We start from the raw sequence: 54,890 nt of genomic DNA on the forward strand, positions 1-54,890 counted from the left end.
TTCTAGTTCAGCAAAGTGTGATTCCCACTGCTGCTGAATGGAGTTAGCATCGGTAGCCGCGCTCAAGGGTGGCTTGGTCTGACCGGCTTTAGCCGTCTCTTCATTGGGAGCAAAGCCTTGGCTCATGGGGACTCGCTAAGGGTCGCAGTGATAGCATGCCCCTAGCATGTCACAGACCTATTTTTCTTGCGCTTACCCTGGTTGTGTAAATGCCTTAAGGGTACAGGCCAAAAGTGGCTGAGTTGGCCGCAATTATAATGAATTAAGGATATTTAATGGAACTGCGCGCCGTCGCGACCTGCAGTGCCCAGGGCCGATCGCGATCTAGATGATTGTTAGCTAACGCTTTTCCCCGTTGAGCTCGGTTAGATCAAGCTGATCAATTTTGAGGGTTAGCTGTAGCGGCAGGCAGAGCCGCCAGCGGATAGCGATCGCCCGCATTACAAAAATTGCCCCCATGGCAATTAGACGAATGACGGGGGAAGGCACGAGCTGAATCAGCAGCACGTAGAGTATGCCGCCCAGCAAAATCGGCGTGGCGTAAAACTCGCGCGACAGCAGCAGCGTTGGCCGATTGGTCACCACATCGCGAACGATGCCCCCGGCGATGCTGGTCACCAGGCCCATCACCACCGCCACGGCGGCGGGGTAGCCTAGGGCCAGGGCTTGATCGATCGCCTGAATGGAAAACAAAGCCACGCCCATGGCGTCCAGGTACGACAGCATGCGCGGCGGCAGCCTGAGAATAAAGCGAATGCCGATAAAGGTAAGGAAGGAAGCCCCCAGCGCCACCCAAAAAGCGGTCAGATCCACCAGCCAAAACACCGGCACATCTAAAATCACGTCCCGCAGGGTGCCGCCGCCCACGGCGGTGAGCAACCCCACCACCACAATGCTGAAAATATCGAGGCGCTGGCGGGTCGCAGACAGCACGCCGGACATGGCAAAAACGGCTATTCCCACCTGGGCGAGAAGGTATTCCATCGGGTTGATCCTGGCAGGGCTAGCTAAACTCTGCCAATTATCCCCTACTGCCGCGATCGGGCTCAGCCCCGGTAGAGTGCTGGATAAACAGCCGACCGGCGGCGATCGCCGCCTCACTGCTGGGGTAGATTTCGCCATCGTTGAGCACGGCCATCTCTGGGTTGATCACCCAGCAGCGGTACCCCAACCCCTGGTGATACGTCACCCCCGCCACCCAGCCCGGAAACACCGCAACGTGAATTAAACGCCCTGTATCCATTGGGATTGCCCCCTTTCGCCCTGCGTGGTCGGCCTGCCCCCGGGCCAGCCCAGACTTACCCAGCTGGCCGCCCAGGGCACTGAACCCTGCCGGTGCCCTGCGTCTCAAGGACTATCTAATTTGGTTCAAGCGTACTACAATAGTTTGGCAAAGGCAATGCGCCGGGGTGATGCGCTGCGGCTCGGCAGCGGTGTCGGGCTCGGAGACCAATATTCCTCTCCCGATCATCTCCAAACTTTCCCTGGATAACTAACTACACTTCTGAGCCGAAGTGGGGTTTACTAGGGGCATTGTTTAGGCCGTTGGCCAAGCCTATTCACTCCCCGTTCCGCGCCCACCGATGCTCCGCGATCTTTACGTAAACTCAGGCAGTCATGGCAGCTAAACGTAGCGACGTCACCGAAAAGCAAAAGGCGCTTTCTCTGGTGCTCAGCCAGATCGAGCGCAACTTTGGTAAAGGCTCTATCATGCGCCTGGGCGAGGCCAGCCGCATGACGGTTGAAACTATTCCTACCGGCGCCCTCACCCTGGATCTTGCCCTGGGGGGCGGCCTGCCCAGGGGGCGAATCATTGAAATCTACGGCCCCGAAAGCTCCGGTAAAACTACCGTGGCCCTCCACGCGCTGGCGGAGGTGCAGCGGACGGGCGGAGTGGCCGCCTTTGTCGATGCCGAACACGCCCTCGACCCGGTCTACGCCAAGGCGCTGGGGGTCAATATCGACGAACTGCTGGTGTCGCAGCCCGACACAGGGGAAATGGGCCTGGAGATTGTCGATCAGCTAGTGCGATCGGCGGCGGTGGATGTGGTGGTGGTTGACTCGGTGGCGGCCCTGGTGCCCCGCGCTGAAATTGAAGGCGAAATGGGCGATGCCCACGTGGGTCTTCAGGCCCGGCTGATGAGTCAGGCCCTGCGCAAAATTACCGGCAGCATCGGTAAGTCCCACTGCACCGTCATTTTCCTCAACCAGCTGCGGCAAAAAATTGGCATCTCCTACGGCAACCCGGAGGTGACCACTGGCGGCAATGCCCTCAAGTTTTATGCCTCGGTGCGGCTCGATATTCGCCGCATTCAAACCCTCAAAAAGGGCACCGAGGAGTACGGCATTCGGGCCAAGGTCAAGGTGGCGAAAAATAAGGTGGCTCCGCCCTTCCGCATCGCCGAGTTCGACATTCTCTTTGGCCAGGGAATTTCGACTATGGGCTGTCTGGTAGACCTGGCCGAGCAGATCGGCGTGATTATCCGCCGGGGCGCGTGGTACAGCTATGGCGGCGACAACATTGCCCAGGGCCGCGACAGCACCGTGCAGCGCCTGATCGACGATGCCGCCTTTGCCGCTCAGGTCGAGGCCGAGGTGCGCGAAAAGCTCTCCATTAGCGGCGCGCAGGTTGTCGTTGAAGGCCCCGACGACGAGGCCGACGATCTGCCTGAGGACGAGTAGGCCTGGGCAATCGCCCTCCCTGTCAGCTCTGACCGGAGACAGTAGCGCTTTGGCTCTTCCCAGGGGAGGATAGAACCACCCGCAGCACTGTAGCCCCATGGATACCTCCCCCCCCTCCCTCAAGGTCTGGCACTGGTCTGGCGATCGCCACCGCGATCGCCGTTGTGGCCGCCGTGGTTTTCAATACGCTGTTCAACCGCTTTCCGCCCAGTGGCCAAAACGTGGGCGAGATTGCCAACACCGTGCTGGACGGGGTGCTGATTACCCCCGCCAACTATGCCTTTGCCATTTGGGGCTTGATCTACCTGGGGCTGTTTGCCTACGCGGTCTATCAGTTTCACCCCGAGCGACGGCGAGAGGGCCAGATCCAGCGGGTCAACGGGCTGCTCATTTTTGCCTGTGTGGTTCAAACCCTCTGGATTTTGCTGTTTACTGGGCAGTGGTTTGGCTGGTCTGTGGTGGCCATGGGGGCGCTGCTGCTGGCCCTGATCGGCATTTACACCACGCTCAACATTGGCCGCGAGCGCGTCTCTCGCCAGCGCCGCTGGCTGGCCCACATTCCCTTCAGCCTCTACCTGGGCTGGATTTCGGTCGCCACCAGTGTCAATGTGGCTTCGGCCCTCTACGCCTCTGGCTGGGGTGGCGGCGGCATTTTGTCGGTGACCTGGACGGTGGCGATGCTGGCGGTGGCGGCGCTGCTGGCCGCCGTGGTGATTTACCAGCGCCGCGATGTGGCCTTTACCCTGGTGTTTGTCTGGGCTCTGGTGGCGATCGCGGTGCGCCAGAGCAGCATTCCCGCCCTGCGGTGGACGGCCCTGGCCGTGGCCGGGGTGCTGCTGGTTAGCCTAGCCGCGGCTAGCTACGGCTGGTCCAGGCGAACCTAATCCAGCGGCGGCCTGGTCCAAAGGCTTGGGCCAGAAAAACAGGCCAGAAAAATGGACCAGGGACCAGGCGATCGCCTTCAGTTCCCCCCACGGGTAAGCCCAGTGGAATAATAGGGAGATAGCGTTTTTCGCTGCTGACCTTTTAAACCCCTGCCCATGACCTCCGAACCCGACTCGATTCAGCCCGGGCTGCCGCTCAAGCAGCTCATTTTAATTGTTTTGACGGCCCTGGTGGGGCTGGTGGTTGTGCAATCGCTGCTGAGCAGCTGGAACGAACCCCAGGTGGCTAGCCAGCTCCAGCTCTACCAGACTGACCTGCTGCTAGAGGGCAGCGCCTGGAAAGGGGAAGGCCTGCCCGCCGACCAGTGGCCGACGCTGCGGGAGGGGCTTTTGGGCAAAGACCCGGTTTCCAATGCCCAAAAGCAGTACGAAGAGGTGCGCCAGCAGGCCGCCGAAGGCATGGGGCGATGGCAGACCGAGGGGGCCGAATCTGGAACTGCGCCCAACAGCTCCCTGGCTGACGAAGCCAACGCCGGCAAACCGCTGGCCCGGCGACTGCAAAATGCCATCACCCAGCAGGAGCTGCTGATTCAGCGGCTGGATATTCGCCTGGGCCTGATGGAGGCTTATCAGGCCCAGCCCGAGGCGGCGATCGCCCGCTGGACCCGAGTGCGCGACAGCAATGCCGCAGCGGCCTCAACCCTGCGCACCGCCGATACCCTGATTCGCCTGTGGCAAGCCGGCCAGGTTGCCTCCGGCGATGAGCCCTGGCTGCAAGACGCCCTCGACGGCTGGTTTGAATACCGCGCCCTCGACAAGCTGTACGCGGTGGAGGGACAAGAGGATCGCCGGGTCCAGCTTCAGGCCCAGGAGCAGGTCACCGCCCAGGAGAAGCTGGTGAAGCTGGTGTTAGTGGGCCTTGTGCCCGCCCTGGGAGCCGTGATTGGCATCGCGCTGATCCTTTGGCTGCTGGCCCAGCGGCTGCTGCGGGGCAGTCAATCGGTGCTGAGCCAAAATGCCGGGCGCGGCTGGGAGGTGCCCTGGACGGCCCAAACCATCTGGCAGGTGCTAATTGCCGGGTTTTTCTTTGTGGGGCAGATTTTGCTGCCCCTGGTGCTTGGCAACCTGGGCATCAACGGGGCCGCCCTTTCCAGTCGGGGCCGGGCCGTGTTTTCGCTGGTGTACTATCTGCTGATGGCGGCGGGGTCTCTGGGAGTGCTGTGGTGGTCGATTCGCCCCTACCGCCCTGTCCCCAAGGATATGTTTCGGATTAAACCCTCGGGGGCAGGGCTGCTGTGGGGCCTGGGCGGCTACTTTGTGGCCGTGCCGCTGATGTTTGGGGTCGCCCTGCTGAACCAGAAAATTTGGCAGGGGCAGGGGGGCAGCAATCCCCTGCTGCAAACGGTGCTGGAGGAGCAGGACGGGGTGGCGCTGCTGGTGTTCTTTGTGACGGCGGCGGTGGCGGCCCCTCTGTTTGAAGAGTTTTTATTTCGCGGCTTTTTGCTGCCCTCGCTGACCCGCTACCTGTCTACGGGCTGGGCGATCGCCCTGAGCGCCTTTATTTTCGCCGCCGCCCACCTGAGCTTGTCGGAGATACTACCGCTGACCGTGCTGGGGGCGGTGCTGGGGTTCGTGTACCAGCGATCGCGCAACCTGCTCTCCCCCATGGTGCTCCACAGCGCCTGGAACAGCGCCACCATGCTGGGGCTGTTTATTCTAGGCGGCTAGATCCCTTGAACTAGGCGCTATCATGGGCACCATGATTACCCTCCTCCACCTGTCCGACATCCATATGGGCAGCGGGTTTGCCCACGGTCGCCTCAACCCCGAAACCGGCCTCAACACCCGCCTGGAAGACTTCATCGCCGCCCTCACCCGCTGCATCGATCGCGCCCTGGCCGAGTCGGTCGACCTGGTGCTGTTTGGCGGCGACGCCTTTCCCGACGCCACCCCGACGCCGCTGGTGCAGCAGGCCCTGGCCAGCCAGTTTTGTCGGCTGTCGGCGGCGGGCATTCCCACGGTGCTGCTGGTGGGCAACCACGACCAGCACGCCCAGGGGCTGGGAGGGGCCAGTCTTTCCATCTACAGAACGCTGGGGGTGCCGGATGTGGTGGTGGGCGATCGCCTCGAAACCCACCGCATCGAGACCGCCAGCGGCCCGGTGCAGGTGGTCACCCTACCCTGGCTGACCAAGTCAACCCTGCTCACCCGGCCCGAAACCGAAGGCCTGTCGATGAGCCAGGTGAATGAGCTGCTGCTCGATCGCCTGCGGGTGGCCCTGGAGGGTGAAATTCGCCGCCTCGATCCCGACCTTCCCGCCATCCTTTTGGCCCACGCCATGGTCGACACCGCCAGCTACGGCGCCGAGCGGTTTTTAGCCGTCGGGCGCGGCTTTACCATTCCGATGGTCATGCTGGCCCGCCCCTGCTTTGACTACGTGGCCCTGGGCCATGTGCACCGCCACCAGGTGCTCTGCGATCGGCCCCTGATGATTTATCCCGGCAGCATCGAGCGGGTCGATTTTAGCGAAGAGACCGAAGCCAAAGGCTACCTGCTGGTGCGGGTTGCCAGGGGTCAGGCCGAGGCCGAATTTTGCCCCCTGCCCGTGCGCCCCTTCAAAACCATTCAGGTCGATCTCAGCGGAGCCGATGCTCCCCAGACTCAGCTGGAGCAGGTCATTGCTGAGGCCGACATCGCCGATGCCGTGGTGCGCTGCCTCTACACCCTGCGGGCCGACCAGGTCGACCAGATTGATCAAACCGCCCTAGAAGCCGCCCTGGCCAACGCCCACAGCTACAGCCTTCAGCCCGAGCTGAAGGCCCAAACCAGCCGCAGCCGCCTGCCCGAACTGGGCACCGACAGCACCCTCGACCCCCTGGTTGCCCTGGGCGCCTACCTGGCCAACCGCGACGACCTGGGCGACATCGCCGAAGGCATGCTGACCGCCGCCGCTGCGCTCATGGCCAGCGAGACCGGCGCTGAGATCCTGGAGGAGGAGGATCTCTCCCTAGACGACCTCGACAGCCTGGCCCTGGAAGAAACGGCCCAACAACTGCGTTTGCTGTAACGGCTCTCATCCCTTGCAGTACCATTGAGCCCAGACCTTGAGCCCAATGGAACCCTGTCCGCCAATGAACGAGGGCGAGTATCAACGCCGCATTAGCTATCGCCTGCTGCTGACGACTCTATGGGCTACCCTGCTGCTGCTGGCGGTACAGGCGATCGGCGGGTGGGCCAACCAGTCGCTGACCCTGCTGGCCGAGTCGCTGCACACGCTGGTGGATGGCTTTAGCACGGTGCTGAGCCTGGTGGCCGTGACCTCACCCCAGCGGCAGATGGGCCGCGAAGTCTGGGGCCATGGCCGCGCCGAGGTCGCGGCCACCCTCGTGTTGTGCGCCTTTCTGGGGTTTACCGGGGCGAGCCTGATGTTCATTGCCCTGGGCCAGCTGTTGGGCGGTCTCACCGGGGTAGAAAACCCGTTTCCGGTGGCGATTGACCCCAGGGTGCTGCGGTTTACGGCGGCGATGGTGATTCTCAATGTGGCCCTGGGCATCTACGCCAGCTACCAGGCCCGCAGCCTCAGTAGCCAGGCCCTCAAGCTCAACACCAAACACTTTTTGGCCGATGCCTGGCTGAGCATTGTGATGGTGGGGGTGCTGCTGGCGATCTGGCAGCGACAGCGCTGGCTCGACCCGGCCTATGCCCTGGTGCTGCTGCCCCTGGTGGCCCGCAGCCTGTGGCGCGTGCTGAACGAGCAGCTGCCCATGCTGCTGCGCCCCACGGCGATCGCCCCCGAGGCCATTGCCCACCTTGCCACCCAGGTGGAAGGTGTCACCCGCTGCACCCGGATTCGATCGCGCGGCATGGTGGGCCGCCAGGTCTGGATTGAAATTCACCTGGTGCTGCACCCCGAATTTGTCGAGTCAGCAGAGCCCATCGGCGAACAGATCGACGCCCTGCTGCGCCAGCGCTACGGCCCCCTGCGCACCCAGGTTTGGGTCGAACCCGCCCGCACCAGCCGAGACGCCTATTTTGAACCAGGCATGCCCAACTACCTACCGCCATCCTCTAACAGCGGCGAGGATTGGGCCTAGGGAAATTTTGGACTTTGGATTTGCGAGGAGAGCCCGGCCAAAATCCAAAATCGCCAATCCAAAATTTCTACAGCCCCGGCCCGCTCTGCATCGGCCCCAAATACCGGGTCAGGTAGGGCGAAAAGACTTCGTAGATCAGCGTCAGGGGTTTTCCCCGGTGCCAAAACAGGTAGTGACGGCCCCAAAACGGCCCGACCTGGCCGAAGGCTTCCTCCAGCGCGGCCGAGTCGCCGTAGTAGAGGCCCTGAATATCCCGGTACAGCTCGGTGCGCAGGCGAGCCAGGCTGGCCCAGATCGGCAGCGACTTGTTTTGCAGGTACTCGTCTACGTGGCTGGCCTCCCACCAGGAGGCGGCGTAGGCAAGGCGCTGGCCTGAGGCGGTGCGCAGCCACACCTGGCGGCGCAGGCGAGGGCCGGGCACCACCCGGATGATGTCGGGGGCACCGTCGAGATCCAGGCCGACCAGCGACATGTCGATCACGTCAACTTCGGTGCGATCGCGCGTCAGCAGCTGGAGGTGGCGGGTGGGCGAACCGTCACCCAGCAGCAGAATTTGCCACGCGGGGGCGAGCTGGTCGTGGGGCAGCCCCTTTTGCACGGTGGGCTGTCCGGCCTGCCAGCGGGGATGCAGGGCGTGCCAACCGCAGGGCACCGCAGGGTCGATCAGGGGCTGTAGGGCAGAGGCCAAGGTCGTTACAAAAATTCACGTCTTGTCTCTATGCTATCGCGACAGCTCCGTCCTTTCCAGCGCAATCTGGATAAAGCGGACGGGCTACAGTGAAACAGGTCATTAACGGAGGAGTAGCGCCACCATGGCAGACGGTCTCAAGCTGGCAGTCAACGGCACCCTGATGCGGGGGCTAAAGCTCAACTCTAACCTGCTAAAAGCGGGGGCCGAGTTTCTCTACGAGGCCGATACTACCCCCGACTATCGCCTCTGGTCGATCGGCGATGTCCACCCCGCCATGGTGCGGACCAGCACCGGCGGGGTAGCCGTCGCCCTGGAGGTGTGGCTGGTGCCCCCCGCTGGGCTGGTGCAGGTGCTGCTGCAAGAGCCGCCGGGGCTGAGCATCGGCAAAGTCACCCTGGCCACGGGAGAAACCGTACTGGGAGTGCTGGGGGAACCGATTTTGTGCGAAGGTCAGCGGGAGATTTCGGCCTACGGCGGCTGGCGATCCTACTGTGGAGCCTTGGCTACGGGCCGCTAGTGGCTTACTCCACCGTCAGCAGGTAGCGGCCCTGACCGCCCTGCTGATAGCTGTTGACCAGCACGCTGTAGGTGCCATCGTGGGGCAGCTGAACCGCAATCTGAGAATTGGTGGTGTTGGCGTTAGCGTCGTCGTTTTCGCCAATGCGGTTTCGGGCATCGTCCACCAAAATCAGGTAGGTGTCGAAGTCGGGGCTTTCCAAGCTAATCACCACCTGCTGTCCGGCCCGGCCCTGAAAGGTGACTTCCTGGAAGTAGGAGCCGTCTTGCAGGGTGCGATCGCCCGGCCCCAGGTTGCCCTGCTGCCGTATCCCCACGCTGCTCGGTGCGCTCTGGCCACCGCTCGAAGTAGACTGGCCGCCGCTGCTCTGGTTCAGGCGCAGCTGGTAGCTCCCCGACTCTCCCTCTGACACGGTGTTGGCCAAAATCAGGTACGACCCGGTAAAGGGCAGCTGCACCGAAATGCGGGCGTTGAGGCTGCCGCCGCTGTCGTCGTCCTGTACGGAAAAGTCTTCGCGATCGGGGGCCAGCAAAATCAGGTAGGAGTCAACGTCCTGGCTGCTCATGTCGATGGTGACGGTTTGCCCCGCCTGCCCCTCAAACTCGTAGGGATTGTACAGGCTGCCGTCGGGCAGCACGTTGCTGGTGTCGTCGAGCTGACCTTGGACCACCGCGCCCAGGGCAATGGCGGCGGGTTCGCGGTTGGTGCGGCTGCTGGGGGCTGAGGCCGTGGCTGTGCCCGCTCGCACCGACGCCAAAAACGTCTGCACCACATCGGTGGGAATGGCAAACCCGATGCCCACGTTGCCGCCGCTGTTGCCGGTGGTAAAGATGGAGGTGTTGACCCCGATCAGCTGACCGCTGCTGTTGAGCAGTGGCCCGCCGGAGTTGCCGGGGTTGATGGCGGCGTCAGTCTGGATCACGTTGCGCTCGGTGTCGATACGGCTGACAATGCCCACGGTGAGGGTGCCCTGGAGGCCAAAGGGACTGCCAATGGCAAAGGCGCTCTGGCCCACCCGCACCGCATTGGGAGGCGCAATGGTAACGGTGGGCAGCCCCGTAGGATTGCCCCGCAGTCGCACCGCCGCCAGATCGAGGCGATCCTGGCCGTAGCCCACCACGTCGCCCTCAAAGCTGCGCCCGTCGGCCAGGCGCACGGTCACGACCCGCTCCTCGCCCACTACGTGGGCGTTGGTGAGAATCAGACCGCTGGCATCGACAATGCTGCCGCTGCCGCTGCCGCTGTGGGTTTCGATCGCCACCACCGCCGGGCTCACCTGATCGTAAACCCGAATCGTGGTGGCTTCGTCAACCGTGGACTGAGCCAGGGCTGGCCGTAGCCCTGGGTTAATGGGGCTGGGGGGGGCGATCGCAGCCGCCAGCAGCGCCCCCACTAGCAGTGAACCCGATGTAAACCGTTTGAACGCCGCCTGTGCCATATCGCTTCCCAATGCTCTGTATGCTCTATAAATCTGCACTACCGAGTTGGCTTGAGATAGTACCGGATACCTACTATCTACCTAGCCTTCCCCTATCGTTCAGGATATCTCTCTGAACTCAGCCAGATCTGAGTTGTGAGCCACTTTTAGCGCAGGCACTCCGGCCACCGCTAACCGGCTTTGGCCCTGGGCTTTGGCCTGATAAAGGGCAATATCGGCTGCTTTAACAGTTCGGCGCTGGAGTCAGGAAAACCAGCCGCTATCAGGGAGGCCAAGAGCGATCGCGCACGCCTGTGTGCGCAGCTGTCATGCCTGGGCAGTTGCAATTCTTAATCATGCCATTTCCCCGATCGCACGCCAAAATTGCGCCAAAATTAGAGGCAGGTCTGTATGAGGTTGATCCTCGTCCGGTTCTCTTCCGTCAGGCTGTGATACTGGGGAGAATCGGGCCTTTGGGGAGGTCCCGATGTAGGCAGGTTGAACGGGATGTTTAGGGAATTTAGACCATGGCTAGGCTCTTTTCTAGATGTATTGGAGCAGTGCGCCCGCTGCCTGGAAGCCGGGCTGGGGGGCGTGTGCGCGCTGCGATCGCCCTGGGGGCCGCAGTGGCAATCTTCGCTCTGCTGGGGGCAACAACTCCAGCCCTATCGACCGTGGCCCAGGCTCCCCGCCTGGTGCAGGCGATTTTAAACGGTAGCCCCGTCAGCGTCCTCTACGTTACCCGCAGCAGCGACACGGTGCTGGTGCGCTGCTATCCCGGCTTTGAACCCTCACTGACGGTGCGTGCCATGGGCGGCAATGCTGGGCAGAAGGAAGGCGTGATGACCTGCGTCAGCAGCCAGTAGTTCTGGCCTCGGTGAGTGCAGCCGCAGTAGCAGCCTGATCTCGCCGCCCGCATCCCAGCGGTTGATCGCTCAACGCCCCCGGAAACCATGGTTTCCGGGGGCGTTGAAGCAAAGAAATAGCCGATCTTACTGGCTCAGCGAAGGGGCTTTGAGCACCGGCAGAGCCGCGATCGGGGCAGAGCCTTCAGCGCCAGCCTCGGTGGCCACAAAGACCTGACTGAGCCGCGCCGTCAATTTCTGGGTGGTGGCGTCATAGATCTGGGTCAGCATCTTGGGATAGAGGCCAAACCCAATGATCGGCACCAGCAGGCAGGCGATGATAAACACCTCGCGGGGCTCGGCATCGGCCAGCACCTCGTGCTCAACCAGCTCTTTGTTCTCGGGGCCGTAGAAAATTTCCCGCAGCATCGACAGCAGATAGATGGGCGTGAGAATAACGCCGATCGCCATAAAGATGACGGTAATCAGCCTGAAGGTAAAGCTGTAGGCATCGCTGGTGGCAAAGCCCACAAACACCATCAGCTCAGCCACAAAGCCGCTCATGCCCGGCAGCGCCAGCGATGCCAGCGAGCAGGCGGTAAACATGGCGAAGATCTTGGGCATTTTTTTGCCCACGCCGCCCATTTCTTCGAGAATCAGGGTGTGGGTGCGATCGTAGGTGGCCCCCACCAAAAAGAACAGGCTGGCCCCAATCAACCCGTGGGAGATCATTTGCAGCACCGCGCCGCTCAGACCCAGGTTGGTAAACGAGGCAATCCCAATCAGCACGAAGCCCATGTGCGAGATGGACGAGTAGGCAATCTTGCGCTTTAGGTTGCGCTGGGCAAACGAGGTCAACGCCGCATAGACAATGTTGATGCAGCCCAAAATCACCAGAATCGGCGCAAAGTAGGTGTGGGCATCGGGCAGCATACCCAGATTCATGCGAATGAGGGCGTAGCCCCCCATTTTCAGCAGAATGCCCGCCAGCAGCATGTGCACCGGGGCCGTGGCTTCACCATGGGCATCGGGCAGCCAGGTGTGCAGTGGAATAATCGGCAGCTTGACGGCGTAGGCGATTAAAAACGCGCCGTAGAGCAGCAGCTGCATCCTCAGCGGGTAGACTTTTTCAGCCAGGGCCGTCATGTCAAAGGTGATGGTGTCGCCGTAGAAGGCCATCGCCAGCGCCGCCACCAGAATGAACAGCGACCCCCCCGCCGTGTAGAGAATGAACTTGGTGGCCGCGTAGAGCCGCTTTTTGCCGCCCCAGATCGACAGCAGCAGGTAGACCGGAATTAGCTCTAGCTCCCAAAACAGGAAGAACAAAAGCATATCCTGCACGGCAAACACGCCAATCTGACCGCTGTACATGGCCAGCAGCAGGAAGTAAAAGAACTTGGGCTTGAGCGTTACCGGCCAGGCCGCCAGGGCCGCCAGGGTGGTAATAAACCCCGTTAGCAGCACCAGGGGCATCGATAGACCATCGACCCCCAGCGACCATTTGAGGTCGAGCTGGGGCACCCAGGTATAGCTTTCTACCAGCTGTAGACCGGGCTGGCTAAAGTCATAGTTGAGGTAAAAGGCGGTCACAATCAACACAAAGTCGATTAGCCCAACCGTCAGAGCGTACCAGCGCACCGTCTTACCGTTGTCGTCGGGCAAAAACGGAATGGCTATGCAGGCCACCAGCGGCAGCAGCGTAACGGTGGTCAACCAGGGAAAAGTCGCGAGGTCCATATTGTCGTTTCTCGTCGCGTTCTATTAAAAGAGTGGATGGGTAAGGGGGTAGAGGGTAGGTGGGTGGAGTTTTAGGGCCTTACACATTGCAGCCTTGAAACCCATCTACCCATCTACCCTCACACCCCTAAGTCACCCCCGAAAGCAGCACCAGCCCCAGCACCGCCCCAAACACAATCAGGGCGTAGAACTGAGCCCGACCGTTTTCCAGGTATTTCAACCCTTCGCCGGTAACCAGAGTGACAAAGCCCGCCAGGTTGACCAGGCCATCGACAATGCGAATGTCAACTTCCAGCACCTGCTTGGCCAGTTTACGGCTGCCCTGGATAAAGACAACCTCGTAGATGTCGTCGATGTACCACTTGTTGAGCGACAGGTTGTAGAGAGGCTTGATCTTGGCGGCGATCGCCTTCGGATCGAGGGTCTTGGTGCGGTACATCAGCACCGAGAGAATGATGCCGGCGACGGCGATCGCAACGGAACTCCCCGCCATCAGCACAAACTCGTTCCAGTCAAAGGCCTCTGCCGACTCCAGCGCCTCCACCATTTCCCCAGGGGGATGGATAAAGGCCTCGAAGTAGTTGGCAAAGGGAGTACCCACCAGGCCAATCAGCACCGAGGGCACCGCCAGCGCCATCAGCGGCAGGGTCATCGACAGCGGCGACTCGTGGGGCTCATGGGCGTGGTGCCCGTGAGCGCTACCAGATTCGTGGTCATCGTGGGCGGCATCTAGGGTTAGCTCCTGGGGGTTCATCGCCCCAGGGCCAAGGGATGCGCCCATCTTCTGAAGCTGCGCCCGCTTGAGGTCATGGCGAATACCTTCGTTATTGCCCCGAAAGCTGCCCTCAAAGGTGGAGAAATACATGCGAAACATGTAAAAAGCGGTGATGCCCGCCGTCAGCCAGCCCACGGCCCACAGCACCGGGCTGACCGCAAAGGTAGAGCCTAGAATTTCATCCTTAGACCAGAACCCCGCAAAGGGCGGAATGCCGCAGATGGCCAGGGTGCCAATCAGGAAGGTATAGGCGGTGACGGGCATATACTTGCGCAGGCCGCCCATCAGGCGCATATCTTGCGCCAGGACTGGGTCGTGGCCCACCACCGATTCCATGCCGTGGATCACGGAGCCAGAGCCGAGGAACAGCATGGCCTTGAAGTAGGCGTGGGTCATCAGGTGAAACAGGCCGGCGCTGTAGGCCCCAACGCCCATGGCCATCACCATGTAGCCGAGCTGCGACATGGTGGAAAAGGCCAGCCCTTTCTTGATGTCGTTTTGGGTAATAGCGATAGTGGCGCCCATAAAGGCTGTAAACGCCCCGGTATAGGCAATTACCGTCATCACCGCCGGGATGTGCTCAAACACGGGGTACATGCGGGCGACCAGGAACACCCCCGCCGCCACCATCGTCGCAGCGTGAATGAGCGCCGAGATCGGGGTGGGGCCTTCCATGGCGTCGGGCAGCCACACGTGGAGGGGAAACTGCGCCGACTTGGCCACCGGGCCAAGGAACACCAAAATAGCAAAAACGGCGGCGATGCTGGCGGGCAGGGTGCCTATGTTTACCAGATCAGTCAGCCGCTCGCCCATGACATCGAAGTCGAAGCTGCCGGTGGCCCAAAACAGGCCCAGCATCCCCAGCAGCAGACCAAAGTCACCGACTCGGTTGGTCACAAACGCTTTCTGACAGGCGTCGGCGGCGGGCTTGCGGTTGTACCAAAAGCCGATCAGCAGGTACGAGCACATCCCCACCAGTTCCCAAAATACGTAGACCTGGAGCAGGTTGGGGCTAATTACCAGGCCCAGCATAGAGGAGCTAAACAGGCTCAGGTAGGCGTAGAAGCGCACGTAGCCTGGGTCGTGGGCCATGTAGCCATCGGTGTAGATCATCACCAGGAAGGCGACGGTGGTAACGACTACCAGCATCAGGGCCGCCAGGTGATCGATGGTATAGCCCATCTCCAGGCGAAAGTCGCCCGCCGAGGCCCATTCGAACATAGCCGTGTAGGGAGCGTGGCCCTGCCACTGACTCCAAAAAATTGCAAAAGAGAGCACCATCGCCGCCCCAATTAGGGAAACGATGAAAATGGCCGCTGGCTGCCGCAGCTTGCTGGTGGCCTCGCCATAGGAAATCAACCCAGTGCCCACCACGGCGGCCCCGATAAGCGGCAGCACCGGAATGAGCCAGGCGTACTGATAAAGCGTGTCTACAGAATCCATCTTGACTGCCTACTCCAAGAGCTTGAGTGAGTTGGCAAAAAACCGCTTACATTCTGACATACCCTTCCCCAACGAAAAGTCGGTTTCGTAGCAAAGTTAGGGGCCATTGGGGGCGATCGCTCCCCCACGAGCGCCTTTTAGGCCCGCCCAAAGCTGTTCCGTAAAACGGCGAAAGGCTTGCTACAGGCCTATTTGACCGACTAGGGCGATCGCCAGATATTTTCTTAAGAAAGATGTCCGATTCTAGGAGCAAATGCTCGCTGGCGGCAAAAATCACCCGTTAGGCCATAATTAATCTGCCCTGGGAAGACTTTGGCTCTATGCCTTTAGCCCTAATTTAGAGATCTCCCTAAAGAGTCCAATCATTGCCCAAGCAACGATTGACCTGGGTCTCTGCCTTTGGGCTGAAGTGAAGTACAGAAGTAAGTACGGTAAGAATGGCATTTGGCGGCGATGAAGCTCTGGCTGGTTTGCTTTTTAATTTTGTTTTTTGGTGCCGAAACCGCCCAGTGGTTTGGGCATCTGCCCTGGCTTGACGGGGTCGAGCTATCGCTGCCGCTGACGATCGCCGGGGGAATTGGGCTGGCGATCGCCTCCAACTATCGGCACTGGCCTAGTTTTGGCTCCCTCTCTGCCAAGCCAGAGCAGCCTCCCCTGCCACCGACGCCTAGCGCAACGGTGGTAACTCCTGCGGTGCAGGCTAAGGTTAGCCGCAAGCCAGACACCATTTCCTTCGAAATTAAGAAACCGCAGCCAAAAGGATGATGGTCACAGCTAGGGGTGGATAGCCTACTTCCCCATCGTCCGCTTCAGATCCTCCAGTTCCTGCTCCGTCTCCCAGCGCTGAAACGATTCCTCTAGTGGATCCATAGGATCGCGGCCAAACCCTTCAAAGGGGGGCTTGGCCCAGCCGGTGTCCCAGCTGGTCGTGCTGCGCTGCGCGGTTCGCTGAGCCTCGGTTTCGGCAATTTTGGCCTTGAGTTCGCGGCGGCGATCGTGAATCTCTTTTTGCAGGGTCCGGGTCTGGGCAATCTGGTCTTTGACCCCTTTGAGCTGGCCCCAGTACTGGTTGCCCTGGCGCAGCAGAGTCGCTTCGCGCTCTTGGGCCGCTTTCACCAAATCTATTCGGTTCGCCGCCTGGGCCTTCTGAAAGCGGCTATGCCAGCGCTGAATATCCTGGGCGGTAGCGAGAATGCTGTCTTCGAGCTGTTTTTCGCGGCGCTTGAGGTCGCCCAATAGGCGAATGGCATCTTGCTCTTGGCCCCGCAGCTGGTCCTCTAAACCCCACAGCTCCAGGTGAGGGTTGGCCTTGAGAAATTCGTCGAGTCGGGTTTCGAGAAATCGACTCAGATCTTCAAAGAGGCCCATGGTTTACTCCTGCCGCAATACCTTGTCTTTTCAGAATAGCGGTTCTCCGGGATGGGCCAATTATGCTCAGACAGATAGAGCTTGGCCCAGGCGGTCTCTGAGACTTGCCCTAGCATCCGTAGGCTGCAACCTACCCACCCGCCATCGCAGATCGCTGGACTCCTCCGGCTCCCCCGCTCCCCACAGTTATGCCGCAGTCCCCTATCTCCTCAGGGCAGCCCAGCTTCTTCAATAACCACTGGACTAGTTATTTTTGCAAACTGTTGCAAGAAATAAACTTTAGTGAATTTAATCGACGATTTTCCGGGGTTTTATCGGGTTTGTAACGAGTTTGCCGCCCACTCTGGGCTTAATATGACTTTTAAATCGTCGTTCCAGCATCCCCTAACGTGGTTGTAGTGTTTCCATGGCAATAGATCGCTCGGTGTCAGGTAGTTCAAAGGTTAGTCTGCTAGAAAAAATCGATGCTCCGGATAGGTCCAGTATTGCATCGCTTTCAGAGGTTTGGGCTAAAAAATATATCAGAGATCTGCACCGTCAGGATCAGGCGCTGCTGAGCTTGGATCAGAGCCAAACCAAGACAGATATTGCTCAAAAACTGGTTGACATACTGCGTTCTGTGAGCGCCCGAGCCTGGAATAAAACCGAGATTTTGCTGTCCCATGAAATAAGGCGACATCAAATTAGCCCTGATTTAATCGATCCCTGGACTATTGCTAAAGATGTCCATCAGGTCTATGAAAAAGCTCTGACAGCCTACGCCCAGGGGGTTGCTCCCCAGCGGTTTTCGGTAGCGGCCTCCAAACAGTTAGGTGCTATTCGCCAAACCCATACGGCGATCGATCCCAGGGTAATTGGATTTGTCAGCATGCAGTTTCACTACTGCGGTCAGATGCTTTTGGCGGAGGTGCCCGAAGCAGAGCAACCGATGCTGCAAGCCTACTTCAAGGTGGTTGACGATCTGCTATATATGCCCCTGCACCGGGCCTACACCGCTGCCGCAGGCTACGATTACCACGATCCTCGCCTGGAAGCGGTGCGCATGGCGTTGCCTGCGACAAGCCGCATCGCACACACCATTGTGAATCAGGTCATCGACCTTTGCTCCGACTATGCCAGCTATAGCGGCCCGCTCAGCAGCCCTGTCGTGCACACCTCCAGTGTTCGAGATGTGGAAATGTTTCAGATCTATTTGTGGACCTGCGTGCTTGAAAACAGCATTTCGGCGATCGCCCAAGAGCTGTTTCCGCTGTGCCTGATGCTGTATCCCACCCTAAAGGTTAACTGGGGCCTGGTGCGGCTGATGGTAAATCTGCTCGATCAGGAGCTTTCGGCCTGCGTTGGGTCCATCAATGTTCAATACTATGAACCCCACTACAGCGCAATGCTCAAGATGTTTTCGCCCTCTATTTTCCCAGAGCCAATTTAGGTTTTGCGAACAGAGCAGAACATGCCGATACTGCGCCAATCAACGCCCAGAGGCAGGCCTGATCGAGCCATCTTAGAGAGCGTTTGAAACGCGATCTGCTGTAGCTTTAGCCATCTGCTGATTCCCCCTGACCTCCTTTAAGAAGGGGCGGGGAGGATCTCCATTTTTGCTACAAAAAATAGGGATTTTCAAACATCCTTTCAGAAAGATTTAGCTAGGCCCGGCTGAAAAAATGGGGACCAGGCTGTATCCCTTCGGTACCCACTGCCACAGGTTTTTTAGCTCTTTCGCGCTGGGGCGTTGGCCCAGCCCCAGTCTGGCCAAAATCACCCGGCTGATCACCTGATTAAACTGCTGGGGAAACCGATGCTGCTCCTGGGCGTGGTCTAAAAAAAGGTCTTGTAGTAAGTTTTTAAGCTGCTCTCTAATTGAGAAATGTTTTCCAAAAGGCCTTTCACTTCGCTCAGGCGGTGGCTATGGCAGGTGAGCAGCACTTCAGCGGCATTGTTAAAATGCATGCCTTCATCTTTGACGAGATGATGCCCGATCCGCTCGATGCTTTGGCCAAAATATCGGTAATACTCTCTTAAATCGCGCCGGTAAGAGTAGACTGAACCAATTTCATCGAACATCAGGGTAACTAGCAGCGTAAACTCATCCTCTAGGGCCATTTGCAGCGGCTCAAATTCATGCACGCGCGCTGCAAAACGACGATCCATATCGGCAAAACTCACTCCCGCTAGGCAGCGGTAGGTGCGCCGCAGGGCCTCATAATGCTTTAGCTCATCGGCCAGCCAAATCGTTAGCATTGTCAAAAATGGCTCAGACATCTCGCTTTTGCGCCTCATAACGTAGTCATACAGCGATTGAGCATCCCCTTCAGAGTAGACGTCTCGACTCAGCAGGCTACAAAAGTTTTGGAAAACGCCATCAGGGGCCTCGGCCAAATATTGTGCCGGAATGCAGTGATCTTTGGGGAGAACGTCATCTAGAAGCCAACAATTCTGCCTTAGTTTAGGACTACCTGCCATCCGCATCGACCTCGTAATTCATGCTGGGAGATTCATGATTTGATCCTGCCCTCTGGCCTAATCTACCTCGGCGATAAAGAGACCATTGTCAGACACAATGTGGGGAATAATCAGGCAGTGACGCCCGGTAATTCGCGAGGTGTCGCCGCGAATAATTAGGCCAGCCGCTTCGCCGTTAATTACCCAGCTACCCACCATATAGTGGTAGTCGAAGGCATTGGGGAGTTCAATGTATTCCTGAATGACAAACCCTTCGGAACCATAGCCAAGGGCATCTCGCTTCTCCAGTTCGCAAACTCCGGTTTCAATGGAGGTGCCAACCCCTTCTAGCCCTAACATAGGCTTTTTAATGTGCATACCTAAAATCAGCTTTGTGGCAGCGGGGGAGATGTCGTTATCGAAGTAGGTTTCTAACAGGTATTGCCGATAGCTGGAGGTTTTGAACTGCTCCCACATCATGGCCATGGCCCCTTTATTGGAGAGTACCTGCTTCCAGAGGGGTTCGAGAATTTTTACATCTCCCACCTCCAATCGGTGGGCCAGGGTGTGGGTTGATCTGGCATGGGCCATGTCGTTTTGCAGATCGGACCAGTCGTATATTTTCCAGAGCACCGGAATGCGATCGTTGATGTGATCGACAAAGTAGCCGTCCTCATCGAGGCCTATCCCCCGCTGGATTTCGTTCCCCTGCTCATCTTTAAGGCCTCGCAGGTAGACAATCTGGGTGTAGATGTCGCTATCGACCTCGTCCTGGAGAATTTGGATTAGCTGCATCGCCATCTCCAAATCCTCTTCCAGATTTTCATCCACCAGAAAGGAAATGCCTGTTTGCCTGAGATCGTAGGCCTCAGCGATGCGCCGCCATTGACCCGCCACCATGTCCCAAAATTCGTTGAACTGGCTGGCGTCCGTGGGCAGAGGGCACTGGCTGTTCTGGTAATTGCGGCGGTAGTCCACAAACCAGTTCCACTGATAGATGGTTTCGGCCCCGAGCAGCGGTGTTTCGCCATTGATTTCGATCAGCTTAATTTGGCCGTCTTCGGTTACTACTAAATCGAAGCGGGTGCAGAGGGACAGATCTTCGACGGGGTCGGTGCGATCCCAGCTGGTTTTAATCGCCTGCCAGTATTCTGGGCGAATTTTCAGGGTCGCTAAGCGCTGATCGACGTCACCAGGGTGGCGCTCGGTGAAGAACCAGTCTAAAAACTCGACACACATCTGCCAGAGCTGCTCGGTGGCCCCTGCGATCGCCGTTTCTTCCCGCGTGTCAAACTGAATGGCAAACGGCTGGGGCAGAGCTTCAATCCAGTATTTTTGCTGAGCATCGCTCAAGACATCGCTCTGGTAAGCGTTTTCTTGAATATGGCGCTGCCAGTTGCGCCGCCGAACTACTTTGAGGGGTTGCATAAAATCCTACTTTCCACCGCTACCGGTGCCCTTGTACGTTGACCCAAAGCCCTGGCTACTGCGGCCTGTGATGGTACCCCGAGCGGCGGTGCCGGTGGGACGGGGTGGGGCAATCTGGCTGGTTGAGCGGGGCGTCGTTACTGGCCCCGGTTGGGCTTTGGTAACGGTTTGCCCGTAGGGAGTGACCACCTCCCCCGGATTGCTGCTCTTGTAGACGGTGTAGGGCTGATAGACGCTGCGGGTGGCACCGCCCAAATTGAGGTAGACAAAGCTGGGCAGGCCGTAGGGATAGAGGAAGGTGCCGCCGTAGGCCGGGCGGTATCCCGACGTTTGCGCATTGGCTGGAGTCGGCTCGCACTCCACCCCCTCAGACTGGCAGTCCTCCAGGGAAGAGTACACGGGGGCGGTGCGATCGTGCTCCTGCATGGCGGCCAGCATTTGCGGTTCGCAGTCTTCTACTTTCATGACTGGGGCGGTGGGGGGCTGGGCGAGTTGTCCCTGCTCGTGGGCCTTGAGCAAAACGTCATATTCTTGCTGCTGCTTGGCCATGTCGGCCTCGCACTGCTCGGTGGTTTCGTAGAAAACGCCCTCAATTTGGTCGTCGGCATTTTGGTCGGTCTGGCTCGATGTTGGGGTGCTGCTTGACGGCTGGGTAGCCTCGCCACCGCATCCGGCCAGAAGCGTGGCCAGCATAGCCGCCATGACCAGGCTCGTTTGCAGCTGTTGCCGACGTATAGGGCGGAGGTAGAGGGACTGGGGAGCAGTCTTTTTCGGTGCCATAGATCTCGCCGGGGCCGGTAGTGGGTGCTTTCACTATACCCAGCTTGGCGAGCCTCTCCGGCAAAGCGGGGTGGGACAGAGCCAGCGACAAAGCCAGTGCGGGGGCTAAGGGGCGATCGCTATCATCCGCAGGTGCTTCGGGCGCGCGATCGGCTTCTGCCTCCTGGGGACTGACACCCTGACAGGCATAAATTTAACCGCTAATCCTCAGTGGGTAGAGTCTTCGTCTTTATCTTTGGGGCCAAAGCTATACTGCAATTGCAGCAGGTAACTGCTCACAGAGATTAGCAGAATAGAAAGAGCAATATAAATTAAGTCGCTGGCTTTAGAGACTTGCAAGCTTAAGGTTTGCTTGAACAGGCTAACGATTAGGGCGACGACAATAACCTGCACCAGCTTACTTTTTAGCTCTTCCAGCGTCTCACTTTGCAGAATTTTTGTATCTGAGTGCTGAAATCTGACGTCAATCTTAGAAATAAATAGCTCGTAAATGCCAAAGCTAAAAATCAGCAAAACAATGCCGATGAGATAATAGTCAATGCCGCCAATGACGTAGGAGATGATTTTGGTCGTAGTTTCACCTTCTGGGTCTGCGAAGTCGAACTTCAGGCGAAACCCCGCCACAACTTCAAATGTGCCAATGATGAAAAACTGAACGGCGCTGAGCAGGCCAAAAATAACGGGTGCCAGGGCAAAGAACCGAAAATTCCAAATAATAGTCTCAAAAATCTGCTCGATTCTTCTCATGGCAAACACTGGAGTAGGAAGAGATGACCCGTTGATAATGCCAGATTTTGCGTCGATTAAGGGATGGGCAGCTATATTCAGTAGTCGCGGATACCACATCAAAGGTGGCGTTAATCGAGCGACCATTCATCAGTTCAACGCTGATAGTGGCTTGACATCCATCACTCGCTCATCCGCATGAGGCGCCAGGGCTAAGCGCCCAGTTGGCGATCAACCTTGTTTTCGATGCTGTTAAGCTTTTGCAGCCTAGTAGGACGGTCCTCATCTTGGCCGCTTAATACCGCAGCCATTTGGTGAGCACGCGCATGGGTCTGCCGGTGTTGGGGTCGATCTGGGGTTTGCTCCAGGCGCGGGCTTCGGCAAAGCCGAGGCGGTGGAGGATTTTCACGACCAGGTCGATGCCGGTGGCGGAACCGATGATGGTGATGAGGATGGGTTCGCGGCTGGGCTGGGTGGGGGCTGGGCTGCCGGGAGGGACGCTGTAGATTTCGCTGTTGGGGATGAATTCTTCTGACATGGGGATACAAAACTAATGTAGTCACAAGTGAGACATTAACATGGATGCGATGTGTCCACAAGTGTGACATTTACCTTCTTGTGCGGCTCTGCCAGGATTAGGGCATGGGAAGGGCAAGCGACGCACTGAAGCAGGTTTTAGACACCTACAGCATTAGCCAGAATAAGCTGGCGGTGACGATGGGCATTAGTCGCGCCAATGTGGGGCGCTGGTACCACGGGCTTGACCCCAGTGCTGAGAACATCGCCCAGATTACCCAGTCGCTAAAAACGCTAAACCCCTTGGCAGCTAAGGATTTTGTGAGGCTCTACCTAGGAACTATCATTGAGGATTAGCTAAACGGTTGATGAGGATGCTATGGCGGAGGATGCCTATTTTGAGGTCACAACGCCTTTGTGTAGGCATGTTCGCGTTACGGCTGCCTATTGGGATGTGATTGTTACCCTAAAGCATCCAATCATGCGGGGTAAGGAGGATCTGGTTCGGCAGGTGTTGCAAACACCTATCGAAATTCGGCAAAGTAGAAGTGACCCATCGGTTTACCTGCATTATGGGGTTGAGCCGCCTTATTTGATCTGCGCGGTGGCTAGATACCTCAACGGCGACGGCTTCATCATCACGGCATACCGCACCAGCAAAATAAAAGAAGGAACGGTTATATGGACACCTTAAAAATCTATTACGACGAGGTCGGTAAAACGTTGACAGTCTGGTTTAGCGACCCCGCTGAGGAATTTATTGCTGAGGAAACGGGTGAAGAGGTGCTGCTGATTAAAAACGAGGCAGGCACGGTGATTGGGTTTGAGCGGTTGAACTATGAGTTAGCGACGGGTAGTAACCCCGTTGTTGAACTTATCAACGCTTAGGTGATTTCTAGAAACCGCTCTTTCCAGTAGTGGGGATTTCGGGGGCAATCAGCCTACTTTTGCCTCTGGGGCAGGTGCGCCGAGCAGCATTCCCTCGGCACTCAGGTCTTCGTCCAAAACTTCCCAGTGGATGCCGTAGCCGCCGCCGCAGATTTCCCACTGGGCAAGCTGTTCGGGCGAGGCGCTTGGGTTTAAAGTTAATTGGTTAAAGCGAGTTTTTTTACATCAATGACCTTAGCGTATCAGTTATTTAGTTCTGCTTTTAGCTCGTTCATCAAGGCTTTAGGTAATTTAGCAGTAGCAATCCCTTTAACTCCAGACCAATCACGGCGCTTTTCCCATGGTTCTCCATATTCGAGAAGTACCTTATCAAACCACGTAACATTACTGAGATCAGCTCCGGAAATGTCTGCATTATTCATGATAGCGTCTTCTAGTTTAGCTCCTCTCAGGTCAGCTCCTCTCAAGTCAGCTCCTTGGAGATTGGCTCCCTGTAAATCTGCCGATATCATATTTGTCGAGTTGAGTATTGCTCCCGTCAAATTTGCTCTACGAAAGTTAACTCCGCTAAGATTGGATTTCTTGAAGTTCGCCTTCCTGCAATCAGCGCGATGAAGGTCTCCGCCTAAAAGATCACACTCTATAAGAGAAGCCCCAACAAGAACAGAGCCTCGGAGTTTTATAAACGAAAGATTTGAATTTAATATTCTTATTTCCTGACAATCAGAAAATTTCAAGTCTGCTGATCTTAAATCGACATTACTAAAGTTGAATTGTTTGAGATCTGCGCCGATCAGCTTAGAAAAAGACAAATTTAGGTTTGTCCTGGATTTCATGCTTAAGCTAAGTCTCTTAAGTACAGATAAAGCAGCCTGTATATCCGAAGGAATGGATTCAAGTTCTCTAAGCTGATTAACTTCAACTCCAATAGCTTGATATTGATAAAGCTCTGCCCTGGAGAGGTTTTCGTCATGCTCCTTGACCTCGATTGACATTGATTTTCTTTTTATGAAAGATGCCAAAATATCTATGACTATTGGCGAATATCTTTCTGTGGAATCCTCACTAATTTTCTCTAGCGAATAGATACCTCCAACCCTAACATCAAGCTTTTCAGTGTCACCCAGCATCTCAACTGCCTTGGCAAACCTTTCGGCTACTTGCTTGTCATCTGCAAGTCGAATATTCCTAAGTGTTAGACTTGCCGTTATAAAGAAAAACAAACCCCCTAAGGCTTGAATAAGAGTTGTTCTGTACGAATTTTCGATCTCAGCTATCTCTTTTGGATCAACTATCCCTGAAGGAACTTGCCAAATGGGTATCCACCATGTTACTACTCCTAAAATTAAGAAGATGCCTATCCCAATAAGCCAATATTTCAAGTAATTTAATCTTTTTTTCATGAGTCACCTTGGAAGATTACTAATAGATAAGTACTCTCATCGTTTGTAGAAAGCATAGTGTGTATGGCCTTTGTTAAATAAATTTCTGCCTACAAAGGCAAAAATTGTACTCGATTGGCAAACTCTCCTACTTCACCCAGTTTGGTGATCAGCTCAAGATCTCTAATGCAGGTGCCAATCGAGACCTTTGATTGGTGGGCAAACACAACCCCAGGAAAAGTAACGGCTGACGTTTGCCTAGACTTGGCTTCAGCTAGCAGGTCATCATCTTGGGAAAACAGCACCCGCCGTAGTTCAGTAGCCCGATCTAAAACATCAGGATCGTCGATGCCGCTGCGGCCATCTTCCTGAACGGTCAACACATCGACTTGCCGCTGACGTAGCCCGTTAGTAATCGCCCCATGAACGTTTTCATCCATGTAAAGAGCAAGGCTCATGGCAGAAGGCCTTGGGCCTTGAGTCGAGTTACAAAGGGAGACTCTTCGGCCTGCTGTTCTAGTTGCGTAATATAGGTCTCTCGCCGCTGAATATCGGCATCTAGGACTTCGCGATGATCCCAGTAGTAGGCCAGGGCCGCATAAATTTGGCCCATGCTTAAGTGGCGATGGTTGATTTGAATCTCTTCCGGCGTCCAACCATAGGCCCGTTGAGCCATCACTAGCTCAACCACCTTCATCGTCGTACCCACAATCAACGGAATATTATCTTGACTGAGGACGATGTGGGGATACTCAGTCGGTATCAGGCTTTGGGTATCGATCATGGTTGGAGAGGCGATCGCAACTATCTGCCATGGTAACAAGCCCGTTGGCAAGTCTAGGCTTTTCCCTTAAAACACAAAGAAGCCGGATCTCCTGAAGAAAACCGGCTTTTACTCGCTATCTTTGCTCTACACTTTCGCTTCTTCCTTGACCAGCTTTTCCCAGCCGAGGTCTTTGAGGTTGTTGTTGCGGCGGAGAGGTCGCGTCACCAGCTCTAGAATGTCGCGGGTGTTGCCGAAGCCGTGGATTTGGGCGAAGGTAAACTCCACCGACCACTTGGTGCTAATGCCCCGTGCCTCTAGCGGGTTGGCGTGGGCCATACCCGTAATCACCAGATCGGGGTGCAGTTCTTGAATGCGCTGAATCTGGTTGTAGTTGTCGGGCTTTTCGGTGATTTTGGGTAGCGGGGTGCCCATTTCGTTGCAGGTTTTCTCCAGCAGAGCCAGCTCTGCCGCCTGATAGCGCTTGTCCATATAGGGGATGCCGATTTCCTGCACCGTCATGCCGCAGCGGGTGAGGAAGCGGGCCAGGGAGATCTCCAGCAAGTTGTCGCCCATGAAGTAGACCGACTTGCCGCGAATGATTTCCAGGTAGTCTTCCACCGATTCCCAAATTTTGGCTTCGCGCTCGTCCATGCCCTGAGGCTCGATGTTGAAGACCGCGCAGATTTTCTCAATCCAGGCGCGGGTGCCGTCGGGGCCAATGGGGAAGGGGGCACCGATCAGCTTGCACTTGCGGCGGCGCATTAGCGTGGTGGCGGTGCGGGAGAGGAAGGGGTTGATGCCCGCGACGTAGTAGCCTTCGTCCACGGTGGGCAGGTCGGTGTAGAGCTTGGTGGGCAGCCAGCCATCGACCTTGATGCCCTGCTTTTTCAGCTCCAGGGTCATTTGGGTGACGATGGGGTCGGGCACCGAGCCAAACAGCACCAGGGGTGGGTGGTCGTGGTAGGGGGTGTCTTCGGTGGCGGTGTCGATGACCTCTTCTTTTTTGCGGCCCAGGCCCAGCAGCTTTTGAATGCCGCCTTGACCTTCTTTGGGTTCGGCCTTAGGGGCAGCGGGCTGCTTGGCGGCGGCCTCTGCCTCGGTGGGGCAGCGCTGGGCCATAGCGGCCAGCACGGTGTCTTCGCCCTGGGTAAAGGCGTAGTCGAGGCCGTTGGCGCGGGCCACCACGATGGGGATGCCGATTTCGGCCTCCAGGCGGGGGGCCAGCCCTTCGAGATCCATTTTGATGATCTCGGTGGTGCAGGTGCCAATCCAGACGATCACCGAGGGGTTGCGATCGCGCTTAATCCCCTCACACAGCCGCTTCAGCTCTTCGTAGTCGTTGAGCTGAGCTGAGATATCGCCTTCTTCCAGCTCGGCCATGGCGTAGCGGGGTTCAGCAAAAATCATCACCCCCATGGCGTTCTGCAAAAAGTAGCCGCAAGTCTTGGTGCCAATCACCAGAAAGAAGCTGTCTTCGATCTTTTGGTACAGCCACGCCACGCAGCTAATCGGGCAAAAGGTGTGGTAGTTGCCGGTATCGCAGTCAAATTCGAGGGCGGACGCGTTGGGTTGAGCTTGGGCCACGGTCATGGTCGGGGTATCTCCCTAGTGAAGGACTTAGGTTCTGGGTCGATCATCCTCCCGGCCGCCTGCACCGGAGCAGGCTTGTTCGTCGTAGGCGGGGGAGAGCGGTGGTGGAGCGTCAATCGTAAGGGTGGTGACTGTCGCGGATGAAGACAGTTCGACCTCCGCTTGGGCGCTGCTGGGCAACATTTTGTGAGCCTTCTCCAGCGCTGCTAGCTCCTTCACCGGGCTGATATCTAAACCCAGGGCCGCAATAATGCGATCGGGGTTGCTGCTTAAATCCACCACCAGGGGGAGCAGGTTGGTCAGGTCGGGTTCTAGGGTGGCTAAAGCCCCTAAGATAAAACCCGACGAGGGTCGCCTGTGCCCGTTACTGGTTACCCAAATACCCAATTTGTCGATCCACTCGCGGTTGTCGCGGTAGTAGGTTAACCACTTGACTTTGAGCGATCGCCGCAGTTGTTTGCTGTTCACAGATGCCTCGGGCGGGTTTCGCCAACCTCATGTCCAGAGATTGATTAAACCAGAAAAACCTATCCCTACATCTCTATTAACAGGTCTACATATCGGGCGAATCGGGCAACAGCGGCTGCTCGTCGTTGGCCTCAATGGTTTGAGTATGGTCGGGGTTATCCAACACCATCTCGGGGTCAAAGTTGAGGCCCAGCACCTCTACCAGCGCGTCCTCGTCAGGGTTGAGCTTGTAGAAGGGCACCATCAGGTTCGACAGCTTGGGCTCCAGGGCATTCACCACCCCCAGCACCAGAAAGGAGGAGGGGCGGCGACCGCCATCGGGGGTACGCACCGAGGTCTGCTGCATTTGCAGCGTCAACCAGGCCCGGTTAGATTGCACGTAGTCCAACCACTTTTGGCGAATGACCTGGGTAAAGTTCTCGAAAAAGGCCATAATCCTGACTCTTTGCTAAATCGCCTATAGGTAGCTGCCGGGTTTGAACGGCTGCGTACCGATGATAATGCAGCGCTTCAGGATTAGAACTTGATCCGGGGGATTTTTGCAGCATGGTATTAAATTGTCTTGGAGTAGGGTGAGCATTGCCCACCAGCCCTCTAAACCATCATCAGCTCCACCTCATTGGCTTCCTGCTTGGGCGCATCGGCGGGCGGGTTGAGGTAGAAGTCAGACAGCAGGCTAAACAGCTCGCGATCGGCGGCGTCTTCGGGCACAACGCCTTCGGGGCGGGCCAGAATCTGGTCGGCAATGTTGAGGTAGTACTGGCACACCGGGTCGAGGGCGGGGTCGGTTTCGGCCATCTCAAACACGGTCTTGCCCTTCACCCGCGAGATGCGGATGTCTTCGATCAGGGGCAAAATCTCCAGCACCGGCATGGGCACATGCTCAATGTACTTGTCGATCAGGTCGCGCTTCGAGGTGCGGTTGCCGATCAGCCCGGCCAGGCGCAGGGGGTGAGTACGGGCTTTCTCGCGCACGGAGGCGGCGATGCGGTTGGCAGCGAACAGCGCGTCAAAACCATTGTCGGTGACGATTACGCAGTAGTCAGAGTAGTTGAGCGGAGCCGCAAACCCGCCGCAGACCACATCTCCCAGCACGTCGAAGAGAATCACGTCGTACTCGTCGAAGGCGTTGAGTTCTTTTAGCAGCTTGACGGTTTCACCGACCACGTAGCCGCCGCAGCCCGCCCCTGCCGGAGGCCCACCCGCTTCAACGCAGCTGACGCCGCCGTAGCCTCTATAAATCACGTCATCGGCCCACACGTCTTCGTAGTGGAAGTTCTTTTCTTGCAGGGTGTCGATGATGGTGGGAATAAGGAAACCAGTGAGGGTAAAGGTGCTGTCGTGTTTGGGATCGCAGCCAATTTGCAATACCTTGCGGCCCCGCTTGGCCAGGGCCACTGAGATGTTGCAGCTGGTGGTGGACTTACCAATGCCCCCTTTCCCGTACACAGAAAGCTTTAAAGTCTGGTGAACCATAGGGGAAAATGCTCATCTAGGGCGGATAAAGCCAAACCCAGTCCAGGGGCGATTTTTTTTGGATAGATATCCTACCCGCTGGACCTGGCTCGACTGTTAAACAAACAGGGTCTACGCAGTTGATTGCGTGCCCAGGGTGTTTCGGCTGTTTGGATTATGGTCATAGGGCCTGGGGCTTGGGAAGGGGGCCTGAGAATGGGTGACATCGAAATTATGGCTTTTTCAGGCTTAGCCTTTTCTTGGTAGCCCTCAACCCTTCTGAACCCAGCTCAGTCGTTCCAAAGAGCTTAAGGAAGGATTTAGGCTTGAACTTAAATTAAATCAGAACAATAGCAAAATACATAAGCTTAAATCTTCTAGGGCATTCCGCATTTTGCTGGGTTCGGCAAACGACCCCACTCAAGCGCCTGAGTTGGGCAAATTCCACCTGCTGCCCTCGGCGGCGGCTAAGTCAACGGTGTGGATAGGCGATTTACCCAACGCTGAGCCAGCCGCGCGATCGCGTCTCTTCAACCCCAGGGGATTTTTCTATAGATTCGTAAACTTTCTGTCTATGCAACGGAATGTAACGGCCTTTACCCTTGAGATGGTGGGTGTGCGCCCATTCCAATGGCTTTGTTGGGTCGTGTCTAGCGAGTTACGTGACGGATAACTTCCTGCACCAAATCCTCAATCCTGGGTGGTTCTGCGGCAACTATCTTCCCATCCGCTTGATGCTTATGACATTCAAAACCAAGGTCAGGCTTGTGCCTAGCGTTGTCATAGCGAAAAATTAGGGTGCCGTCTGCCTGCTGATATTGATAGGCATAACTGGACAGTGTGTTGGCACTGCCACCAAGATAAAATACTCGGATGTGAATCTCGGTGGCATCCAACAATACTATTTTTGCTTTGAGAACAGCCTGATCGCCAGAACGAAGGTCTGCTGAAATCTCTATCGATATGGATAATCCATAGTCATCCAAGATCTGCAAGCCTGACGTTAGCCGCGCAACAGCGATGTCATTCAGCGACATAAGTAAAGCTTTTCAGGAGAGCCAGGTCTTGTAGAAGGTGCTGAAATAGCTGATACTCTCCCATCCACTCAACATACTCCAAATCTCCACCTTGGAGGTCTTCAGCAGTAAAGCGCTCGGCAAACTCTGAAGATGGTACGTTGTAGCTCGCCTCGAAGTGCTCAAGACGCCGCCGCGCATACGCTATGGATAGCTCAATGCGAGCAGTTTCTTTCTTCACAGCATCGCTGATTACAGCTATAGCCCTAGATGCGTCAGCAGATCTTAAAATCACTTCTGTTAAAGATTCACCGTGCTCTGAATCATGATCTAACGCAACAGCATCGGCAATGGCAGGATTAACTGTAGGCGGAGAAACTTTAACCTGCGGAACATCTGCTGAATTGTTTTTGCTTGACACAGGTAGTTGACCTCATCGCGCTAGAGCTATCTCCATTATTGCTAAAAGTTCAGAGTTTTCCAGGGAAAACCCTTTCCATATCATTATTGGCCTAGCAGTATGGAGGCTAAGTCACCAATCCGCTCGAAGTCAATTTGAGATGCGATCGTCATCAATCGTCGACCATCCACCCGTAAGGTGCTGGCCTCGATCGTGCGGAGCACGTCGATCAGGGTGAGTTCGCCGCTGGAGGCGGTATCTAGAACGGCGTCGCGCAGCAGCTCCCAGCCGGGGCTATTGTTGTCGGAGAAGACAACGGTAGTCGCTAGCAACCGCCAGAAAAACTGCCCGGCAAAGGTATCTGAAACCTCGCGCAGGTTGTCGGCATCGACCAGCACATTCTGGGTGAGCACCTGGCGAGCCTGGTCTTCCTCAATGCGGAGCACGTTGAGCAGCAGCTGCAAGTCTCGGCTGGGGATACCCGTCTTGGCAAACGACTCTAAGTCGCTGACAGAAATGGGGGGCGTTGCTAAGGAGCCGTAGGTGATCTGAATGTCTTCGGCGGCCTGGGCCTGAGGAGTCGCTACGGCCAGCCCCGCGACGGATGCCGCGACCAGGGCTAGGGTGGTGCTGCTGCGCCCCAGACGCCGCCCCAGAACTCCGAGCAATGAGGATAGATCTACGACCTGCCAAAATCGGTGCATAGTGCTTAACTCACTCCAAGATAGTTAATGACGACTGACTATCTGCCAAGGTTCCCTTTTGCTATGGCTACATCCCCACCCCTCATAGGACTGATTCCAGCCGCAGGGCAGGGCACGCGCCTTGCCCCCCTGCCCATGAGTAAAGAGCTTTTTCCGGTGGGTTTTCGCATGGTAGCCAGCAGGGCGGGGGCTCGCCCTAAGGTGGTGTGCCACTATCTGCTGGAGAAAATGCAGCGGGCGGGCGTTGGGCAGGCCTTTTTCATTCTGCGGCCCGGCAAGTGGGATATCCCGGCCTATCTGGGCGACGGGGCCGAGGTGGGGCTGCATTTGGCCTATTTAACGGTGCATGTACCCTTTGGAGTGCCTTTCAGCCTCGATCAGGCCTATCCGTTTTTGCGCGGGGCGACGGTGGTGCTGGGGTTTCCAGACATTTTGTTTGAACCGCAGCATGCCTATCGAGTGCTGCTCGATCGCCTGCACGGAGGCACCGCAGATGTGGTGCTGGGCCTGTTTCCTACCGATCAGCCGGAGAAGGCGGGAGTGGTTGATTTTGACGAAGATGGCTTGGTGCGGGGCATTTATGAGAAATCTGAGCTGACTCACCTGCCCTATATGTGGGCGATCGCCGTCTGGCGGCCTAGCTTTACCGAATTTCTGCATCGGTTTGTGGGCGATCGCACCGAGGCGCTGATTGGTGGCCAAATTCCCCAGCAGATGACAACTCTGCCGCCCTACCGCGAAACTCCGATCGGCGACGTGATTCAGGCTGCTCTAGAGGCGGGGCTACGGGTAGAAGCGCACCCCTTTGCCGACGGCAGCTATCTGGATATTGGTGTGCCGGAAAACCTGGCTAAAGCGATCGAGCAGCACTTGCTTTCAGATTTGCCAAACCCGCCGGAGAAGTAGGTGATTTAGGGCAATCTCAGTCGCCCAATCTCAGTCATCTAAGTCGATGTCGTCGGCACCGAAGTCAGCTCCAAAGAGGGAGCCAGACATGGTGTGCTCTAGCTCCATGCGCTGCTCCATCTGGCGCAAAAAATAGCCGGTCATCATGGCAGAGGCCAGCAAACCGGCTAGATTTTCGCGATCGGTGGTGACCTGGATGTTGAAGCCATCGCCTGGCAGCACGCCGACCAACCCCTGCACGTTGTGGGCAATAATTTGCTTGATTTCGCCGCTCACCGACTGGGCCACTCGGGTCAATACCTCCGGTGACTGGTGCTGGAGATATTTGAGCAACTCATTGGCCTGGTCGCTATTGGGAGACATGCCAATGAATTCAGCGTCTTCAGGGTTAAATACCATGGAATCTCAGAGACCTCTGGTCACAACGTAGGCGGTGGCGAGCACCAGCTATTGGGGCGTTTGGATCTAACGTAGCAAAAGCAACCCCTGGCCTGCCTGTACCTACTAATATTCCCGATGATAGCGTAACGAATCATGAAAAATTAAGTCGTTCTCCGGTCTGAGGCTAGTGCCTGAGCGCAAAATCCGGTCGCAGCGGTCACTGGAGCCGCAGTCGCTGTGGATATTCCAACTGCAATTTTTTGACGGTGTGGGTCATGGTTCTGGGCTATGAGGCTTCCTCTACCTCGGGTTCAGGCTCGATTTCAGGCTCATCCTCAGGGTCTATATCTGCCGCTGGGGAGGCGGTTGAACCTTTAGGCCGGAGCTGGGGCAGCTGGTCGATTTCAAAGTGTTGGTAAAACTTGTCGGTGACCTGCACCAGGGACGATCGCCCTTCGGCCTGGCGGCGTTTGCGCACAAAGCCCTGGGCAACCAGCTCTGGCACGTGCTGATAGACGCCAGAGCCGCGCAGTTCGACGAGATCGGTTTGGCTGATGGGGCCTTTGAGGGCGATCGCGGCCAGGGTCCGCAGTGCGCCTACGCCCAGATCGATGGGGATGAGCAAATCCACTAAGAACCGATAGCGTTCTTTGAGCTGAAGGCAGTAGCCATCGACGGTTTCGACGATTTCGAGGGCGCCGTCGCGGTGGGCGTATTCGTCCATCAGCTCGATTAGGCCTTCTTCGATATCTTCGCGATCGCAGCGGGCGAGCTCGGCCAGTCTGGCGATATCCAGGGGCTGCCCTTTGAGGTACAGGATTGCTTCAATGGTGGTGGCCAGGGTGGACATGGACCAGCGCTACGGTAAACCATTCCCCAGCCTAGCGTCGATTGTCGTAAACAGTTGATTTTGGGGGCTAGATCCTGCGATCGCAGATAAATTTCACCTGGCTGAGCAACAGATATCCCGTAGGGGCAAACGGCGTTTGCCTAGCCAAATTGGGGCTTATCAAGCAAGGGTTTATGCGGCGCACAACCTGGGGCAACAGCCAGATCTGCTGCTGGGGCCATTTCGCTGGCCCCAGACCCCCGTAGACCAGGGACGTTCCGCCGCCCTGGACCCGACGGAAAGGACTGGCTGATCGTCGGTTTAAACCTATGTTCTGCAAATTGACCGGTCAACCAACTTTGTTTTGTTGAGTAGAAACTCGTAGGGTGCATTCGCGCAGCAATGCACCGTTTTGGGGAACAGCGCGTAAAAGCAATTTGCGGTTGCGGGGAAGCTTCAATCCAGGTTGCGCCCGGTTAGCTCGACAAAAATATCCTCCAGGTTAGAGGGGCGGGTCATCATTCCGGTTTTGTCGGGCTGCCGGTCGAGGTAGGCGTTGGCTGCCTCTAAGGTGGGGAAAAACTGGTATTTCCAGCGCTGCGCGGAGCGATCCCCTTGGGAATCGCCCTGCTGGGTCATGACAATGCCTTCGCCGTGGCGCTGGCGAAACTGCTCCAGGGTGCCCAGCTCGATCAGCTTGCCCTGGTCGAGGATGCCGATGCGATCGCACAAGTACTCCACTTCTTCCATGTAGTGGGTGGTGAGCAGCATGGTCATGCCCTGCTGGTTGAGGCCGCGAATGATCTCCCACAGGCGGCGGCGGGTTTGGGGGTCGAGGCCCACGGTGGGCTCGTCGAGAAAGAGAATTTTGGGGTTGTGCAGCAGGGCGCGGGCAATTTGCAGCCGCCGCTTCATGCCGCCGGAGAGGGTTTTGACTTTGTCGTCGCGGCGATCGCCCAGTTCGACGTACTCTAGCCAGGTGTCGATGGTGGTGCGCCGCTGGGGATTGGGGATGTGGTGCATGCGCCCGTGGAACTCCATGTTTTCCCACACGGTCATGTCGCCATCGACGCTGGTTTGTTGCAGCACTACGCCGATCTGGCGGCGCACATCGAGCTGCTGGCGGTTGACGTCGTACCCGGCGACGACCACGTGGCCATCGCTGGGCCGGGTGAGGGTGGTGGCCATGCGAATGGTGGTGGATTTGCCTGCGCCGTTGGGGCCAAGCAGGCCAAAGACTTCCCCAGCTTCAATATTGAGGGAGAGGTCGTTGACAACAGATACCCCGTTGTAGACTTTGTGGACGTTTTGCAGGCAAACCGCAGCGGACATGGCAGTTGATAGGCTCCAACGCTAACGTTACTGACAACTAGGGGTGGGGCGGTTAGGCCTTGGCCTAGGGCAGTCTGTAACATATTGTGAATAGTCTTACCGTAGCACCCATCTACCTTTGGTTATTCAGTTCTCAGAGCTGTTGGCTGCGCCGGGCTGGGGCTGGTGATTGCAAGTTGACCTTTGACCACGCCAAAATCGCAAATCCAAAACCTAAAATTCAGAACTGCCCATGCGCGCTCGAATTGATCACGGCATTCTCTATCTCCACCAGGAGGATGTGCCCGCTTACAAAAAGTCGGGTTCGGTGGTGCGCAACAGCTATTTTTGGGCACTGAAATCAATCGCCGATCGGGCGGGGTTTAACCACGATTGGGAGTTTGCCGATGTGGTGTGGCCAGCGCTAGGGCGGATGCTGGTGTCGTTTATGGAGTCGGGGTATTTGGGCTACCGGGAGACGGTGCTGGAGTTTACCGACGATGTGGCGATTCCCGATGCGCTGCGCCCTGCCAGCACCTGGATCGCCGCCGATGAATACGACGACAGCGATCAACTGTAGGGTGCATTCGCGCAGCAATGCACCATCTCGCTTGCTTCAGCTCATTTCAACCGCCGTGTACAAATACTCGGATTAAAAGCCAAACCTGCCGCTGGGGGCGTTTCGATTGCCCCCAGACCCCGTCGACCAGGGCCGTTCCGCCGCCCTGGACCCAACGGAAAGGAGTGGGCGATCATCGGTTTAAACCCCTGTTCTGCAAACGAGCCTTTAGGCAACAGGTTCTCAACCCCTAGCTTTTTGCCAGCCTCCCATTTCCCTATCTCCCCACTCCCTCATCTTCCTCATCCATCCATCCACCCGCCTACGCATCCACCCGCCTACGCATCCACCCGCCTACGCATCCACCCGCCTACGCACCCACGCATCCACCCGCCTACGCACCCACGCATCCACCTGCCTACTCCAAAGACTCCCGATACCGCGCCAACAGCGGCTGCAAAAAGTCGTAGCCATCCACCCCAATCACAGCGAGGAACTGGCGGCGGTGGTCGGCGATGATGCTCTGGAAGGTGTCGGGGCCAAGCTGGCCGTAGAGAATGCTGAGCAGGGCGGCGGGCTGTCGCCACTCGGGGGAGTCGATCTGGTGGAGCAGGTACATGCCGAGGCAGCCGGTGAGCACGGCCTGTTCGAGGTTGCCGTCGCCCTGGTGAGCGGCGGCCAGGTTGGCGAAGTTGGAGGCCATCAGAAAGCGATCGCCGATCGCCTGGGCCACCTGTAGCCCCTGCTGAAGGGAGTTGATCGCGTCTTTGTACTGGCCGAGCTTGAGCTGGGCGATGCCGAGGCTGTTGGCGCAGAGGGCCTGGCTGGGGCGATCGCCGACCTGTTCTGAGAGGGCCAGCCCCTGCTGGAGATAGCTGAGCACGGTTTCGTACTGTTCGGCTTCGAGCAGCTGGGACTGGCCCTGGGCCACCTGGCTGTAGCCGAGGTTGGCCAGGGCGTTGGCTTGGCCAATGCGATCGCCGCTCTGGCGAGCCAAAATCAGCGCTCGCTGGCTGTGGCCCTGGGCGGCTTCAAAGTCCTGCTGGGCTACGCAGGTGCGGCTGAGGTGGTTGAGACTGGCAATTTCGCAGGGCACATCCTGAGCCTCGCGGGCCACCTCCAGGGCCTGCTGGTGAAATCGCTGGGCCTGACGATTGTTGCCCAACGCCCGCTGGGAGTAGCCCAGCAGGGTCAAAATACGGGCCTTTACGGCGGTGTTGGGCACTTCCTGGAGGGGCTGGTCTAAATAGTCGAGCAGCGCTTGTAGGGGTTCTCCAGAAAGCGCCGTGAACAGACCGCCGTAGAGGGGAAAATAGCTCTGATTGGCAAACTGCCGCAGTCCCTGCAGCGCCAGATGAAAGGACCCCATGGCCAGGGTGCGCTGACCCTGCTCGCCGAGGCGGTTAGAGATCTGGCCCCAGACCACGGCAAAGGTCAGGAAGGTGGCGATGGAGAGGCGCTTGCCGGCCTGGGGGTCGTAGGGCTGGCGATCGAACCAGTTCACCAGGGCCAGCTGAAGCCGCTGCAAGACGACTCCCCAGACAATCCAGTCGGCGACTCTCAGGGGCACGGCAATGCCAGCGGCGGTTACGGTTTGGTGCAGAGCCAGATCGTCAAACAGGCGCTTGAGGGCTGGCTGGCTGACAATTTGGCCCCAGTGACGCCAGGGGCCAGGGCGATCGCCCGGCTGACTGAAGCCAATCTGCTGGCCCTGGGCATAGATCCAGCCGACGACATCGCCTTCGAGCTGCTGCCAGGCGGCTAAACCCTGCTCCAGCCCCTCGGCCAGGGTGGACAGGGCCGGTTCGGCCTCGGTGGCGGGGGCCGCATCCGAGGGTGCGGGAGCCTGCTTGAGTGCCCTGGACAGCTGCACCAGTTGTTCTCTGGAGAGCGACTGGTCGCGGTTGGGGTCGAGGGCCGAGATCAGCTGAAACAGGCGTTCTTCAGGAGATGCATTGAGAATTTCTGCCTCTACCCCCGTGATCATGGCTGTGGCCTGATTGTCGGCCATCCAGCGCTGCCACTCGCCCTGAATGGTGAGCAAAGCCCGGTGCTTGCGCATGGCTTTGGCCTGCTTTAGTTCGTCGTCGCCAGGGGCCAGATCAGGCTCCAGGGCGGCTAGGGTGGCGGCTAGAGTCCGCTCAAACAATTCGCCGCTGCCGGGTTCTACTCCGGCCTGTAGCATGCGGTAAACCTGCTGCTTCGACTGAATTTTGCCTTTGAGGGTCGCGGCAACAATGTCATCAATGAGCGCTTGGTACGGTTGAGCCATAGATCGCCATGCCGTTCAACATGTTGGGAGGGAGATGATTGGGGAGAGAGGGCTGTTGCCCAAGTGTGCCACAGATTTTTCTGGAGATTCAGCCCATTTCAGCCGAGGGTTTGGCCCTAAAGCCTGGCGAGGCGGTCGGGGTGGGGTAGTCTGGAAGACAGGCGTTCAATCCCTGAGATTTGCAGGTGGGGCATGGGCGAAGTTGCCTGGAGTGCCATGCACGCTGGGGTCCATCGACAGCTGCGCAGCCGTTCGCTACTGCCCCGGGGGGCGTCGGGGCTAGTGGCGGTTTCGGGTGGGCAAGATTCGGTGTGCCTGCTCAAGCTGCTGGTCGATTTGCGGCCCAAGTGGGGATGGCAATTGCGGGTGGTGCACTGCGACCACCAGTGGCGGGACGACTCGGCGGCCAACGCCAGTTTTGTGCGGCAGCTCTGCGCCGAGTGGGGGGTGCCCTGCCAGGTGGTGACAGCCGCTGCCGTCTACCCTACCGAAGCCGCTGCCCGTCAGTGGCGCTACCGGGTGTTTGAGGATTTGGCCGTTCAGGAGAATTGTAGCTATGTGGTGACGGGGCACACGGCCAGCGATCGCGCCGAAACCCTGCTCTACAATCTGCTGCGGGGCAGCGGTACCGACGGCTTGCAGGCCCTGGCCTGGCGGCGGCCCCTAACCCCCGATCGCCCCATAGCCGTGGTGCGCCCCATTTTAGGCCTCACCCGCCAGCAGACCGGAGAGTTTTGCCGCCAGTTTGCCCTCCCGATTTGGGAAGATGCCACCAACCAGGACCCCCGCTATGCCCGCAACCGCATTCGTTTAGAACTTTTGCCTTACCTGCAAGAGCACTTTAACCCCGGGACCGAAACTGCGCTGGCGCATACGGCGGAGCTGCTGACCGCCGAAGTGGAGCTGCTGGAGTCGATGGCGGGGGAGCTGTATGGACAGGCCGTGACCGCTCCGGCCCTGGCTACGGCAGCCTGGAAAATTCAGCGATCGCCCCTCCAGGCGGCCCCCCTGGCCCTGCGGCGGCGGGTGCTGCGCCGGGTGCTCCAGCGGGTGACCGTGGCTCAGGTCAGTTTTGAGCATGTTGAAAAGCTGGTGGCGCTGCTCACCGCCCCCAACGGCAGCGCGAGCGATCCGTTCCCCGGCGGCGCGATCGCGCGGGTGGAGGGAGATTGGATTGTGGTGAAACCATAGGGAATTAGAGGCCTGCCCCAGACACCGCGATCGGGGTTCTAGAATAGAGCTACCGCAGACCTGGAGTCTTTCAGCCCATGAGCCTTCCCCCTGCTTTGCGCTATCGCCTGGTGCGCCTTCAACCCATTGGCCGTCAGCTCCGTCGCCCGACCGTGTGGGGTACCTTAGCCGCCCTCGGGCTGATGGCGGCGGTGGGGCCTCAGTATTTTAACCATCCCGAGTGGCGCAGCCAGTACGATCCCGCCGTGGCTAGTCCAGCCGTTGCCCCTGGGACTGAGCTAGGCACATTGTCCAACGACGATTTGGCCAATTTGGCCGAAGTTGACAATCTCTCGCTGTTGCTCAACCAGCTTCCGCCCAATGCATCCAGCCCGTCAGATATCCCTGCTGCCAAGGGCATCTCAGCTGCCGCCGCAGACGGGCTATCCCTGCCCAAGGCCACCCCAGACGACACCCTGGGGGGCACAGAATCTACCAATCCCTTCGCCCAATATCTGGAGCGCAGCCGCTTTCGGTTTAACCCCGCCGCCAGCAGGGAGGCGATCGAAAGAGACTCCACAATGGCCCTGGGGAGCGGTTCTCTGACCACTGGTCCGGTGTTCGGCTCCTCCTCCTCCGAGACGCCGCTGCCCTTTTCTTCGGCGCCCGCTGGGGGGCCGCAACTTAGCCCCCTTCAGCAGGCCCTCAACGTGGGTTCAGGCCCGCGCGCTGGCCAGCCTTCTGGGCTAGGCGCTGCCCCGGATCCCAGGGCGGGGGCCAGCGGAGCTGGCTCAGATCCCGCGACTGCCACCAGCGGTATCACGCCCCAGCCTTGGATGGTGGAGGGCAGTTTGCCCGGCGTAGACCAGCGCTTTATTCGCACGACGCCGCAGATGTCGCCGCCGCCGGGTACCACGGGCTATGCGCCACCGCCCAGCTTGTCTCCTACCTCAGGGACAGTTGCTCCAGCCCAGGGAACGACGAATCCAGCCGCGCTGAACCTCGATTTTGGTGCTCCGGTGACGGCGCCAGCGGGGAGCGGGCAGCGGCAATTGCAGCCCAACGCGATCGCCCCCAGTGCCCCAGTTGTGCCGTCGCCCCAGCCTGTTCCAGCCCCCTTTTCGGCCCCCAGGCCGCCCGGCGTCTACACCGGCAACGGCTACATCAACACCTTTGCCAACCCGAGCGGACCGGGGCAGTAGGCGAGAGCCTTGACTAGTACTCGAAGGCTGAAATATCTCGACCGTTTTGGCGCGCTTGGCTCCCCTGCTCCCTCGCAATTGGCAATAGTCCCCATACTTGTGCCGCAGTCTACTAGTGAACCGGCCCCCTAGTCAGCATTGGACTCTGGGTAGGGGTCGCTGATTTGCTCCGTCTCTGGGCAGTCGTCGGAAACATTTAGCTCTACATCGCCCCGAGGTACAGCGGCCAGGCGCTTGGTCACAGCGCCAATGCTCTCAAGCCGCACCATTTCTTCCCAGGAGCAAATTTCGTCGTCTTCTTCGGTTTCGTAGCGAAAGGTAACCAGGTCACCCTCAATATCTAAAATTTTGGCCCGCTCGATCCAACGCTGCTGATCCCGGAGAAAAATCCACACGTCTTGACCATCACAACAGAGTTGATAGATCTTGCGGTGTAGCATAGTCGCGGCTCCTTCACAGGTAACATCAATGCTCGTTCGCTTGGCTGCCGTAGAGGAGCGATTCGTGGCTAAAACCGTGGTTAGACGGTTGAAATCCCAGACTGCGGGCCTGCTAGGCCTGGGGATGGGGATCTTGCGATCGCTCCAGATCAGTTGCGCGTCAGCTCTTCAGGTAGATGATCGTGTAGTTATAGATTTTACCTAATCCTGGGTCTGTACCTTAACATTCCCAGGGGGGAAGGCGATCGATCTAGACGACTGCCCGGCGCTGCCCATTCCCCTCTCTTATCAGCGAAACCGACCCGGGGGTGTAATCAGTCATACCATCCCTGGCCCGGCGCCCCAAAGACGAGCGCTATAGTGTAACTCTAGCTTTCCTGCTCTGCCCTATGCTGCTGCACCTCTGCACCTGGCCCGAAGTTGAGGCCTATCTGGAACAATCTACGGGCATTATTTTGCCGATTGGCTCAACGGAGCAGCATGGCCCCACGGGGCTGATTGGCACCGATGCCATCTGCGCCGAAGTGGTTGCCAAAGGCGTGGGCGAAGCCGCCAATGCTCTGGTTGGCCCCACCATTAACGTGGGCATGGCCCTGCACCACACCGCCTTCCCCGGCTCGATGACGCTGCGGCCCAGCACCCTAATTGCAGTCATTCAGGATTACCTGACGCCGCTGGTGCGCTGCGGCTTCACCCGCTTTTTCTTTATCAACGGCCACGGCGGCAATATTGCCACCCTCAAGGCTGCCTTTGCCGAAACCTACACTGCCTTGGCTGCCGGCCAGGTCGTCAACGCTGAGCAGGTGCGCTGCAAAACGGCCAACTGGTTCATGGCTAAATCGGTGTACAGCCTGGCTAAAGAACTCTACGGCGATCAGGAAGGCTCCCACGCCACCCCCAGCGAAGTGGCGTTGACCCAGTACGCATACCCCGATTTCATCAAGCAGGCTCCCCTGGAGCCCCAGGTCGCCCCCAGGGGGCACGCCATTTACAGCCCTGCCGACTTTCGCAGGCATTACCCCGATGGCCGGATGGGGTCTAACCCGGCCCTGGCCACCCCAGAGCACGGTCAGCAGCTCTACGAGGTGGCAGTAAAAGAGCTGACCAGCGATTACCTGGAGTTTTTGGGGGCCGACTAGGGGCAGCAAGCTCAGCGATGCCAGCGCCAGCGCCTAGGCGAGAGACACGCGCTGTGTGGGCCAGTAGCCGGTGGCCATGAGGGCCAAAAGCAGGGCGAAATGGGAGATGGAGCGGTGGGAGGTTTTCTATTGATTTGGATGGGTCAGGTAGCAGTGGCAGTGGGGTTTTTCAATTAGCGAATCGGCAAGGGCGTTGAGGGCGGTGGCGGCGAGCAGTCCACCGCCCAGGGAGCCCTGAATGGTCAGGCAGGGTACGCCGGTTTTTAGCAGTCGCCGCTTGGCGGTGGGGGCGTGGCTAAAGCCAATGGGTAGGCCAATGACGAGGGCCGGATGCAGGCAGCCGCGCTCGATCAGATCGCAGATGCCGGTCAGCACCGAGGGGGCATAGCCAACTACGATGACCGCGCCGGGAGGAATTGCCCGCAGATGCTCGGGCCATTCCGGCGATCGCCAAAGCAGCTGCTCGGCCTCGGAGCCGCTGGCAATGTGGGGATCGTTCAGCAGCGCTGCGGTGCGGCAGCCTAAGTGGGCTAGACGGCTGTGGTCAAAGGCGGCGGCTACGGCAGGAATATCGCCCACCACCAAACACCCCGAGCCTAGCGCCTGACGCGCTGCGGCGATCGCGCCATGGGCCAACCGCACAAAGGGCACCAGGCTCACATCCCCGCAGGCCATCACCAACTTCGAGATCAGATCGACCTCAATCTCTGGGCGAGCGGACAAATCTGGTAAAAGCCGCTGCAGCGACTCCGCCTCGGGCTGGGGCGAGGGCGGGCTGTCTGCCGCCAGGGCTGCGATCGGCTGCGGGGTAGCCATATCCAACCTTTGCAGCTGGGCGATCGCAGCGGCTCTCTGGGCCGGGCAGTTTAAATCTTGGCCCAGAATGCTCTCCAGGGCGACGGCGGTCTGCCGCAGCTGTACCAGTTGCCGCATTACTTTCTGGTACTGATGCTGGAGCTGTAACGGCAGGGCATCTGACTCCAGGGACTCGGCATTGGCCGCCAGCAGCTGCCGAATGTGGGCCAGCTGAAAGCCCTGCTGCTTGAGCTTCACCACCTGCCGCAGGCGCTGCACATCGGCTGGGGTATACAGCCGGTAATTGCTGGGCGATCGCACCGGATCGGGCAGCAGCCCAATCCGATGGTAGTGGCGCACCATGCGTGGGGTAACGCTACTGCCCGCCGCGTCAACGAGTTCTTTGATCGTCAAATACTGTGAATTCATTGCTGTGAATCCATCCGCTGCCCTACGCCCTAGGTTTGACATTAGCATTAGGGGTGGTTGCCGTAGCCAATTCCTTTGGAAGCTTTGCCAGTTGGCGTTTTAGAGTACATGGGGCAATCTTGACAGTACGCTTGAATTACACCCAGTTTATATCCAAAGAACCTTAGAAATACCTAGCACGAGCGGCGATGCAGTATAGCCATAGTCACGTTGGTTAGGACATCCAGAAACCCGATGAACGTTCAAACGTTAGAACGTTCGCGGGACACATGTCTTAACTAGACTGGCTACAGCTATACATGGGCGCTTGAAAGGGGAAGTCTATATAGCAAAAACCCCCTGAAGCAGAAGGCTTTCAAGAGGTTTTGAAATAAGCTGGTGACAAGACTCGAACTTGCGACCGGCTGATTACAAATCAGCTAGCGGTGCTTGCAGTGTAAGAGGTTCAAGCTTTTGCGGTGTGCCTTACACCCAAATTAAACCCAAAAAAGGTAATGTTAAGGCGAAATGCGGATTAGGCTTTGTGCCCATATCCAATGGGCGCGTCAGACTCTCGGAGCTACGTCGCTCCGGCTCCCCCCAGCAGTGCCTCTATTTCTCCTAGCAGGCGTTCCAGCTGCTTTCTCTTCTGAGATTTCTCCGGCAGATTGAGCCCAGACCTCAGGCGCTTGGCTATGCCACTTAGCCTTTTTACTAGGGCAGCATCCCCTACCCTTACGCTCAGGCTTGCTTCATCCGGATCCATTGCTACTTCTTTTATCCGATCACGAATTTCTCGGAATGACAGCTTTCCTTTGAGTGCCTTTTCAAGGAGGGACTTCCGCTTGGAAGCGTCTTTTACCTTAAGCAGCTCCAGTGCTACGGAGTATGAGAGCCCCCGCTCCAGGTGAGCTTTTTTAATATCCTCGGGTAAGGTCAGCGTTCGTAAATTCTTAGTACGGAAGGTTTGGAGTTCAATTCCAAACGACGAAAGTACCGACTCTATTTTCCCCAGTTCCTCGCTCGGAGCGACGTCGCTCCGGCCACGCTTATCGGAGTGGCCCTCTGTTCGGATGAGGGCAAGCACCCTCTTCTTTGGGATTCCTAACTTCACTTCAATCAGCTTCAGGATCCCTTCGGTCTCTTCGAGTTTGCTTAGGTCTTCTCTCTGGAGGTTTTCGATGAGAGCAAACTCAAGGGCCTCTTCGTCCGTATACTCATCGACGACACAGCGAACTTCAGTCAGTCCAGCGAGCTTGGCTGCTCGCCATCGCCGTTCTCCGGCAATGAGTTCCCATAATCCATCTTTCAGAGGGCGGACGTTGATTGCGCCGCGAAACCCCTGCTCCTTGAATGAGGTGGCGAGATTGTTAATGCCTTCTTCAGAGAAAAACTGGCGAGGCTGAAAAGCACCGGGCTTAATCGTGCCGACAGGAAGCCACCGGGTGTCTCCCTCTGTAGTAGCAGGAGTGGTGCTGCTCGCTGCTTGCTGCGGTTGGGCCTCATCGTTCGGTTGCTCGCCAGGTGGTATCGTGTGAGCCAGTGAACCAGAAACAAAGGAGGAGAGAATTCCTCTACCAGCCAGACTAAACGAACTGGTCTCTGCTTTCTTCTTATTCTTCATAGGCTTTTCACCAACGCTTTCGCAATCACTTCCAACGGTTCGAGAGCGGGATGTCGAGGAGCATACTGGGCAAGAGGTAGGTGTTCGGCAGTTGCGTTCGCAAAGTCAGTACGTCGTGGAATAGGAGGAAATACCCTTGCTCCCTTAAAACTTGGGTTGTCTTGTAGGGAAGCAAACACCTCTTCAATAGTTTGTAGTGCCCGTCTCGATTGAGAAGTTCTTTCGTCATACATGGTCGGAATGGCACCAGTCACCTTCAGGCTAGGATTAACCTGTCCCGCAATTTCATGCGTGGTCTGAAGCAGGTTGATGGTTGCCTCAACCGACTTGTATTCAGTCTGAATCGGGATCAAAAGAAAGTCTGCCGCGACAAGACAGTTAACTGAAAGAAGCCCAAGGGAAGGGGGGCAGTCGATCAAAACAAAATCATAGCGAGACGCTTTTTTCGTGATCAGGTCAGACAACTTGTATTCACGCCGAAGTTCTGAGGCAAGCTGCAACTCAGCTTGTGCAAGAAAAATGTTTGCAGGAACAAGATCGCACCCGCAAATATCTTTCTGTATTGGCAACGGCTCACGTTTAAGCAGGCTGTGATAGATCGTTTTTTCGAGATCAAATGGAGCGATGCCTGTAAACGTTGTAAGTGATGCCTGAGGATCCATATCAATCAGGAGCACCCGCTTCTTATGCTCAACCGCGAGGTGGTATCCAAGATTCATGGTCAGCGTTGATTTTCCAACCCCACCAGACATGTTGAAGAGGGCAATTATATGCGGCATTGAGGCCCTATTGCTTGGCACATAGTCTCGTCGAGTTGAGAGGTTGAAAAATCCACTGGAGCAAAGAGATCACTCTTCATCAAGTTCTTTGTTGCGTTCGGAGCGACGTCGCTCCGAAGAGTATGTTGCTGACAAACTATAGTGGTTCTCTATTGGATCACCAATAGGGATAACCATAGCTTTGAAGATTTCGCTATCTTAGTCACATTGATAAAATAGCTTGAGGATTAAAGAAAAGTGAGCTACAGGACGGGGTCTATGGCACTACGCAAACCCCCTCCGCAAGATGGCCAGCTAGAGCTTTTCTCGGCGGTTTTTACCGACATTGTGACCCGAGATATTCAGGACGCAATGGAGGTTCCATTTCTTAGTCTCTCTAAAAAGCCTCGGGTAGCTCCCATTATTTACAGTGGAAAGGGAATTGAGATCACCGTCACTGGTGGAGCACCGTACGGTATCGCAAACATTTGGGATTGGGATCTCATTATGTGGCTTTTGTCTCAAGTCAGAGAAGCGATTGATAAAGGGCAAGCAGTCTCACGGCAGGTCAGATTTCACCGCCACGCTTTTCTTAAAAGTGCCAGGCGAGACGCTGGAGGAATACAGTACAAGCGGTTAGAAGATACAATTGCTCGCCTCAAGAACACTAATGTAGTTACGACCATTCGATCATCTGAACGGCAGACCGTCATGTTTAGTTGGCTTGAGTATGTTCATATTGATCGAGACGATCACGGTCGGCTCAGAGATGTGACCGTAGTGCTTCCCGAGTGGCTCTTTGAGGCAGTACGCGACCGCTCTCTTATTCTTTCACTCCACCCTGATTATTTCCTTCTCACCGGGGGCATTGAGCGCTGGCTATACCGCTTTATCCGCAAGCAAGCAGGAAATAGTGCTCAAGGATGGAAGTGGCGGCTCGAAACGCTCTATGAACGCTCAGGGAGTTCTCAACGCCCATCCGATTTTGCAACAGCCATTCGAGATATTGCTAAGCACGGGAAGCTTCTTGATTACGAACTGCAAATTCAAAAGACGAATTCTCAAGAGCTTCTTTTTGCTCGGAAGGAAGGGACTTCTGCGAAGGCTATTCCTGAGACCATACCTTTACCTCAAGCACAGTTTCTTTGCTTGAAGACAACCACGTATGAGAAAGCAAAAAAGATTGCCCCAGGGTATGACATCTACTCGCTTGAAGATGACTGGCGACAGATGACTAAGAAAAACGACATTGTGCTTAAAGACCCTGACGCGGCATTTCTCGCATGGTGTAGGAAAGTGGCACAGAAGCCTGTTCGGGTGGCTCGGTAACGGCTCGGAGCGACGTCGCTCCGAGTATCATCATGAACAAAAACAAACTTTATTCTTTGGAGTAATATACGGTCTATCACCCGCAACTTACTTCTTTGTAGCCAGGAAAATGAGCAGTGCTAAAAACACAGCATAACCATGTTCTGCGCAGCCCTTTCTGCGTTGATGCCTGTGGATAACCTCAGATCACGACACGGTCTATTACCCGCATTCAATACGGTCTATTACCCGCAAGAACACGGTCTATTACCCGTACAGATACGGTCTATTACCGGAAAAAAGCGGTGTATTCGATCATAAAATCAATGGGTTGCTGACCCTTAAACTCTCTTAAACATATTAAACTATCTTCTTAAACGGGCTAGGCCCCTGTGGATAACTTTGAAGGAGACGGCCCTCAGGTAAGTAAGATTTTTTTATTTTTTGGAAGATAGGGGAAAAAGACAACCTGAATGAGGAAAAGCCCTGAGCATAAGAAATTTGGAATGGGGAATTCAACGTATCTCTTTGTTACGCTTCAGGGTTATCAAATCCTTTGCTTTCAGAAACGCCAGAATGCCTCTTAAGGCGCTCTAGAAGAGAGTTGTTAGGGTGAGGGCAGGGGTGAGCGCGAATCGCAAGCCACAGCGCCTCTGAGCGCCTCTCTAAACATTGGTCTTGTTTAAAGAAAACACGGTCTATTACCCGCACATTACTCCCTAGGTATTCCGTTGTAAGGGTCTAAGCTTCTCCTGATGTTCCTCAACATAACTAATCACCAGTACAAAGAAGCGCTGGAGGAATGAAATTAACGTCATTTTGGCATTAAAGAGACGCTAAAATGATGTTTTTATATCTCAATTGACCTAATGCTGTCGCTAGAAGGCACGGTCTATTACCCGCAAAAGTGAACTTTCTACCAAGGATGGAAAGCTTCTATGAGCTGCCTAATTCGAGACTGTTCCACACCTAAATAATGTCTTAAAGTGAAAGCGGCTTTAGGCAACAAGGAACTTCACAAGAAGCTGATAAAATAAAAAAAATTTATAAAACGTTGGTTTGAAATTTGATTTTTTTTACTTGCTAGCTTGTGGAACACTCACTTATTTTGACGCAAAATTATTTTGTCTGTGCAGGGTTGTTTCTTAGATGCAAGAAGGAGTTCAATACGCTGTTTTAACACTCAGACAGCGAGGGCTTTCCACCCCTGAGATCTGTCAGCAACTAGCCCTTGATAGCGATTCGGTCATAGAAATCCTGCTTCAGGGACCGGTTGTCCCCAAACCGGTCACGGTTACATCGCTCAAGCAACCGGTTGGTCGACCGCAGAAACTTAAAGAGCGTGATCTACTTGCGAGCATCACAGAGGCAATAGTCGGCAGGAGAAAAGAGCCTGACTACCTTTGGACATTCCCCGACCTGCTTCAGATTGTACGGCGTACCCTTCAGATAGATATCTCTCAAGACACGCTCCGTCGATATCTCACCAGCTTAGGTTTTACGTTTGACCACCAACTCAAGCAGGTCGTTGGTTCTTTAGTGTCTCCTTACGAGATAGCCGCGTTCTCAAAAGGAGCAATGCTCTATGTTGTGAGCCACCAGCTTCACCAGCTAGGCGAAGATGTGTCGAGTCGCCAGACGGCAACGCTTATTACTGGGGTCACTGCGTTTAATCGTATTGCTGTGATGGCGAGGCCTCAAAGCCGACTGTCACCAGGCATGTTGGCCGCGTACTTACGCGGCGGGTTATTAGCCCTCCATCCCGACCGCAACATTGCCGTAATTTTAAGCGGTCAGGGAGTGTACCGAAGTGTCATGCACGATCGCTCCCTCCTTCAAGAGCCACGTCTTAAGCTCTATCTGGCCAAAAAGGAGCCAGGCTCAAGCGTTCCTGAGGTCTAGCCTTAAAAATAGCTAGGAGAAGGGGCCAAAGTTTGATAGTAAGCGTTCTTAGAGCAAGGTTTGTGGCTATTTCATTTACACGAATCCTTCACCTATCTATATGCCAGAACCGTTGGCACCAGAAGAAGAGGGTCACGATCAGGCTGAAGAGGAATGGTGCCAGCTCACTTTCTTTGGTGAAGAAGAAAGTTTTTCATCTGAGGGGCCTACTCGTTACGCTGCAACAGAACTGTCAGGGCCACGCGAGCACTCCCTTCGTATCCAGGACATGTACGAGGAGGATCGCCCTCGGCAACGGCTCGCAGCTTATGGCCCTAAGGCACTTTCAACCGCCGAACTCCTCTCCATTTTGCTCGGCACAGGGCACCACAGCACTGGGCTTTCAGCAGTTGACTTAGCGCATTCGATTTTAGGGGAGTTAAGCCAGGCAGGTGAGGACGCCCTAAGGAGGCTTCAGCATCTCTCGATGGAAGAGCTTCTGGCCATGCGAGGAGTTGGGCCAGCGAAGGCGGCAATAGTGATTGCGGCAATTGAATTAGGAAAGCGAGCTTTCATCCAGCCCACTCAGGTGCGAACCCGTGTTGATGATCCGAACGTTGCTGCGTCCCTGCTTTCCCACGATCTGATGTGGGAAACAGAAGAGCGGTTTGCTGTACTCATGCTCAACGTCAGGCATCACTTTCTGGCCAAGCGCGTTCTTACCATCGGTTCTCAAACAGAGACCCTTGCTCACCCACGAGATATTTTCGGGGAAGCACTCCGACATCGAGCTGTTCGAATCATTGTGGCCCACAACCATCCTTCAGGTGCTCTCGAACCGAGCCCTGACGACTTAGCTCTTACCAAACAGCTGCTTCAGTGCGGCAAGATTTTATGTGTCCCGGTGCTCGACCACCTTATCTTGGGAGATGGCAGGTTCCAGAGCCTGCGGCAAACCACTTCGCTTTGGCAGGAGTATCCGCAGGAGAATACCGGAGAGGACCACTCATCCATTCACGAGCCCTGGGGAAGTTTGCTTGATGAAGGAATGGGCATCCCACCTAGTTCCATGGTTGATGACGATTAGAGGGAGGCCTGCTACCCGTCGCCGCTGGTTTACCGTCTTCACCAGATCCCGAAGTTGCCCAGTGACGCCTGGGAAGCGATAGAAGGGGAGAGCATTGATCCTAGTTTCCACTATGGTGCGATCGCCCAAGGCGTTTAGGTGAATGCGCTTTGAGACAGCGAGCCATACTTGCTGTCTTACCTGAACAACGACCACTCCTGATCCGTCTACCCCAATCGCATAGGCTCCGATGTGGAGCGGCGCATTTCTGGCATCGTAGCTGCGGAGCTTACCAAACTGCTCATGAGTTCCCTCAGTAGCAAGCAGTACAAAGGTGTGCTCCCACCGCACATACTGCACCACGGCCAATCCGCGTCGCCGTTGCCTCATCCGGGTGGTTCGGCAGGCAGTGACGCCGTAGGCTTCGCTGAGCTTGGCATCGAGCGTTTGTGGATCGCGCTCCGGTGGAATAAAACGAAGTGCCCACCGGTAATAGCCGTAGCGCATGTAATCGATCGCTATCCGCCGTAGGAAGAAGCCGAGGGTTGGCACCGCCTGTTTCATCATCACTTCAAAGCCTCCACAAAGTGAGAACTCTTGGTTAGGAAGGAACGGACTGATTAAGGGCTCAGTCCGCAAAGCCAAAACCCTTTGTGTGTGAATCCTTCTAGCAGCGCTACCGTTTGTTTTTTCTTAAACCTTTCCGCTTGTTTCCAAACGACGTCGACGTTTGAAACCTTTTGGCCAGCCCTCCACGAGCGCACGACGGATGTGATCATCAACATCGGCATTGCTCAAAAGTGGAGAACTGCGCAGGCAAACCGCCGCGCACCCACCTTCCATAAGCTGTAACAGTTGCTTTAAAAGCAGGTACTTCGTTCGTTCATTAGCGCATCGACAAAACCATCGTTTACAAGTCAATTACGAAGCTGCATGAAGTATTAGCTAGCCGCTGAGCTGTATTTCAGGCCCACCGGCTAGCCCACAAAAGAAGTTCATCATGTAGAGAGGTAAAACCTCCTCAGAGCTTTCGTAGTCACACGTGTCACTTGATCGCAGTCACCAACTCGATCAGTTAATTGCGACACCATGAATGCCCTTGGGACTGCCTTGCCCCGCGTGCACCTTGGTCCTTAAAGGCCAAGCACCTACTTACTCCACACTCCCGGTCTGGTCAGTTTGAATCACCTGAGTGACAATTTGCCCAGGCACCGAATGAGCCACCATCCGGCCTGCCAGACCTTCCCCGATTAGCACAAAAGATTGCTTGAAGAGTCACGTTGGTAGTGGATTGCTATCCACAGGGCTACTACACGGGCGAATTGAATCCGCTCCCATTTCAGGTTTCCTCGTGCGGAAGGCAGAAGTGACCACGAATTACCATGTAGCGCCTTTTCCACGGTTCGGCATCGTCTCTCTCCAAACTTACCGGCAATGGTTTTCACCACTTTCACAGTTGAGCTATTCGCCGTCGTTTTTTCAAACGAACGTCGGAGGTGTCTTCCTCCGATTGGCGTCATCGCTGAAGCGCCAAACTCCCTGCGCCGGATAGGGTTGCCCACCATGTGCCGCTATTAAAACAGCCTTTAGGCCAAGCCCCCCTATGGGGATTAGTTGTTGTTTCCAAAACATCACCCACTTTCTTTTGTACGGCCTCACCTTTTTGTTTGATGAGGTCTGTCTCGGTCGCCCTACTTCCTTTGAAACCTGTATACACGGCATGGGATAGAACAATTGGATTGCCCCGTTTTTTTGGCAAACGGTATTACTCAACTGAGCCTCCCTCGAACTGGACAAGCTAGTCTCCCAGCATCCAGCTCCAAGAGTTTCGACAACGGTACAGGTGGCTACCTGTCTTCTTTTATTTAAGGGGTGGTTAATCCCTTGAACCGAAGTGTTGCCGCTACCCTCTACATGACGTGCACTTCTTAACTATGTTTAGCGAAAAAGTGCAGCTTTGATTGTCGAAATAATTAAATTATCGAGGGGGCGCAATAACTTTTTTTTGAAACAATGGTTGAAAGTGTACTTCACAACGAATGCGCCATAGGCACAAAAAAAGCCGCCCTTTGTGAAAAAGGCGGCTTTGGGGTGATTACCACTCACTTGGTAAAAGCAGTATCCCATAGTGGGCATTGCTGCGTGGACCATCCTGCACAGCACAGTAATTCCAGTAGTTCCCTACATGGGCAAGGTAGAGCCGAACTTCTTTCAGGGGAAAGTCGGTGTATGGGATCCTCTGTCTCACCACCACATCGTTTGAATCTCGTTCACAGATAGCAACCGCCGATGAATTTTCATGTACTGTAAGCGTCCAAAACTGCATTTCAAGAAGTACCGGATCGTTTCTTACCTCAGGCTCTATTTGCCATGAGGCAATGAGATCAAGGAGCCAATAGGCTTCACCGTGGTTGGCCAGATACTGCACTCCATCGGTATAGAGGAACGAATGGAACGGGTTGCCGTTTCGCCAATACTGCATGGTGCATGTGAACTGATGTAGATCGCTCTCCGTAAGAGTGGTGTCTCTTTTTGGTTTGTTCGTTGCCATAAGTGCTCTCCTTTTTCTACAAAAAGAGGGCGAGACAACCTGCATCATGCGGATTGCCTCACCCTCGGGTACTCAATTTTTTGGGGCTGGTTTATCTAGGCTTCGAGCTTTTGGCGCTTGTTGCTTTCAAACTCGCGGTAGCCGTACTTCGCTGCGAGTTCGTTAAAGTCGCCGAGGCTTTGTCGATAGCGGTGAGAACCTGCGTGCCAGTACCATTTCCCCCGCTTGTTGTGCCACCGGAGGCCATGGGACTTAAGGCTGTCTCTCACTGGTTTTGTCTCGCCGTCGATCCATATCCAGGTGCCAACAAGCATGACCCGGATGTTGGGGAGGCTTAGGCCAAGAAGCTCAGCGAGCTTGTCTATGACTGCCTGCTCGACCGCTTCGTTGTAGTAGTAGGTGTGCTCTTCTTCTCCTCCTCCAGCGGTCTTTTGTGCTGTGGTGCCGTGACACCTGCGGAGCGCTTCGTGATACTCGCGGTTAAGCACCTTCATTGCTTCAGCGTCACCGCCCCGGTCAGGGTGGAGATCCATTGCGAGACGGCGGTAGCGAGCTTTTATCTCTTCGACGGTGGTTGCACCGAAGAAGTATTTTGTATTGCAGTTATGCATAAAATTTCCTTTGGGATTAAAAAAAGAAATGGGGCATCCACTCCGACTAAAGAGTGAAAGCCCCATTTGCGTTTGCGTTGTTGGTTTGTGGTGGTAGAGAGGGAGAAGGACTAAGGCCTGTCTCTCTTGCTCCTCCAGCAGATGTTAGGCGGTGCCAATTGCGTGTTCCGTTAAGAACCGAAGCAGGACAAGCAGTGATTCCCCGATGTGATTGTCAGAGACAGTTCCTTCACACCGCTCACATTCGTACTCATCCAAGTCGTCTGCGAGGTAGTGAAGAATCCTTTGCAATGCCTCAAATAATTTCGTATCGTCCATAGTGATTCCTGTATTAAAAAGTGAGCTACCAACTGCGGGAACAGTTGATAGCTCTTGGGGTTATTGCTGAGTTGCTATTCCATTTTTATGTGGGGTAGCAACTTTTTTCGTATCAGCATCAAGAAGCCTTACAAGAAGTCTCTTCATATCGTCGATATCAGAGTTCATTCGTGTTGAGCGTTCTGTCAGCGAGTCAATGCGTCGTTCAATACCTCGTAGGTTTCTTCCGGGGAAAACGCTTCGAGCAATGCTGCGAAACCGTCTTGACCACCGAGAAAACCAGTGTGGTAAAAACCACCGAAGTACTATTCCAACAATCATCCCGGCTCCAAAAATCAGAGTCCGGTGCATGACCGTTGCTGTTTCTATTTCCATCTTTCTCTCCATTAAAACGGAATCCTGACCACATCCTTGTGGAATAAAGACTCCAGTTATTTTCCTTCACCTCCATGCGAAGAAACTTCTTTTGAAACCAAAACGTGAACCAGTTGAGTGAAATCCTCAGGAGAAACCCTGGGAATTGCCGAGAGGAATATCTAATCGGAAACAAGGCAAGTGATGCTTTTTGGGAACGGATTCCTCTCAAATGTTGCAATCGATAGCGAGGCAAAAATAAGCATCACAGAAACGTTTTTATTCTAGCAGTGAGCGTTAGTATCGTGGGAAATTGACGCAACGTTTTGTCATGCTTTCAATTGCAAAGATGGGACGCAAAAGTAAGTACTACTATGTAAACCTCGCACAATCTTCTTACGAGGCATCGAGTGCTTTGCCCGGAGAACCCCCAGCAGTATGGGGTGGACAGGGTGCGAGACAACTTGGCCTGTACGGTGCAGTGAATCGAGCAGCGTTTTTTGTGTTGTTCGATGGGTTTTCGCCTGATAACGAATCAAAGCTTGTTAGTAACGCAGGAGGCAAGCGGCGTGTGCCGGGGTGGGATCTGGTCTTTACTCCACCAAAGAGTATTTCAATTCTATGGGCTGTCGTGGATCCAGCACACCGTGCTGCTATAGAGCGTATCCACCACCGAGCGGTAGAAGCTGCGATCGCATACCTTGAAAGCCACGCCCGACTGCTTACCCACGATGCGCCTCCGGCAGGGCTTACGGTTGCCTATTTTGAGCATGGATCAAATCGTGCCGGGGAGCCGAATCTCCACACCCATGCGCTGGTGCTCAACGATGGAGTGACCCGTGATGGGGTGACAGGCCCTATCGACTCGCGGGTGCTCTATCAACACAAGATGGCAGCGGGTGCCATCTACCGAAGTGAATTGGCGGCGCTGCTGCAAACCGAACTGGGTCTTGAGCTTGTGCGTTGTCAGAGCTGGTTTGAGTTATCGGGGTTTTCTCGCACCGAGGGGCGATACCAAACGCTTATGAACCTATGGTCGAGTCGTCGTAAGGCAATTGAAGCGCACGAGCCATCCACCGCTGCTCAAGCCCAGGCCGTGGCCTACATGACCCGTGACAAGAAGGGGTATGTCCCACCACGAGACGAGCTATTCCGGGCATGGCAAGAGGTCGCGGCTCAGCATGGACTAATCCAGCGTAGGGCTACGAGGCTCATTATTCCGGAAGGGAAAGATCAGATCACCTTGTGGCAGCGGTTCCAGGAGTGGCGCACGCTCAGGGAGGCGCGGCGAATAGTCGCCGTACACCAGAGCCACTTTAGCCGCAGAGATTTGGTAACCGCGATTGCAGTTGCGGCCCAAACCCGAGGACTACACAGCGTCGATGTTCTACGGCTTACCGATACTTGTCTGAAGCACCGGCAGGTGATGTCTATTGGGTTAGTCAAAGATGAAGAACGATTTACCTTCAAGCGGCTTTATCGCCTGGAGCAGTCGCTCCTTAGTCAGGCTACTACGTTGGCTATGACGTCTGGAATGCGCGTATCGCACCGCGGAATGTGTCAACAAAAATGAGACAGAAACTAAAAACAAATTAGTGTGGAACCGCCTGGCTGTTAGGAGCTGCTATCGGTGGATTGATCCAAACGGCATTGGGCACCACGGGTGGAGTGGGCGGATGATGGACAAAGCGCTCAGGATGGGCGAGATAAGCCGTGTTTAAAACGGCTTGTCGTTGCTGAGTGACGACGTCAGCTTGGCCTGAATGCATCACCTCAGGGGTCAATAGACCAATCGCCCCCATGATGATGGACTTGGTTATACCAGGCAAAGAAGTGTTGGCAAAAGGCCCTGGCATCTTCGATACAGCCAAACTGTGTGGAAACGTGGGCTGATATTTCAAGGTTTTTGAATTGCGCCTCCGAAAACGGATTGTCATTGGACACCTGGGGACGGCTATGGCTCTTGGTCACGCCCAGATCAGAGAGCAGGAACGCG

General features: G+C 56.2%; 53 protein-coding genes and 2 pseudogenes. 21 read left to right on the plus strand and 34 right to left on the minus strand.

The features are described 5' to 3' along the window. Positions 1-339: 339 nt before the first annotated feature. The gene (locus LEPTO7104_RS0116685; RefSeq protein ID WP_017299722.1) at positions 340-984 is read right to left on the minus strand and encodes a trimeric intracellular cation channel family protein; all 645 of its coding nucleotides are present in this window, start codon (positions 982-984) and stop codon (positions 340-342) included. Positions 985-1,021: 37 nt separating this feature from the next. Further along, positions 1,022-1,243 carry a hypothetical protein gene (locus LEPTO7104_RS0116690; protein ID WP_017299723.1) on the minus strand — a complete coding sequence of 74 codons (222 nt, stop codon included), beginning with the start codon at positions 1,241-1,243 and terminating at the stop codon, positions 1,022-1,024. A gap of 374 nt (positions 1,244-1,617) precedes the next feature. Here LEPTO7104_RS0116690 and recA point away from each other — a divergent pair, with 374 nt between their 5' ends. The 5 genes from recA (at position 1,618) to LEPTO7104_RS0116715 (ending at position 7,660) form a co-directional block, all read left to right on the plus strand. After that, entirely contained in the window at positions 1,618-2,682 is a 1,065-nt protein-coding gene (gene recA / locus LEPTO7104_RS0116695; protein WP_017299724.1) for a recombinase RecA, read from the plus strand. A gap of 164 nt (positions 2,683-2,846) precedes the next feature. Then, the gene (locus LEPTO7104_RS34210) at positions 2,847-3,566 is read left to right on the plus strand and encodes a TspO/MBR family protein (protein WP_017299725.1); all 720 of its coding nucleotides are present in this window, start codon (positions 2,847-2,849) and stop codon (positions 3,564-3,566) included. 156 nt (positions 3,567-3,722) lie between these two features. Then, entirely contained in the window at positions 3,723-5,294 is a 1,572-nt protein-coding gene (locus tag LEPTO7104_RS0116705; RefSeq protein ID WP_017299726.1) for a CPBP family intramembrane glutamic endopeptidase, read from the plus strand. Positions 5,295-5,325: 31 nt separating this feature from the next. Continuing rightward, on the plus strand, positions 5,326-6,633 hold the full coding sequence (sbcD, locus tag LEPTO7104_RS0116710) for an exonuclease subunit SbcD (protein ID WP_026072789.1): 1,308 nt from the start codon (positions 5,326-5,328) through the stop codon (positions 6,631-6,633). A 46-nt stretch (positions 6,634-6,679) separates the two neighbouring features. Continuing rightward, positions 6,680-7,660 (plus strand): cation diffusion facilitator family transporter, encoded by a 981-nt coding sequence (locus tag LEPTO7104_RS0116715; protein WP_225887096.1) that lies wholly within the window; start codon positions 6,680-6,682, stop codon positions 7,658-7,660. 67 nt (positions 7,661-7,727) lie between these two features. Here LEPTO7104_RS0116715 and LEPTO7104_RS0116720 read toward each other — a convergent pair whose 3' ends face one another. Beyond that, positions 7,728-8,348: a chorismate lyase gene (locus tag LEPTO7104_RS0116720; protein ID WP_017299729.1), complete on the minus strand. Its 621-nt coding sequence runs from the start codon at positions 8,346-8,348 to the stop codon at positions 7,728-7,730. Positions 8,349-8,472: 124 nt separating this feature from the next. Here LEPTO7104_RS0116720 and LEPTO7104_RS0116725 point away from each other — a divergent pair, with 124 nt between their 5' ends. Then, the gene (locus LEPTO7104_RS0116725; protein ID WP_017299730.1) at positions 8,473-8,868 is read left to right on the plus strand and encodes an allophanate hydrolase-related protein; all 396 of its coding nucleotides are present in this window, start codon (positions 8,473-8,475) and stop codon (positions 8,866-8,868) included. 4 nt (positions 8,869-8,872) lie between these two features. Here LEPTO7104_RS0116725 and LEPTO7104_RS0116730 read toward each other — a convergent pair whose 3' ends face one another. Beyond that, positions 8,873-10,306 (minus strand): trypsin-like peptidase domain-containing protein, encoded by a 1,434-nt coding sequence (locus LEPTO7104_RS0116730; protein WP_026072791.1) that lies wholly within the window; start codon positions 10,304-10,306, stop codon positions 8,873-8,875. A gap of 506 nt (positions 10,307-10,812) precedes the next feature. Between LEPTO7104_RS0116730 and LEPTO7104_RS34215 the strand changes: the two genes are divergently transcribed. Next, a complete protein-coding gene (locus LEPTO7104_RS34215; protein ID WP_155523671.1) occupies positions 10,813-11,151 on the plus strand; it encodes a hypothetical protein in 339 nt (112 codons plus the stop codon). 126 nt (positions 11,152-11,277) lie between these two features. Here LEPTO7104_RS34215 and LEPTO7104_RS0116740 read toward each other — a convergent pair whose 3' ends face one another. Together LEPTO7104_RS0116740 and LEPTO7104_RS0116745 are read right to left on the minus strand one after the other, a co-directional pair. Further along, complete coding sequence (locus tag LEPTO7104_RS0116740; protein ID WP_017299733.1) at positions 11,278-12,867, minus strand: NAD(P)H-quinone oxidoreductase subunit 4; 1,590 nt, start codon at positions 12,865-12,867, stop codon at positions 11,278-11,280. 127 nt (positions 12,868-12,994) lie between these two features. Further along, entirely contained in the window at positions 12,995-15,085 is a 2,091-nt protein-coding gene (locus LEPTO7104_RS0116745; protein WP_017299734.1) for an NAD(P)H-quinone oxidoreductase subunit 5, read from the minus strand. Positions 15,086-15,538: 453 nt separating this feature from the next. On the opposite strand from LEPTO7104_RS0116745, the gene LEPTO7104_RS34220 reads away from it, so the two are divergent. After that, positions 15,539-15,850 (plus strand): hypothetical protein, encoded by a 312-nt coding sequence (locus LEPTO7104_RS34220; RefSeq protein WP_017299735.1) that lies wholly within the window; start codon positions 15,539-15,541, stop codon positions 15,848-15,850. 24 nt (positions 15,851-15,874) lie between these two features. On the opposite strand, the gene LEPTO7104_RS0116755 is transcribed toward LEPTO7104_RS34220, so the two are convergent. Further along, the gene (locus LEPTO7104_RS0116755) at positions 15,875-16,453 is read right to left on the minus strand and encodes a TIGR04376 family protein (protein ID WP_017299736.1); all 579 of its coding nucleotides are present in this window, start codon (positions 16,451-16,453) and stop codon (positions 15,875-15,877) included. Between the two features lie 619 nt (positions 16,454-17,072). On the opposite strand from LEPTO7104_RS0116755, the gene LEPTO7104_RS0116760 reads away from it, so the two are divergent. Beyond that, on the plus strand, positions 17,073-17,882 hold the full coding sequence (locus LEPTO7104_RS0116760; protein ID WP_225887000.1) for a hypothetical protein: 810 nt from the start codon (positions 17,073-17,075) through the stop codon (positions 17,880-17,882). Between the two features lie 386 nt (positions 17,883-18,268). Here the strand turns inward: LEPTO7104_RS0116760 and LEPTO7104_RS38400 are convergent, their stop codons facing one another. From LEPTO7104_RS38400 to LEPTO7104_RS0116785, 5 genes are all read right to left on the minus strand, one after another. After that, a complete protein-coding gene (locus LEPTO7104_RS38400; protein WP_225887001.1) occupies positions 18,269-18,913 on the minus strand; it encodes a hypothetical protein in 645 nt (214 codons plus the stop codon). Between the two features lie 57 nt (positions 18,914-18,970). After that, complete coding sequence (locus LEPTO7104_RS0116770) at positions 18,971-20,320, minus strand: glutathionylspermidine synthase family protein (RefSeq protein WP_017299740.1); 1,350 nt, start codon at positions 20,318-20,320, stop codon at positions 18,971-18,973. A gap of 6 nt (positions 20,321-20,326) precedes the next feature. Beyond that, a complete protein-coding gene (locus LEPTO7104_RS0116775) occupies positions 20,327-21,100 on the minus strand; it encodes a DUF1190 domain-containing protein (protein ID WP_026072792.1) in 774 nt (257 codons plus the stop codon). Positions 21,101-21,307: 207 nt separating this feature from the next. Further along, a complete protein-coding gene (locus tag LEPTO7104_RS0116780) occupies positions 21,308-21,847 on the minus strand; it encodes a YqhA family protein (protein ID WP_017299742.1) in 540 nt (179 codons plus the stop codon). Between the two features lie 274 nt (positions 21,848-22,121). Beyond that, a complete protein-coding gene (locus LEPTO7104_RS0116785) occupies positions 22,122-22,364 on the minus strand; it encodes a hypothetical protein (RefSeq protein ID WP_017299743.1) in 243 nt (80 codons plus the stop codon). Positions 22,365-22,468: 104 nt separating this feature from the next. Here LEPTO7104_RS0116785 and LEPTO7104_RS0116790 point away from each other — a divergent pair, with 104 nt between their 5' ends. From LEPTO7104_RS0116790 to LEPTO7104_RS0116800, 3 genes are read left to right on the plus strand one after another with little or no spacing between them, the layout of a single operon-like run. Next, positions 22,469-22,699 carry a helix-turn-helix domain-containing protein gene (locus LEPTO7104_RS0116790; protein WP_017299744.1) on the plus strand — a complete coding sequence of 77 codons (231 nt, stop codon included), beginning with the start codon at positions 22,469-22,471 and terminating at the stop codon, positions 22,697-22,699. Positions 22,700-22,721: 22 nt separating this feature from the next. Then, positions 22,722-23,036, plus strand: a complete 315-nt coding sequence (locus tag LEPTO7104_RS0116795; protein WP_017299745.1) for a hypothetical protein — start codon at positions 22,722-22,724, stop codon at positions 23,034-23,036. Then, positions 23,024-23,230, plus strand: coding sequence for a DUF2283 domain-containing protein (locus tag LEPTO7104_RS0116800; RefSeq protein WP_017299746.1), 207 nt, complete (start codon positions 23,024-23,026; stop codon positions 23,228-23,230). The genes LEPTO7104_RS0116795 and LEPTO7104_RS0116800 overlap by 13 nt, the downstream gene beginning before the upstream one ends. 48 nt (positions 23,231-23,278) lie before the next feature. On the opposite strand, the pseudogene LEPTO7104_RS43665 reads toward LEPTO7104_RS0116800, so the two are convergent. From LEPTO7104_RS43665 to LEPTO7104_RS0116850, 11 genes and pseudogenes are all read right to left on the minus strand, one after another. After that, positions 23,279-23,404: pseudogene (locus LEPTO7104_RS43665) on the minus strand (DUF2442 domain-containing protein); the annotation flags it as partial. Between the two features lie 68 nt (positions 23,405-23,472). Beyond that, on the minus strand, positions 23,473-24,633 hold the full coding sequence (locus LEPTO7104_RS0116805) for a pentapeptide repeat-containing protein (RefSeq protein ID WP_017299747.1): 1,161 nt from the start codon (positions 24,631-24,633) through the stop codon (positions 23,473-23,475). Between the two features lie 89 nt (positions 24,634-24,722). Further along, entirely contained in the window at positions 24,723-25,070 is a 348-nt protein-coding gene (locus LEPTO7104_RS0116810) for a DUF5615 family PIN-like protein (protein ID WP_026072793.1), read from the minus strand. After that, positions 25,067-25,396, minus strand: a complete 330-nt coding sequence (locus tag LEPTO7104_RS0116815; protein WP_017299749.1) for a DUF433 domain-containing protein — start codon at positions 25,394-25,396, stop codon at positions 25,067-25,069. The genes LEPTO7104_RS0116810 and LEPTO7104_RS0116815 overlap by 4 nt, the downstream gene beginning before the upstream one ends. A gap of 126 nt (positions 25,397-25,522) precedes the next feature. Then, positions 25,523-26,968 (minus strand): ferredoxin:protochlorophyllide reductase (ATP-dependent) subunit N, encoded by a 1,446-nt coding sequence (locus LEPTO7104_RS0116820; protein WP_017299750.1) that lies wholly within the window; start codon positions 26,966-26,968, stop codon positions 25,523-25,525. Positions 26,969-26,995: 27 nt separating this feature from the next. Next, on the minus strand, positions 26,996-27,436 hold the full coding sequence (locus LEPTO7104_RS37070; protein ID WP_017299751.1) for a DUF5331 domain-containing protein: 441 nt from the start codon (positions 27,434-27,436) through the stop codon (positions 26,996-26,998). Between the two features lie 85 nt (positions 27,437-27,521). Then, the gene (locus LEPTO7104_RS0116830) at positions 27,522-27,869 is read right to left on the minus strand and encodes a DUF5331 domain-containing protein (protein ID WP_017299752.1); all 348 of its coding nucleotides are present in this window, start codon (positions 27,867-27,869) and stop codon (positions 27,522-27,524) included. Between the two features lie 161 nt (positions 27,870-28,030). Beyond that, positions 28,031-28,912 (minus strand): ferredoxin:protochlorophyllide reductase (ATP-dependent) iron-sulfur ATP-binding protein, encoded by an 882-nt coding sequence (bchL, locus tag LEPTO7104_RS0116835; RefSeq protein ID WP_017299753.1) that lies wholly within the window; start codon positions 28,910-28,912, stop codon positions 28,031-28,033. Positions 28,913-29,541: 629 nt separating this feature from the next. Then, positions 29,542-29,928, minus strand: coding sequence for a toxin-antitoxin system TumE family protein (locus LEPTO7104_RS0116840; RefSeq protein ID WP_017299754.1), 387 nt, complete (start codon positions 29,926-29,928; stop codon positions 29,542-29,544). Further along, positions 29,915-30,328 (minus strand): hypothetical protein, encoded by a 414-nt coding sequence (locus LEPTO7104_RS0116845; protein ID WP_155523673.1) that lies wholly within the window; start codon positions 30,326-30,328, stop codon positions 29,915-29,917. The genes LEPTO7104_RS0116840 and LEPTO7104_RS0116845 overlap by 14 nt, the downstream gene beginning before the upstream one ends. 83 nt (positions 30,329-30,411) lie before the next feature. Next, on the minus strand, positions 30,412-31,011 hold the full coding sequence (locus LEPTO7104_RS0116850) for an alpha/beta hydrolase (protein ID WP_017299756.1): 600 nt from the start codon (positions 31,009-31,011) through the stop codon (positions 30,412-30,414). A gap of 63 nt (positions 31,012-31,074) precedes the next feature. On the opposite strand from LEPTO7104_RS0116850, the gene LEPTO7104_RS0116855 reads away from it, so the two are divergent. Continuing rightward, entirely contained in the window at positions 31,075-31,917 is an 843-nt protein-coding gene (locus LEPTO7104_RS0116855; protein WP_017299757.1) for a nucleotidyltransferase family protein, read from the plus strand. A 30-nt stretch (positions 31,918-31,947) separates the two neighbouring features. Here LEPTO7104_RS0116855 and LEPTO7104_RS0116860 read toward each other — a convergent pair whose 3' ends face one another. The 3 genes from LEPTO7104_RS0116860 to LEPTO7104_RS0116870 all read right to left on the minus strand — a co-directional run bounded on the left by LEPTO7104_RS0116860 (position 31,948) and on the right by LEPTO7104_RS0116870 (position 34,459). After that, positions 31,948-32,316 (minus strand): DUF760 domain-containing protein, encoded by a 369-nt coding sequence (locus tag LEPTO7104_RS0116860; RefSeq protein ID WP_017299758.1) that lies wholly within the window; start codon positions 32,314-32,316, stop codon positions 31,948-31,950. Positions 32,317-32,584: 268 nt separating this feature from the next. After that, a complete protein-coding gene (gene scpB / locus LEPTO7104_RS0116865) occupies positions 32,585-33,148 on the minus strand; it encodes an SMC-Scp complex subunit ScpB (protein ID WP_017299759.1) in 564 nt (187 codons plus the stop codon). Between the two features lie 435 nt (positions 33,149-33,583). Next, the gene (locus LEPTO7104_RS0116870) at positions 33,584-34,459 is read right to left on the minus strand and encodes an ABC transporter ATP-binding protein (protein WP_017299760.1); all 876 of its coding nucleotides are present in this window, start codon (positions 34,457-34,459) and stop codon (positions 33,584-33,586) included. 232 nt (positions 34,460-34,691) lie between these two features. On the opposite strand from LEPTO7104_RS0116870, the gene LEPTO7104_RS0116875 reads away from it, so the two are divergent. Beyond that, positions 34,692-35,018, plus strand: coding sequence for a hypothetical protein (locus LEPTO7104_RS0116875; protein ID WP_017299761.1), 327 nt, complete (start codon positions 34,692-34,694; stop codon positions 35,016-35,018). A 397-nt stretch (positions 35,019-35,415) separates the two neighbouring features. Here LEPTO7104_RS0116875 and LEPTO7104_RS0116880 read toward each other — a convergent pair whose 3' ends face one another. Then, positions 35,416-37,269, minus strand: coding sequence for a tetratricopeptide repeat protein (locus LEPTO7104_RS0116880; RefSeq protein WP_017299762.1), 1,854 nt, complete (start codon positions 37,267-37,269; stop codon positions 35,416-35,418). 192 nt (positions 37,270-37,461) lie between these two features. Between LEPTO7104_RS0116880 and tilS the strand changes: the two genes are divergently transcribed. Both tilS and LEPTO7104_RS0116895 read left to right on the plus strand, forming a co-directional pair. Next, positions 37,462-38,460, plus strand: a complete 999-nt coding sequence (gene tilS / locus LEPTO7104_RS0116890; protein ID WP_017299763.1) for a tRNA lysidine(34) synthetase TilS — start codon at positions 37,462-37,464, stop codon at positions 38,458-38,460. Positions 38,461-38,537: 77 nt separating this feature from the next. Then, positions 38,538-39,641 (plus strand): hypothetical protein, encoded by a 1,104-nt coding sequence (locus tag LEPTO7104_RS0116895; RefSeq protein WP_017299764.1) that lies wholly within the window; start codon positions 38,538-38,540, stop codon positions 39,639-39,641. Between the two features lie 128 nt (positions 39,642-39,769). On the opposite strand, the gene LEPTO7104_RS0116900 is transcribed toward LEPTO7104_RS0116895, so the two are convergent. Then, positions 39,770-40,081, minus strand: a complete 312-nt coding sequence (locus LEPTO7104_RS0116900) for a DUF6679 family protein (RefSeq protein ID WP_017299765.1) — start codon at positions 40,079-40,081, stop codon at positions 39,770-39,772. Between the two features lie 389 nt (positions 40,082-40,470). Between LEPTO7104_RS0116900 and LEPTO7104_RS0116905 the strand changes: the two genes are divergently transcribed. Beyond that, on the plus strand, positions 40,471-41,220 hold the full coding sequence (locus LEPTO7104_RS0116905) for a creatininase family protein (protein WP_017299766.1): 750 nt from the start codon (positions 40,471-40,473) through the stop codon (positions 41,218-41,220). Between the two features lie 126 nt (positions 41,221-41,346). Here LEPTO7104_RS0116905 and LEPTO7104_RS42895 read toward each other — a convergent pair whose 3' ends face one another. The 3 genes from LEPTO7104_RS42895 to LEPTO7104_RS0116920 all read right to left on the minus strand — a co-directional run bounded on the left by LEPTO7104_RS42895 (position 41,347) and on the right by LEPTO7104_RS0116920 (position 44,826). Then, positions 41,347-42,444 (minus strand): precorrin-8X methylmutase, encoded by a 1,098-nt coding sequence (locus LEPTO7104_RS42895; protein WP_026072794.1) that lies wholly within the window; start codon positions 42,442-42,444, stop codon positions 41,347-41,349. 559 nt (positions 42,445-43,003) lie between these two features. Beyond that, positions 43,004-44,047, minus strand: a complete 1,044-nt coding sequence (locus tag LEPTO7104_RS0116915; protein ID WP_017299768.1) for a ParB/RepB/Spo0J family partition protein — start codon at positions 44,045-44,047, stop codon at positions 43,004-43,006. After that, positions 44,044-44,826 (minus strand): ParA family protein, encoded by a 783-nt coding sequence (locus LEPTO7104_RS0116920; RefSeq protein ID WP_017299769.1) that lies wholly within the window; start codon positions 44,824-44,826, stop codon positions 44,044-44,046. Before LEPTO7104_RS0116920 ends, LEPTO7104_RS0116915 begins: the two co-directional genes overlap by 4 nt. Positions 44,827-45,084: 258 nt before the next feature. Between LEPTO7104_RS0116920 and LEPTO7104_RS34235 the strand changes: the two genes are divergently transcribed. From LEPTO7104_RS34235 to radC, 3 genes are all read left to right on the plus strand, one after another. Beyond that, positions 45,085-46,134 carry a replication initiator protein A gene (locus LEPTO7104_RS34235; RefSeq protein ID WP_017299770.1) on the plus strand — a complete coding sequence of 350 codons (1,050 nt, stop codon included), beginning with the start codon at positions 45,085-45,087 and terminating at the stop codon, positions 46,132-46,134. 1,128 nt (positions 46,135-47,262) lie between these two features. Beyond that, positions 47,263-48,015 (plus strand): hypothetical protein, encoded by a 753-nt coding sequence (locus LEPTO7104_RS0116930; RefSeq protein ID WP_017299771.1) that lies wholly within the window; start codon positions 47,263-47,265, stop codon positions 48,013-48,015. Positions 48,016-48,115: 100 nt separating this feature from the next. Further along, a complete protein-coding gene (gene radC / locus LEPTO7104_RS34240; RefSeq protein WP_017299772.1) occupies positions 48,116-49,081 on the plus strand; it encodes a RadC family protein in 966 nt (321 codons plus the stop codon). 2,074 nt (positions 49,082-51,155) lie between these two features. Here the strand turns inward: radC and LEPTO7104_RS34245 are convergent. Both LEPTO7104_RS34245 and LEPTO7104_RS0116950 read right to left on the minus strand, forming a co-directional pair. After that, positions 51,156-51,611 (minus strand): DUF6876 family protein, encoded by a 456-nt coding sequence (locus LEPTO7104_RS34245; protein WP_051158505.1) that lies wholly within the window; start codon positions 51,609-51,611, stop codon positions 51,156-51,158. A gap of 95 nt (positions 51,612-51,706) precedes the next feature. Then, positions 51,707-52,222, minus strand: coding sequence for a J domain-containing protein (locus LEPTO7104_RS0116950; RefSeq protein ID WP_017299775.1), 516 nt, complete (start codon positions 52,220-52,222; stop codon positions 51,707-51,709). Between the two features lie 1,003 nt (positions 52,223-53,225). On the opposite strand from LEPTO7104_RS0116950, the gene mobF reads away from it, so the two are divergent. Then, positions 53,226-54,467 (plus strand): MobF family relaxase, encoded by a 1,242-nt coding sequence (mobF, locus tag LEPTO7104_RS0116960; RefSeq protein WP_017299777.1) that lies wholly within the window; start codon positions 53,226-53,228, stop codon positions 54,465-54,467. Positions 54,468-54,486: 19 nt separating this feature from the next. On the opposite strand, the pseudogene LEPTO7104_RS41720 reads toward mobF, so the two are convergent. Beyond that, a pseudogene (locus LEPTO7104_RS41720) lies at positions 54,487-54,890 on the minus strand (integrase core domain-containing protein); the annotation flags it as partial.

The organism is Nodosilinea nodulosa PCC 7104 (assembly GCF_000309385.1).
In the GTDB taxonomy this organism is placed as follows: domain Bacteria; phylum Cyanobacteriota; class Cyanobacteriia; order Phormidesmidales; family Phormidesmidaceae; genus Nodosilinea; species Nodosilinea nodulosa.

What these genes read in the sequence shown, in the direction of transcription:
- LEPTO7104_RS0116685 (WP_017299722.1), bottom strand. Translation starts at nt 984, where the DNA reads ATGGAATACCTTCTCGCCCAGGTGGGAATAGCCGTTTTTGCCATGTCC.
- LEPTO7104_RS0116690 (WP_017299723.1), bottom strand. Translation starts at nt 1,243, where the DNA reads ATGGATACAGGGCGTTTAATTCACGTTGCGGTGTTTCCGGGCTGGGTG.
- recA (WP_017299724.1), top strand. Translation starts at nt 1,618, where the DNA reads ATGGCAGCTAAACGTAGCGACGTCACCGAAAAGCAAAAGGCGCTTTCT.
- LEPTO7104_RS0116705 (WP_017299726.1), top strand. Translation starts at nt 3,723, where the DNA reads ATGACCTCCGAACCCGACTCGATTCAGCCCGGGCTGCCGCTCAAGCAG.
- sbcD (WP_026072789.1), top strand. Translation starts at nt 5,326, where the DNA reads ATGATTACCCTCCTCCACCTGTCCGACATCCATATGGGCAGCGGGTTT.
- LEPTO7104_RS0116715 (WP_225887096.1), top strand. Translation starts at nt 6,680, where the DNA reads ATGGAACCCTGTCCGCCAATGAACGAGGGCGAGTATCAACGCCGCATT.
- LEPTO7104_RS0116725 (WP_017299730.1), top strand. Translation starts at nt 8,473, where the DNA reads ATGGCAGACGGTCTCAAGCTGGCAGTCAACGGCACCCTGATGCGGGGG.
- LEPTO7104_RS0116730 (WP_026072791.1), bottom strand. Translation starts at nt 10,306, where the DNA reads ATGGCACAGGCGGCGTTCAAACGGTTTACATCGGGTTCACTGCTAGTG.
- LEPTO7104_RS34215 (WP_155523671.1), top strand. Translation starts at nt 10,813, where the DNA reads ATGGCTAGGCTCTTTTCTAGATGTATTGGAGCAGTGCGCCCGCTGCCT.
- LEPTO7104_RS0116740 (WP_017299733.1), bottom strand. Translation starts at nt 12,867, where the DNA reads ATGGACCTCGCGACTTTTCCCTGGTTGACCACCGTTACGCTGCTGCCG.
- LEPTO7104_RS0116745 (WP_017299734.1), bottom strand. Translation starts at nt 15,085, where the DNA reads ATGGATTCTGTAGACACGCTTTATCAGTACGCCTGGCTCATTCCGGTG.
- LEPTO7104_RS34220 (WP_017299735.1), top strand. Translation starts at nt 15,539, where the DNA reads ATGAAGCTCTGGCTGGTTTGCTTTTTAATTTTGTTTTTTGGTGCCGAA.
- LEPTO7104_RS0116755 (WP_017299736.1), bottom strand. Translation starts at nt 16,453, where the DNA reads ATGGGCCTCTTTGAAGATCTGAGTCGATTTCTCGAAACCCGACTCGAC.
- LEPTO7104_RS38400 (WP_225887001.1), bottom strand. Translation starts at nt 18,913, where the DNA reads ATGGCAGGTAGTCCTAAACTAAGGCAGAATTGTTGGCTTCTAGATGAC.
- LEPTO7104_RS0116770 (WP_017299740.1), bottom strand. Translation starts at nt 20,320, where the DNA reads ATGCAACCCCTCAAAGTAGTTCGGCGGCGCAACTGGCAGCGCCATATT.
- LEPTO7104_RS0116775 (WP_026072792.1), bottom strand. Translation starts at nt 21,100, where the DNA reads ATGGCACCGAAAAAGACTGCTCCCCAGTCCCTCTACCTCCGCCCTATA.
- LEPTO7104_RS0116780 (WP_017299742.1), bottom strand. Translation starts at nt 21,847, where the DNA reads ATGAGAAGAATCGAGCAGATTTTTGAGACTATTATTTGGAATTTTCGG.
- LEPTO7104_RS0116785 (WP_017299743.1), bottom strand. Translation starts at nt 22,364, where the DNA reads ATGTCAGAAGAATTCATCCCCAACAGCGAAATCTACAGCGTCCCTCCC.
- LEPTO7104_RS0116790 (WP_017299744.1), top strand. Translation starts at nt 22,469, where the DNA reads ATGGGAAGGGCAAGCGACGCACTGAAGCAGGTTTTAGACACCTACAGC.
- LEPTO7104_RS0116795 (WP_017299745.1), top strand. Translation starts at nt 22,722, where the DNA reads ATGGCGGAGGATGCCTATTTTGAGGTCACAACGCCTTTGTGTAGGCAT.
- LEPTO7104_RS0116800 (WP_017299746.1), top strand. Translation starts at nt 23,024, where the DNA reads ATGGACACCTTAAAAATCTATTACGACGAGGTCGGTAAAACGTTGACA.
- LEPTO7104_RS0116805 (WP_017299747.1), bottom strand. Translation starts at nt 24,633, where the DNA reads ATGAAAAAAAGATTAAATTACTTGAAATATTGGCTTATTGGGATAGGC.
- LEPTO7104_RS0116810 (WP_026072793.1), bottom strand. Translation starts at nt 25,070, where the DNA reads ATGAGCCTTGCTCTTTACATGGATGAAAACGTTCATGGGGCGATTACT.
- LEPTO7104_RS0116815 (WP_017299749.1), bottom strand. Translation starts at nt 25,396, where the DNA reads ATGATCGATACCCAAAGCCTGATACCGACTGAGTATCCCCACATCGTC.
- LEPTO7104_RS0116820 (WP_017299750.1), bottom strand. Translation starts at nt 26,968, where the DNA reads ATGACCGTGGCCCAAGCTCAACCCAACGCGTCCGCCCTCGAATTTGAC.
- LEPTO7104_RS0116830 (WP_017299752.1), bottom strand. Translation starts at nt 27,869, where the DNA reads ATGGCCTTTTTCGAGAACTTTACCCAGGTCATTCGCCAAAAGTGGTTG.
- bchL (WP_017299753.1), bottom strand. Translation starts at nt 28,912, where the DNA reads ATGGTTCACCAGACTTTAAAGCTTTCTGTGTACGGGAAAGGGGGCATT.
- LEPTO7104_RS0116840 (WP_017299754.1), bottom strand. Translation starts at nt 29,928, where the DNA reads ATGTCGCTGAATGACATCGCTGTTGCGCGGCTAACGTCAGGCTTGCAG.
- LEPTO7104_RS0116850 (WP_017299756.1), bottom strand. Translation starts at nt 31,011, where the DNA reads ATGCACCGATTTTGGCAGGTCGTAGATCTATCCTCATTGCTCGGAGTT.
- LEPTO7104_RS0116855 (WP_017299757.1), top strand. Translation starts at nt 31,075, where the DNA reads ATGGCTACATCCCCACCCCTCATAGGACTGATTCCAGCCGCAGGGCAG.
- LEPTO7104_RS0116860 (WP_017299758.1), bottom strand. Translation starts at nt 32,316, where the DNA reads ATGGTATTTAACCCTGAAGACGCTGAATTCATTGGCATGTCTCCCAAT.
- scpB (WP_017299759.1), bottom strand. Translation starts at nt 33,148, where the DNA reads ATGTCCACCCTGGCCACCACCATTGAAGCAATCCTGTACCTCAAAGGG.
- LEPTO7104_RS0116870 (WP_017299760.1), bottom strand. Translation starts at nt 34,459, where the DNA reads ATGTCCGCTGCGGTTTGCCTGCAAAACGTCCACAAAGTCTACAACGGG.
- LEPTO7104_RS0116875 (WP_017299761.1), top strand. Translation starts at nt 34,692, where the DNA reads ATGCGCGCTCGAATTGATCACGGCATTCTCTATCTCCACCAGGAGGAT.
- LEPTO7104_RS0116880 (WP_017299762.1), bottom strand. Translation starts at nt 37,269, where the DNA reads ATGGCTCAACCGTACCAAGCGCTCATTGATGACATTGTTGCCGCGACC.
- tilS (WP_017299763.1), top strand. Translation starts at nt 37,462, where the DNA reads ATGGGCGAAGTTGCCTGGAGTGCCATGCACGCTGGGGTCCATCGACAG.
- LEPTO7104_RS0116895 (WP_017299764.1), top strand. Translation starts at nt 38,538, where the DNA reads ATGAGCCTTCCCCCTGCTTTGCGCTATCGCCTGGTGCGCCTTCAACCC.
- LEPTO7104_RS0116900 (WP_017299765.1), bottom strand. Translation starts at nt 40,081, where the DNA reads ATGCTACACCGCAAGATCTATCAACTCTGTTGTGATGGTCAAGACGTG.
- LEPTO7104_RS0116905 (WP_017299766.1), top strand. Translation starts at nt 40,471, where the DNA reads ATGCTGCTGCACCTCTGCACCTGGCCCGAAGTTGAGGCCTATCTGGAA.
- LEPTO7104_RS42895 (WP_026072794.1), bottom strand. Translation starts at nt 42,444, where the DNA reads ATGAATTCACAGTATTTGACGATCAAAGAACTCGTTGACGCGGCGGGC.
- LEPTO7104_RS0116915 (WP_017299768.1), bottom strand. Translation starts at nt 44,047, where the DNA reads ATGAAGAATAAGAAGAAAGCAGAGACCAGTTCGTTTAGTCTGGCTGGT.
- LEPTO7104_RS0116920 (WP_017299769.1), bottom strand. Translation starts at nt 44,826, where the DNA reads ATGCCGCATATAATTGCCCTCTTCAACATGTCTGGTGGGGTTGGAAAA.
- LEPTO7104_RS34235 (WP_017299770.1), top strand. Translation starts at nt 45,085, where the DNA reads ATGGCACTACGCAAACCCCCTCCGCAAGATGGCCAGCTAGAGCTTTTC.
- LEPTO7104_RS0116930 (WP_017299771.1), top strand. Translation starts at nt 47,263, where the DNA reads ATGCAAGAAGGAGTTCAATACGCTGTTTTAACACTCAGACAGCGAGGG.
- radC (WP_017299772.1), top strand. Translation starts at nt 48,116, where the DNA reads ATGCCAGAACCGTTGGCACCAGAAGAAGAGGGTCACGATCAGGCTGAA.
- LEPTO7104_RS34245 (WP_051158505.1), bottom strand. Translation starts at nt 51,611, where the DNA reads ATGGCAACGAACAAACCAAAAAGAGACACCACTCTTACGGAGAGCGAT.
- LEPTO7104_RS0116950 (WP_017299775.1), bottom strand. Translation starts at nt 52,222, where the DNA reads ATGCATAACTGCAATACAAAATACTTCTTCGGTGCAACCACCGTCGAA.
- mobF (WP_017299777.1), top strand. Translation starts at nt 53,226, where the DNA reads ATGCTTTCAATTGCAAAGATGGGACGCAAAAGTAAGTACTACTATGTA.